Here is a 57,060-nt window from a genome sequence, read left to right on the forward strand (position 1 = left end):
CTTCCCAGTAATCGGACAGGTCGTTGAGCGTGTCGAAGTCCAGCCCCGGATCGAGGTCGGAGTTGGCCAGCGCCGCGGAGACCGAGTTGAGGTTCGGCTGCGAGGTGGAGCCGGACATCGAGGCCATCGCCAGGTCGACGATGTCCACGCCCGCCCGCGCGGCGGCGATGACCGAGGCGGCATTGAGCCCCGAGGTGTCGTGGGTGTGGAAATGGATCGGGATGCCGATTTCCTGCTTCAGCGCGTGAACCAGATCATAGGCGGCCTGCGGCTTGCAAAGACCCGCCATGTCCTTGATGGCGAGGATGTGGGCGCCCATCTTCTCCAGCTCCTTGGCCTTCTGGATGTAGTATTTCAGGGAAAACTTGTCCCGCTTGTCGTTGAGAATGTCGCCGGTGTAGCACACCGCGGCCTCGCACAGCACGCCGCCGTGCTCGCGGGCGGCCTCCATGGCCACGCGCATGTTCGGCAGGTAGTTGAGCGAATCGAAGATCCGGAAAATGTCCATGCCGGAGTCGGCCGCGTGCTTCACGAAGCCGGCCACCACGTTGTCCGGATAGTTCGAGTACCCCACCGCGTTCGAACCGCGGAACAGCATCTGGAACAGCACGCCGGGGATTTTTTCGCGCAGGCGGCGGAGGCGGGCCCACGGGTCCTCCTTGAGAAAACGCATCGCCGTGTCGAAGGTCGCGCCGCCCCACATCTCCAGCGAGAACAGGTTCGGCACGCCGGCCTCGTAAGCTTCGGCGATCCGCAGCATGTCCTGGGTGCGCATGCGTGTCGCCATCAGCGACTGGTGGGCATCGCGCATCGAGGTGTCGGTGATCAGCAGCCGCTTCTGGTCGAGCACCCACTGGCAGAATTTCTCCGGTCCGAGCTCGGACAGCAGGGCCTTGGTCCGCGGGAGGGAGAGATCGGCTTTTTTTACATGGGGCACCCGCGGGCGCAGGATCGGGATGGTGGGTTTCCAGCCCTTGGCGGTGGGGTTGCCGTTGACCGTGACCTCCGACAGGTAGGAAAGCAGCTTGGTCGCCCGGTCGCGGCGGGGCTTGAACTGGAACAGCTCGGGTTTGGTGTCGATCAGCTTGGTGTGCGCCTCGCCGGCACGGAAGGTGGAGTCGGCGATGACGTTTTCCAGGAACGGGATGTTCGTTTTCACCCCGCGGATCCGGAACTCGCGCAGCGCCCGGTCCATGCGCTGGCAGGCGATCGGGAAGCTGCGGCCCATGGTGGTCAGCTTGACCAGCATCGAGTCATAGAAAGGCGTGATCACCGAGCCGGCGTCGCCCGAGCCGGCGTCGAGCCGGACGCCAAAACCAGCCGCCGAGCGGTAGTTCAGGATGCGTCCGTAGTCGGGCGCGAACTGGCGGGCCGGGTCCTCGGTGGTGATTCGGCACTGGATGGCGTAGCCGATGCAGGGAATCTCCTCCTGCGCAGGGATGGCGATCTCGTCGTCGTGCAGCGGATGTCCCTTGGCCACCAGGATCTGCGAGCGGACGAGGTCGATGCCCGTGACGCACTCCGTCACCGTGTGCTCCACCTGGATGCGCGGGTTCATCTCGATGAAGAACCAGTCCTTCTGGTCCATGTCGTAGAGGAACTCGACGGTGCCGGCGTTGTTGTAGCCGATGCCCTTGGCGAGCTTCACCGCCGCCTCGCACAGCTCCTTGCGGACCACCGGGTCGAGGTCGATCGAGGGCGCGACCTCCACCACCTTCTGGTAGCGGCGCTGCACCGAGCAATCGCGCTCGTGGAGGTGGACGACGTTGCCGTGGCGGTCGCCGAGGATCTGCACCTCGATGTGCTTGGCGCGGGAAATGTAGCGCTCGAGGAACACCGCGGGGTTGCCGAAAGCCTTGCCGGCCTCGTCCTGGGCCTCGGTGAGCAGGGGCAGGAGCTGCTTTTCCTCCATCACCACCCGCATGCCCCGGCCGCCGCCGCCGAAGGCCGCCTTGATGATCAGGGGAAAACCGATCTCCTTTGCGATGCGGACCGCCTCGTCGGGATCGGTCACGGCCTCCTCGGTCCCGGGGAGCACCGGGACGGAGTAGTTCTGGGCCAGTTCCCGCGCCGCGGTTTTGTCGCCCATGTTTTCGAGAAGCTCGGGCGAGGGACCGACGAAGGTGATGCCCTCGCGCTCGCAGGCACGGGCGAATTGCGCGTTTTCCGAGAGGAAACCATAGCCCGGGTGGATCATGGTGACGCCCTTCGACTTGGCCAGCGCCACGATGCCCTCGACATCGAGGTAGGCGCCTACGGGACCCTTTTCGGCGTCGAGCAGATAGGCTTCGTCCGCCTTGAACCGGTGGCGGGAAAAGCGGTCCTCCTCGGCGTAGATCGAAACCGTGCGGAGTCCGAGTTCGTTGGCGGCGCGGAAGATCCGGATGGCGATTTCTCCGCGGTTGGCTGCGAGCAGCTTGTCATGGGTCATGTTGGGAAGATTGCTAAGCGGTAGCTGGGGTTTCGGCCAATGGGAAAGTTGGTGGGGACCTGAGCGGTGGGGGATTCAGAAAAAATCCCGATTTTCGAAAAATGAAGATTGACGCCGGGCTAGGGTGGGATAGTTTCCCGGCGTCGCGACACAAGCAAGCGGCCCGATTGAGACGCCTTTGGTTTTTGGGTTTTTCCAGAGGGAGATCGATCGGGCCGCTTCGTTTTGTACGGGTGAGCCTGCGACGGGGGCGGCACAGGCAGGCGGCGCGCCGTGGTCCGGATGACGGCTCCGTCACGCCACAACCGCGGCGATCCGGGCCGAGTCGAAGTCGAAGGGGGTGAGTTCGACGGTCACACGGGTTCCGGCCTCGATGGCGGGGGTGGCTTTCGACAGCTCCTTGGAAAGATGCCCCAGCGAGCGTTTGCCGTTGGGCAAACGAAGTTCAAACAAGCCGGGCTTGAGGACCACGGCGACGACGGCTTCGGCTCGGACGGGGAGTTCGCGCACGAGGGGTTTCTAACCACCTGGGGAAAAGGCACAAGGCCGTTAGGCGAGACCGACTTCCGGCAGCGCTTCCGCAAAAGACAGGATCCGTGACTGGTGGAGGCGGCTTGACCTCTGCTACAGTTGGCCGGAGACTGCGCCGACTTCACAGGGAAATCAGCCAACTCCATCCGACCCATGAAACGTTTTTCGATGCTCGCCGCGGTGCTCTGCGCCGCAAGTCTCGCGCCCTCATGCGTGCCCTACATCGAGGAGGAGCCTCCGGTGCCGGCCCAGGACGTCGCCCAAAATCGTCCGGCCCAGACCGAAAAAGAAAAGGAGCAGGCCCGTCGCGAACGCCAGGAGCGCCGCGAGCGTGAACAGCGCGAGGCCGATCGTGAAGACGCCGGCAACGATCGCCAGAGCCAAGCCGACAACCAGGACCAGCGCATCCCGGATCGCACGCCGGATCCCGAGCCCGAGCCTGAGTCGAAGCCCCGCACGCCCGTGGCGAAGGGCGTCCCCGGCAAGCCCGGCTTTGTGTTCAGCCCGTTCAACAACAAAATCATCGACGTGAAGGGCATCCCCAGCGGGACGATGGTCATGGATCCGACCTATCCGGCCTCGGACAAGAAGTACTTCCGCGTTCCCTGAGCCCGGATCACCGCTGTTTGGTATCGCTTCGGGCCGGGCGTTGAGTCCGGCCTGTCGCATGTCTGGAAGGGAAGCAATTCGGATGGAACGCATCGTGGTGATCGGCGGCGGCCTGCTGGGCGGGTCGCTGGCTTTGCGGCTGGCGGAGGATCGCAACGTCCGCCTGTGGGCGCGGCGGCCGGAGTCGGTCGGTCTCGCCCACTCGCTCGGGATTCACGGGGCGACCCAGGATTTGTCCGAGGCGGTGGAAGGTGCCGAGCTGGCGGTGCTGGGAGTCCCGGTCGGGGCCATGGCCGGGTTGGCCGCGAAAATGATCGAGGCCGGCCTGCCGGCTTCGTGCCTGGTCACGGATGTCGGCAGCGTGAAGGCGGTCGTCCACCGCGAGGTGGCTCCGGTATTCGCCGCGGCCGGCATTTCCTTCATCGGCAGCCACCCGATGGCCGGGGGTGAAAAACAAGGCATGGAAGCAGCCAGGGCCGACCTCTTCGAGGGCGCGATGTGCCTGTTGACGGATGGCGAAGGCATCGGAGCGCCGCGATCGACCTCGCTGGAGGCGTTTTGGAGCGAGCTCGGGTGCCGGACCGAGTGGATTTCGCCGGAAGATCACGATCGTCTGGTGGCCCGCATCAGCCACCTGCCGCACGTAATGGCCGCAGCCACCGCCAAAGTGGCGCTCGCCAATCCCGCCGAGGCCCGCTACGGCGGCGGTGGACTCCGCGACACGACGCGGGTGGCGGGAGGCCATCCCGCCATGTGGGCGGAGATTTTGCTGGAAAACCGTGAAGCGGTGGGTGTCGCGATCGCCGAGGCGCGGGATTTCCTCGGTGAAATACTTGCCAGTCTGGACTCCGGCGACCATGAAACGGCCCTCCGATGGCTTGCCGAGGCCTGCGACCTGCACGCTTCCGGCCGGGCCGTGATCCAACATGAGTGCGGTTGATACGATGAGTCGGTTCGAGGTGACGCCGGTCGAAACCTTCGACGTCACCCTGGAGGTGCCGGGCGACAAAAGCATGTCCCACCGCGCGGCGATGATCGCCGGCCTGGCCACGGGCACCTCGACCATCACGGGTTTCCTGCCCAGCGAGGACTGCGTCAACACGCTCCAAGCCATGAAAGCCTGCGGCGTTCGCTGCGAGGTGCTGGAGGAATTGCCCGGCTTTGGTCCGGTCGCGATGAGAATCGAGGGCCGCTCGATGCACCTGACGGCTCCCTCCGGTTCGATCGACTGCGGCAACTCAGGCACCGGCATGCGACTGCTGGCCGGCCTGTTCGCGGGTCAGGATTTTATCACCGAGCTGTTCGGCGACGAGTCGCTTTCCTCGCGTCCGATGGGCCGGATCATCCAGCCGCTCGCCGCCATGGGCTGCCGGATCGAGGCCCTCGGCGAAAAGGAAGGCTCCGCTCCGTTGCGCATTTCCCCGGCGGAAATCCAGCCGATCCGGTATGAACTCCCGATGGCCAGCGCACAGGTAAAAAGCGCCGTGCTGCTCGCCGGCATGACGGCCGCGGGCACCACCGAGGTGATCCAGCCGGCGGTCACCCGCGACCACACCGAGCGCATGCTGGAAGCCTTCGGCGTCAAGGTGGTCACCGAGGGGCTCCACGTTTCCCTGGCGGGCGGCCAGGTGCCGCAGGCCCGGGATTTCCACGTGCCGGGAGACATCTCCAGCGCGGCGTTCTGGATCGTCGCCGCCGCCGCCCGCCCTGGAGCCCGGCTCGTCGTCAAGCGGGTGGGGCTGAACCCGACCCGCACCGCCATCCTCGACGCCATCGAGCGCATGGGCGCCACCGTCATCCGGCGGCCGGTTGAAGACGTCCAAGGCGAACCTTTCGGCGACCTGGAGATCCATGGCGCGCCCTTGAAGGGCACCGACCTTCTTCCGGAGGAAATCCCGAACCTCATCGACGAGATCCCGGTCCTCGCGGTGGCTGCGGCGCTGGCCGAAGGCACCACGCGGATCCGCAATGCCCGGGAACTGCGCGTCAAGGAAACCGACCGGGTCGCCACCACGGTCGAGAATCTGCGGGCCATGGGAGGGCAGGTGGAGGAGTTCGAGGACGGGATGGAAATCACCGGCGGCGCACCCCTTCGCGGAGCGGAAATGAAAAGCTACGGCGACCACCGGATCGCCATGGCCTTCGCCGTGGCGGGGCTGTTTGCCGACGGACCCAGCACCATCCTCGGCACGGAATGTGTTCGCACTTCCTATCCCGGCTTCGACCATCACCTCGCGGCGGTCTGCCGTGGCGCGGTGGCCGAGTCCGATTACCAACTTCCCACCCGAGCCCCGAACGCATGAATTCCGGCCACGTCGCCATCGCCATCGACGGCCCCGCCGCTTCGGGGAAAAGCACCATCGCCCGCGAACTTTCGAAGCGCCTCGGCCTGGTGATGGTGAACTCCGGGACCATGTATCGCGCGGTGACCTGGAAAGTCGTGAAGGATGGAATCGACGCCGAAAATCCCGCCGCCGTGGCGGAGGCGCTGGAAAAAATGAACCTCCAGTGCGGCGTTGATGGACTGGACTCGACCCTCACCGTGGACGGCATCGATCCCGGCGAGGAACTCCGCAGCCAGGAGGTCAATGCCCACGTTTCCCACGTGGCGGCCGTGCCCGAGGTCCGGCGACACCTGGTGGATCTCCAGCGCAGCTATCTGCAGCACTCGGATGTCATCATGGAAGGCCGCGACATCGGCAGCGCGGTGTTTCCTGACACGCCCTACAAGATCTACGTCGATGCCGATCCGTCCGTCCGTCAGGGACGGCGTGAAGCGATCGGGGAGATCGATTCCGTGACCGATCGCGACCGCAAGGACAGCCAACGCGAGACCGATCCGCTCAAGGTGGCCGATGGCGCCCGGGTTCTCGATAACTCGGGCCATACCGTGGAGACGGCGGTGGAAGCGGCTTTGGAAATCCTCATCCAGCAGGGCCTGGACCTACCCTCCTTGAACGCATGATGCGCTGGATCTACTGGTCGGGCTGGATGCTGTTTCGCAGCGCCTTTCGCAGCCTTTTCAAGCTGCGGGTGAAACACAAGGAAAGGCTTCTCACCGAGGGTCCCGTGCTCGTCGTCTCGAACCATGAGAGCTTCCTCGATCCGCCGCTCATCGGCACGCTCTACGACGACGAGATGGTCTTCCTCGCCCGGAAAACCCTGTTCCGCGGGGTGACCAAGTGGCTCTACCCACAGTGGAACGCCGTTCCCGTGGATCAGGAAAAGCCGGACATGAGCAGCCTGAAGGCGATCATCCGCGAGCTGAAGAACGGCAACCGGGTCCTCGTTTTCCCCGAAGGGGCTCGCACGCTCGACGGCGAACTGGGCGAGGCCCAGCCCGGTGTCGGCCTCATCGCCGCCAAGGCCGGCGTGCCCGTCCAGCCGATCCGCATCCGCGGCGCGCGCGAGGCTCTTCCGCGCGGCAGCGGTCGCATGCGCCTGGCTCGGATCGAGGTCACCGTCGGCCCTCCCATCGACCTCAAGGCCGAAGGTCTGGCCGGCGGCAAGGACAAGGATGCCTACAAGAAGATCGCGGACCGTCTGATGGCGGCGATCGCCGAGTTGTAACGGCCTAACCCCGCCGGCGCTCCAGAAGCACCAGCATCAGGAAGCTGAGGACCAGGTTGAGTTCCTCGCGCGGCGAAAGATCGCCGAGTTTTTCAATCTGGAAGCGACCCTCCCAGAACGCGGGCTTTTTGGTGAGACGCATGGCTGGCCCGCCATTGCTACGAGCGGCGGTATATCGAGGATGGAAAAGGTAGCCCGACAAAATGCCGACGAGGGGGATCTCGCCAAGAATGGAGTCGAAGACCTTGGACCACGGGTTTTCCTCACGGATCGAGAAGTCGGGCGTGTCGTCGCCGGGGTTGAAGGCCTCGTAGTGCGCCTTCCAGATCGAGCGCCAGCCGCGGCGGCCGACGGACCCGATCGGCTGCCCGTGGGCGTCGGTGGAAAAATAGCGGGCGGACCAGTCGATGACCTTGTTGGCCTTGATCTCCGCGAGCAGGGTGGAGCGGGTGCTGTCGGTGAAAATCTCCACGTGCTCGCGGAACTTGAACATCTTTTGCTTGGTGTAGAGCACGGTGCGGCCGGTGGCGTCGGTGACGGTGGCCTGGCTCGCCAAGGCGAGGATTTTGAAGCTGAGGGTCAGCGGGTATTGGATGCCCGCGAGCTGGCGGGCGATGTCGTCCTTGTGCAGCGGAGGCGGAACGGACGAGGAGGGCGGAGCGTAGGGATTGTCGGTCATGGGGCAAAGATGGACCGATTCCATCCCAAAGCCGTCAATCTGCAAGGATGGAAGGAACGCGCCGCCGGAGGGCTTGTTGGGAATCGACGCCGTCACCCTTTCTGGGAGGCGGGTTCTCCATGCCATGCCTCCCAGGATGCCCAGCGCCGCGCCAACGTGCTAATCCGCGGTCCAGCTGTGGAGGACCATGGCATAGTTGCCGCGCTCGATGGCTTCGGGGTCCGGCGCGTTCTTGTGGCTCATGCAGCCGCGGAGCTGGTCGAGATGATCGTAGTCGTGATCGCCGAGCCACTCGGTCATGCCATCGACCAGCGTGCGGAGGTGCTCGGGGCCGTATTGGAGGAGGCCGGAAACGGTTTGCACGGTGGTGGCACCGGCCATCAGGCCCTTGATCACGTCGGTGGGCGTATGGACACCGCCGCTGAGCGACATCTCCAGCTCGGTGCGGCCGTGCAGGATGGCCAGCCAGCGGAGGCGGAGGTTGAGCTCGGAGGAGTCGGAGAGGCGCAGCGTCGGTTCCGTGCGGAGTTCCTCGAGGTCGATGTCCGGCTGGTAGAAGCGATTGAAGAGGACGATGGCCTGGACGCCGATCTTTTCCAGCCGCGCGACGAAGTGGGGGATGGAGGTGAAGAAGGGCGGCAGCTTGACGGCGATCGGGATATCGATGCCCTCGCGGGCGGTGCGGACGGATTCGATGAGCCGCTCCTCGACCTCGGCCGAGCTTTCGTATTTGTCGGCGGAGATATGATAAAGATTCACCTCGAGCGCGTCGGCCCCGGCGGCGGCGATGAGCTTCGGATATTCGCTCCAGCCGTCCGGGCTGATGCCGTTGACCGAGGCGATGACGGGGATGTCGACCGCGGCCTTGAGATGGGTGATGCGGGAAAGGTAGTCATCGGGCCCGAGCCGGTATTCCTCCGGCTCGGGCAGGTAGCTGAGGGCCTCGGCATAGGAGTTCTCGGCCTCGTCGATGGCGGCGAAAGCAGCCCGCTGCTCGAGCACGATCTGCTCTTCAAAGAGCGAGTTCATGATCAGGCAGGGCGCGCCGCAGTCCTCGAGACGGCGGGCGCTCCCGAGGTCGCCGGTGAGCGGTCCCGCTCCCGGGATGATCGGATGCTTGAGCGGAAGTCCGAGATAAGTGGTTTCGAGGTTCATGGTGGAGAGGGAGATTGTAGATTGAGGATTTTAGATTGTAGATTGCAGAAGAAGACACTGGCTACTGGCTACTGGCTACTCTGCTTCTTCAGTGGTGACGGCGGCTTCTTCGGGGAAATGGATGGCGGCCATCTGTTCGAGGAGCTTCCAGCGGTGCTTCGCGCTTTCCTGGGCCTGCTCGGCGAGGCTCTTGAAGCGCTGCGGGTTCATTTTTTCGATCATGCGGAAGCGGGTCTCGTTGCGCATGAAGTCGGCGGTCTTCGCCTTCGGCTCCTTCGAGTCGAGGATGAGCGGCGGCTGGCCGTCGGAAATACGGCGGGGATCGTACCTGAAGAGTGTCCACAGGCCGGAGTCGACGAGCAGCTTCTGCTGGTCCATGCCGAGCGAGAGGTCGAAGCCGTGGGCGATGCAGTGGCTGTAGGCGATGATCAGCGAGGGGCCGTTCCAGGCCTCGGCCTCGCGCATGGCCTTCACGACCTGGCTGTCCTTGGCGCCCATGGCGACGCGGGCGACGTAGACGTTGCCGTATTGCATGGCCATCAGGCCGAGCTCCTTTGGCGCGCTGCCCTTGCCACTGGCCGCGAACTTGGCGGCGGCGCCGATCGGCGTGGCCTTGGAAGCCTGGCCGCCTGTGTTCGAGTAGACCTGGGTATCGAGGACCAGCACATTGACATCGCGGCCCTGGGCGAGGACGTGGTCGAGGCCGCCGTAGCCGATGTCGTAGGCCCAGCCGTCGCCGCCGACGATCCACACGGACTTGCGGACGAGGTAGTCGGCGAGGAGCTTGAGCGTGGACGCCTGCGAGCCGGAGGCGGTGGCGAGCTTTTGTTTCAGCACGGAAACGCGGGCTCGCTGGGCTTCGATGCCGGCTTCGTCGGACTGGTCGGCATCGAGCAGGTCGCGGACGAGGTCATCGCCGAGTTCCGGGGCGAGCTGGGCGACCAGCATCTGCGCGGCTTCGTTTTTCTGATCGACCGCGAAGCGCATGCCGAAGCCGAACTCCGCGTTGTCCTCGAACAGCGAGTTGGCCCAGGCCGGGCCGCGGCCGTCGGCGTTCTTGGCGTAGGGCGTGGTCGGCAGGTTGCCGCCGTAGATCGAGGAGCAACCGGTGGCGTTGGCGACGAGCAGGCGGTCGCCGAAGAGCTGCGTGAGCAGCTTGACGTAGGGCGTTTCGCCGCAGCCGGCGCAGGCACCGGAGTATTCGAAGAGCGGGCGCAGGAACTGCGAGGACTTCACCTCTCCGTGGTTGAGCTTCGAGCGATCCGGATCCCGCAGCGTGTTGAGGAAGAAGTCGTAGTTTTCCCGCTCCTGCGCGCGGACGTCGAGCAGCGGCGTCATGTTGAGCGCCTTGCGTTTCGGCTGCTGGCGGTCCTTGGCCGGGCAGACGACCGTGCACAGCTTGCAGCCGGTGCAGTCTTCGGGGGCGATCTGGATGGTATATCCCGAGCCGGGGAAATCGCGCATCTTGAAGTCGGCGGACTTGAAGGTTTCCGGCGCGCTTTCCAGTTCGGACTTGTCGTAGAACTTGGCGCGGATGGCGGCGTGCGGGCAGGCGAGCACGCACTTGTTGCACTGGATGCAGAGGTCCGGCTCCCAGGCGGGGATCTCGTGGGCGATGGCGCGCTTTTCCCACTTCGTGGTGTCGGTCGGCCACACGCCATCGGGCGGGAAGGCGGACACGGGCAGCAGGTCGCCCTTGCCTTCCATCATCACGGCGGTGACGCGCTTGACGAAGTCCGGCGCGTCGTCCGGCACGGTGGCGGCGCGCGGTTCGCCCTCGAGCGTGCCGGGGATGGGGACCTCGTGGAGGTGCTGCAGCGACATGTCGACCGCGGCGAAGTTCTTGCGAACGATCTCGTCGCCCTTCTTGGCGTAGGTTTTCCGGATGGCGTCCTGGATTTTCGCGATGGCTTCATCGCGGCTGAGCACGCCGGAGATGGCGAAGAAGCAGGTCTGCATCACGGTGTTGATGCGGCCGCCCATGCCGGCTTCGCGGGCGACCTCGAAGGCGTTGATCGTGTAAACCTTGAGGTCCTTCTCGACGATCGCCTGGCGGGCTTCGAGCGGAAGCTTGTCCCAGAGTTTGTCCGGCGCGTAGGGCGCGTTGAGCAGGACGGTGGCCCCGCGGGCGGCGCAATCGAAGACGTCGTATTTTTCCAGGAACCCGAACTGGTGGCAGGCGACGAAGCTGGCGGTATCGATGAGATACGGCGCGCGGATCCGCTCGGGGCCGAAGCGCAGGTGGGAAACGGTGACGCCGCCGGATTTCTTCGAGTCGAAAACGAAGTAGCCCTGCGCGAAGTTGTCGGTTTCCTCGCCGATGATCTTGATCGAGTTGCGGTTGGCACCGACGGTGCCGTCCGAGCCGAGTCCCCAGAAGACGGCGCGGACGACCGAGTCCGGCTCGATGCTGAAGGAGGGATCGTAGCTGAGCGAGAGATGGGTGACATCGTCCTCGATGCCGACCGTGAAGCGGCGCTTCGGCTGCGGCTTGGCGAGTTCGTCGAACACCGCCTTGACCATGGCGGGGGTGAACTCCTTCGAGGAAATGCCATATCTTCCGCCGATGACGCGCGGCATGGCGAAGGGCAGCGTGCCGGTGTCCAGGGCTTCGGCGAGGGCGGAGGAAACGTCGAGGTGCAGCGGTTCGGCGGGCGCTCCGGGTTCCTTGGTGCGGTCGAGGACGGCGATGGATTTCACCGTGGCCGGCAACGCCGCGAGCAGGGCGGCCTGGTCGAACGGGCGGTAGAGCCGGACGCGGATCACGCCGACCTTTTCGCCCCGGGCGGCGAGGAATTTCACGGTCTCTGAAACCGTCTCGCCGCCGGAGGCCATCACGATGATCACCTTTTCCGCGTCGGCCGCGCCGACATAGTCGAAGAGATGATAGTGACGGCCGGTAAGTTCGCCATACTTGTCCATCGCGGCTTGCACCTTGCCCGGAACGGCGTCGTGGAAGACATTGCAGGCCTCGCGCGCCTGGAAGTGGGCGTCGGGGTTCATCGCGGTGCCGCGGACGGTGGGGGCGTCGGGCGTGAGGCCGCGCTGGTAGAAGGCGAGGCGGTCGGTATCGTCGATCATTCCCCGCAGGACATCATCGCCGACGGTCTCGATTTTCTGAACCTCGTGCGAGGTGCGGAAGCCGTCGAAGAAGTGGAGGAAGGGGACGCGGGTGGAAAGCGTGGCGGCGTGGGCGATGGCCGCCATGTCCTGGGCCTCCTGCACCGAGGCGGAGGCGAGCAGGGCGAAGCCGGTCTGGCGGACGGCCATCACGTCCTGGTGGTCGCCGAAAATGGACAGTGCGTGGGTGGCCAGCGAGCGGGCGGCGACGTGCATGACGAAGGGCGTCAGTTCGCCGGCGATCTTGTACATCGCGGGGATCATCAGCAGCAGACCCTGCGAGGAGGTGAAAGTCGTCGAAAGGCAGCCGGCCTGCAGCGTGCCGTGGCAGACGGCGCTGGCACCGCCCTCGCTCTGCATCTCGATCACCCGCGGGATCGTTCCCCAGATGTTCTTCTGGCCGCGGGTCTCGAACACGTCGGCGAGTTCGGACATCGGGGAGCTGGGGGTGATCGGGTAGATGGCGATCGTTTCGCTGAGACGGCAGGCCACGGAGGAGACGGCCTCGTTGGCCTCGAGGGTTGCGTGCTTTTTCACGGCAACAGTCAACGTCAAGGGGCCAAGGAGTGGCTTCGCGCGATTGCCGATTCGCGTCGCGGGAATTGCTGGGGACGAGCCGGCGGAAGGCTCGATTCCCGCTTGTCGGGGGCGGGGAGGGGGCCTAAACGAAGCGGCGATGAAACTTTTCTGCCTGCTTGCCGCTGCCGCCGCGTTCGCCGCCGTTTCGTGCGAACGTCACGACTGGGAGGAAACGAAGGTGCTGCACGAGGAGCACGGAGCCCACGGGGAACACGCGGAGCACGGAGAGCACGCGGAGCATGGGGATGAGGGGCATGGAGCCGGGCACGAGGAGGAGGAGCACTGAGCCAGCCTTCCGCGCGAACTTTTCTTCAGGCCGTCTTCCCCGGGGAAGACGGCCTTTCTTGTTGGGGAAATCAGGCCCGGCGGTAGCTGAGAAAACACTCGCCGAGGTCGGGGCGCGGTTCGAAGTGGGTCAGCTCGAACTGGCGTGAGGCCGGGAGGAAGTCGCCGGGCGGGCCGGTGATCCCGGGGGCTTCGCGGCCACCGAAAAGCGTGTGAGCAGCCCAGGTGAGGTGGATCTCGTCGATGGCGTCCAGCTCCGCCAACTCGCGGACGAGGGTCGCGCCGCCCTCGCAGTGGAGCTTTTCCACGCCGTGGTCGCGGTGGAGGGTGGCGAGGAAATCCGGAAGGCTGGAGTGATGGGGCGTGGTGCCCCCGATGGAGGTCGGCGGATGGTAAATGCCGAGGAGGTGGATCGGTCCGCCCTCGGTGTGGAAGAGCGGGTGGGCGGGGTCGAAGCGGCCTTTTCCGGAGACGACACAGCGCAGCGGGTTCTGCGGGGCGGTCATCGTCATGCGGTCGGCCTCCAGTGTGCCGCGGCCGACGAGCAGCGCGTCGGCGGACTCGCGGAGGTGGAGGAAGCGGTCCTTGTCGGCCTGCGAGGTCCAGCCGGAGGCGATGCCGGCGACGGAGGTGATGCGGCCGTCGGCGGAAAGGGCGAAGTTGAGGCTGATGTGCGGGCGGGGCATGGGCTCGGGGGACGCGCCGGCTAGAGCCAGCGCTCCGATTTACTGCGGCGGATAGAGATCCTTGTTGGAGGCCTGGAATTCGGGCTTGAGGCGCAGGGTGATGGCGGACAGGTCGATGAGTTTGGCTTTTCCGAAGGTCCACTGGCCATCCCGGCCGTCGTGCGGAATGCCGGCGAGGAGGTGGACCGCGTCCTCGGTGATCTTGAGGCTGCCGGCCTTCGGCTCGAAGTAGAAGGTGCGCAGCGAACTGTCCCACGAGGTCTGCTCGACGAGTTTAGGATCGAGGTAAAAGACCGTGTGGCTGGGCAGGTGCTCGATGCGCAGGTCGGGGTAGCCGCTGCGCTGGTGGCGGCCGTCGTGGGTGAGCGGGATGCCGGCGGAGAGGTCGGGCTGGGCGTCGAGGGTTTCGAGCAGAGCATCCTCGAAAAAGTGCGAGGCCTCGTTGATGCGACGCAGCCCACGGACCGGGGAGTCGGGCCGGCCGAGGGTGGCGGCGGCGTGTTCCAGGGCGGCGGTGATCGCCTCGTGGACGCGGGCGTGGGCTTCGTTGTTCGGGTTGAAAGGGAGGACTTTTTTCCCGGAGGCGGCCTCCATGACGATGCCGAACTTGAAGCGCCGGTCATCAAGGTCCTCACCGATGAGTTGTTTCACCAACTCCGCGTCGAGCCGGTCCTTGGCTCTGGACTCGATCTTTTCGATTTCCAAAAGCGATTTCTCAAGTCGTGGCGTGGCCGGTCGCTTGGCGGGGCGGGTGAGGCCCCAGACGAACACGCCGAGAAATCCGGCGAGGATGATCAATCCGATGATTTTCCCGGGCTTCATGGTTCGATTCCCAATCCTTCCAATACCAGCGCCTCGGCCATGTCGTAGTCCGATTTGTGGCGGCAGTGGACCCGGCAGATGGGGTCGCCCTGATGGACGTGCTCGCCGATTTTCACCAAGCGATCGAAGCCGACGGCGAAATCCACGCCCGAGTCGGCACGCGAGCGGCCGGCACCGAGCTGGAGCGCGGCCTGTCCGATCAGGCCGGCATCGACCCGCTTCACGGTGCCGGTGTCCGGAGCGGGAATTTCGAGGATGAGGTCGGCGCGGTGGATTTCCGCCAGGCGCGGGAGGTCGTCGGGATTTCCTCCCTGCGCGGCGACGAGCTGGTCGAACTTCGCGCGGGCGGTGCCGTCGTCGAGCAGCGCTTGGAGTTCGTCGCGGGATACGGGCGCGATGGCTTCCGCGAGATCGAGCACCAGTTTCCGCAGATCGGCGGGGCCGCCGCCGTCAAGGCATTCGAGCGCTTCGATGACTTCCAGCACGTTGCCGACCGCCCGGCCGAGCGGCTCGGACATGGGGTTGAGGATGGCTTTCACCTCGACGCCCATCTCCATGCCGACGGCGATCATGGCGTCGGCGAGCTTGCGGGCGTCCTTCTCCGTTTTCATGAACGCGCCGGAGCCGAACTTCACGTCGAGCACGAGGCGGTCGAGCGACTCGGCGAGCTTCTTCGACATGATCGAGGCGGTGATCAGCGGGATCGAGGCGACCGTGCCGGTGACGTCGCGCAGGGCGTAGAGTTTCCGGTCGGCGGGGCAAAAGCGCTCGGTTTGGCCCATCATGCAGACGCCGATCTCGCCGAGCTGCTTCTGGGCTTCGTCGAGCGAGAGTCCGGTGCGGAAACCGGGCATCGATTCGAGTTTGTCGAGCGTGCCGCCGGTGATGCCCAGGCCGCGGCCGGAGACCATCGGAACCCGCGCCCCGGCGGCAGCGAGCAGCGGGGCGAGGGGCAGCGAAACCTTGTCGCCGATGCCGCCGGTCGAGTGCTTGTCGATCACCGGCGGGCCCTTCGGGTGCTGGAAAACATCGCCGCTTTCGAGCATGGCGCGGGTTAGGGCGGCGGTTTCGACCGGATCCATGCCTTGGAAAAAAACCGCCATGGCGAAGGCGGCCATCTGGTAGTCGGGGACGGAGCCGTCGACATAGCCATCGACAAGGTGGCGGATCTCGCTGGCGGACAGCGTTTCTCCGTCGCGCTTGCGGGAGATCAAGGTCGGGACATGCATGATGAGTGCAGCTTGGAAGCGGTCCGGCGAAGGCACAAGCCCGGGCGGAAAAGGAGCGCCGATTATGAAATCGGCATCGCCTCGCCAACGGAGCTGGAAGGCATCTCGGTAGGGAGGCTCGCAGCTTCTTGAAATCGAGACCTTCGAGGCTCTCTATCGACAAGTCGCCTTGTCTCGGGATGAGGTGATGCCGATTTCATCATCGGCGCTCCTGCGCCATCGACTTCTTGGTTGACCGGCTGGGGGGCTTCCATCATGACGCCGTCACTAAATGAGACTCGTTCGCAAGATTGGTCAGGAGAGATTTCGGTCGGGCCCTGGTTCAGCTATTGCAAATTTTATGCGATACGCTAACGAGGCGTCCATGCAGATATTGACCCTTGCTGCGTTGGCGCTGTTCGGCGCTTTTCCGGTCGAAGCTTCACCCGATGTTCAGATCGTCGAGCTGCGGGAAACGATCGCCCAAATCGTGGACGTGAAGTCGCAGGTTTCCGCCGAGCGATCGGGATGGGAAACGCGCAAGGCGGAGATGAACGAGCTGCTCGGACTGCACCGCCGTGAGCTGGAACTTTTGAACGAGGAGCTGGAAAAATCCGGCACCTCGACCGGCGACTACGACGCGCGGAAAACGGAGGCCGAGCAGGAAATCGCGAAGCTCAAGGCGGCCCGGCGGACGGCCGGCGAGGCGGTGGCGCGGAACCGTGAGCGCGCGCTGGCGCTGGCCGCGATGTTTCCCAAGCCGCTGGCCAAGGAGGCGGAGGTCGAGCGGCTCGCCCTCGAGGGTTGGAAGCCCGGCGACGAGCCGCGCGACGGCCTGCAGGCGATCCTGGGCCTCGTGACCAAGGCCGAGCAGTTCAACCGCCGGGTCAACCGCGCGAGCGAGGTGCGGGACGGCCGCGAGGTGGAGGTGCTCTACCTCGGGCTGGCGCGCGCCTACTATGCCGACCGTAGCGGAAACGCGGGCATCGGAGTGCCGGCGGAGGGCGGATGGAAATGGGAGGGCCGGCCGGAACTGGCGGGCGAGATCGTGAAGGCCTTCGACGAGTTGGACCGCAAGCGTCCGCCGGAGTTGGTGGAGCTGCCGGTGAAGATCCAAGATTGAGACGCGCGATGAAGCTGGGAAAAACGTTGATGTTCGCGGCGCTGCTGGCGTCGCCGGTGGGAGCCCAGGTTTCCGTGCCGCAGGCGCTGGAAACGGCGAGGAAGGATCTCTCCGCGGCGCTGGAGAAGCTGGAGTCGGTGCGCAGTGAAATCACCAAGGAAAAGCCGGCGATGTCGAAGGAGTTCGAGGAGGTCGAGCAGGAGCTGGGCGAGAAACGTCGGCTGGTGCGGATCGCGCGGACCGCGGTGGAGGATCGCGAGCAGGCCATGCGACAACTCGAGCGCGAGCGGGCGGTGCGCAGCCAGGATGCCGGCTATCTGGCCGGGCTTTTGAAGGATCACGCGCTGAAGATCGGTACGTTGGCGGGACCGGGCGAGCCGGCCTTGGCGGTCGATGAGGAAACGCTGGCCAGGGAAGCGGATGACCCGTCGCAGGCGCTCGGCGAGCGGCTGGAGGTGGTCGATGCCTCCTTGGAGCGGCTCGAAAAGTTGATGGGCGGCTCGATCGCTGAAGGCGAAGCGAGCACCGAGGATGGCGAGGTGGTGAAAGGTCAATTCGCCGCCGCCGGGCCGCTGGCATGGTTCGAGGGCGGCAATGTCTCGGGAGCGGTGGTTGGGGAACGCGGCGAGAGCCTGCCGAAGGTGCTCGGCGAGGCCGGCGTTGGCGATCTTTTCAAGGGCGGCGAGGCCGAACTGGGGCTCGATGTCACCGGGGGCAAGGCGCGGGCGCTCGACGAGGTCGGCGGCGGGCCGATCGACCTGGTGAAAAAGGGTGGCCTGTGGGTCTGGCCGATCCTGCTGCTGGCGGTGATCAGCCTGGTGCTCGGCATCCTGAAGGTCATCCGTTTCGCCGGCTACCGCGAGCCGGGCGATGCCTGGGTCACGGCGATCCTCGCCGCGTTGCGGACGGGCGACCGCGACAAGGCCGCGGAGCTGGCCGCGAAGCCCGCCCATCCGGCGGCCGGCGTGATGCGGAAGCTCGTCGAGCTTTCCGGAAATACGGCGGACGTCGTAGAAGAGACGCTCTACGAGCAGCTCATGAGCGTGCAGGACAAGGTTTCCTCGCTGCTGCCGGTGATCGCGGTGACCGCGGCCACCGCGCCGCTGCTCGGGTTGCTGGGCACGGTATCCGGCATGATCCGCACCTTCAACCTGATCACCGTGTTCGGCTCGGGCGATCCGAAGCCGCTGGCCGGCGGGATTTCCGAGGCGCTGATCACGACCTTGTTCGGCCTGATCGTGGCCATCCCCGCGCTGATCCTGCACGCGTTCCTGTCGCGCCGCAGCCAGGGGATCGTGCAGACGACCGAGCGGCTCGGGCTTTCCTTCGTCAACGCACAGCGCTCGAAATGAAGAACGCGATCCTGACCACGCTCAATGAAGGCGGGCTCACGCTGTGGGCGCTGCTGGTGCTGGCGGTGATGATCTATTCGCTGGTCTTCGTGGTCTGGTGGCATGGTCGGAAACTCCGGCAGCGCGTGAATGACGGGGCCTGGAAAAAATCGCCGGTCACCACCGGTGGATTGCCGTGGGCCAGGGAAACGCCGGGCATCCGCGAGTGGACGCGGCGATTCGCGACCTTCGAGCTGGAAGAGGTGGCCTGGGTCGAACGGCGCCTGCCTTTCCTTGGCGTGCTCATCGCCGCCGCTCCGCTGCTCGGGCTGCTCGGCACGGTGGCCGGCATGCTGGTGAGCTTTTCCGGCATGGCCGCGGGTGGCCATGCGCCGCCGATCGACACGATTTCGGCCGGCATTTCCAAGGCGCTCGTCACGACCCAGGCCGGGCTGGTGATTGCGGTGCCGGCCGCCTTCCTGCTGGCGCTGCTGAAGCGGCAGGCGGAGTCGACCCACCTGGAGCTGCAACGCCAGCTGCATGAAGAACTGAAGCAAGGAGCATGAGACGTTTCCGACACAGCACCACCAGCGACACCGTGAGCACGGTGGACATCTCGCCGCTCATCGACGTGGTGTTCCTGCTGCTGATCTTTTTCATCGTGACCACCGTGTTCGTGAAGGAAACCGGCGTCGAGGTTTCGAAGCCGCGCGCGGCGAGTTCGCAGGACCTCGAAAAGCAGGCCATCCTGATCGCCGTGACCTCCGAAGGTCGCGTCTGGCAGGGAGGCCGGGAGATCGGCATGGACGGCGTGCGGGCGGTCGTTTCCACCCTGCTCGAAGAGGACGGCCAGGTGCCGGTGATCATCCGCGCGGATGCCGCGGCGCCGACCGAGTCGACCGTGAAAGTCATCGACGCGTCGAAGCTGGCCGGCGCGGAATCCGTTTCCCTGGCGACCGAGAAATGAAGATTTCGGGCATCCTCGTGGGCATCGTGGTGGCGGCCTTGTTGCTGGCGCTGCTGGGGCTCACGCGCCTGCTCACGCCGAGCGGAAAGGTGCCGGACATCGAGCTGCGGGAGATCGAAATCACGACCCTGCCCGAGCCGCCGCCTCCGCCGCCGGAAGAGCCGCCGCCCGATGCGCCGCCACCGCCGCCGGCATTGACGGAGGTGGCCGAAGTGCCGGACCCGACCCTGGTGCCGATTCCCAAGGCCGACGTGCCGATGGACATCACGATGCCGGTCGATCCGTTTTTCACCGACGTGGCGCCCGCGCCGCTGGCGGTGGTGAAAGAAGCGCCCCGCCCGCGTCCGAGGCCGGTGGCGAAAACGCCGAGCCGCCCGACCCCGCGACCCGCCTCCAAACCGCGCCCGGCCCCGAAGCCGGCGATGAAGTCCACTTACTCGGTGGGCGAGTTGGATGGGAAGCCGCGGCTGCTGCGCCACGGCCGGGCGAGCTTTCCGTCATCGCTGGCGCGAAAAGGCGTGAGCCAGGGCACGGTGACCTTGCGCGTCGAGCTGAGCACCAGCGGCGGCGTGCGCGTGCTGGGGGTGATTTCGGCCACCCACCAGGAACTGGTTTCCGCCGCCCGGCGGGTGGCTTCCGGTTCGCGGTTCACCGCGCCGACCAAGAACGGGCAAAGAGTCAAGGCGGTGATGTCGTGGCCGATTGTGATCAAGAAATGAAAACTCCAAGTTCCAAGTTCCAAGTAACGGCCCTGCTGCTGGTCGCGCACCTTGCGCACGGAGCCGAGCCGCTGCCGCTATCCACTTCATACTGGAAGGACCCGGCCTTCCTGAAGTCTTTCAATGGCAGCTACCGGATCGAGGCGCGGATCGAGCCGGCGGTTTCCACCGACGAGCGGGGGCTGCTGGTCGAGGTGCAGAAGTCGATGGAGGACGGCGAGCGGAAGGCGGCCTTGGCGAAATTGAAGGGCAGTTCGCTGACCGCGAAGTCGGCGGCGCTGACCTTCAACTTGGCGAACCTGTATTTCGAAACCGGCGAACTCGACGACGCGGAAAAGGCGTATCGGAAGGCGATCGAGGACTACCCGTCGTTCCGTCGTGCGCATCGGAACCTGGGCGTGCTGCTGGTGCGAAAGGAGAAGACCGAGGACGCTTTGAAGCACCTGATCGAGGCGGTGCGACTCGGGGATTCCGATGGCTCGACCTACGGGATGATCGGGTATTGCCGCCTTGAGCAGGGCGAGTGGGCGAGCGCGCTCCAAGCCTACCGGATGGCGCAGGTCAGCGAGCCGGATGCGGTGGAATGGAAAGCCGGCGTGGCGCAGTGCTTGCAGCAGCTCGATGAAACGAGCGAGGCGGTCGCGCTGCTCGACGAGGTGATCCGCCGGCGGCCGGAGGAGGCGGGCTACGCGGAGCTGCAGGCCGGGATGTTGATCGAACTCGGGCGGCTCGATGACGCGGTGAAGGCGCTTGAGCTGCCTCGCCGGCTGGGTCGGTTGAGCGGCGACGGCCTGCTGCTGCTCGCGGAGCTGAACCTCCGCGAGTCGCGATCGGAAGACGCCCTGGCGCTGGTTCCCGAGGCCTTCGCCGCCGGGACGAAGCCGACCGACGGCCGGCTGATGGCGGTGCTGGGTTTTGCGACCTCGGTGCGCGAGTGGGAAGTGGCGAGAGCGCTGCTGGAGAAGGCCAGGGAGCAGATCAAGGGCGAGGCGCCGCGACCGCTGCGCCTGGCGGAGGCGAAGCTGGAGATCGATTCGGACGAGGCACCGGACAAGGGGGTGGAAATGCTTTCCAAGCTGATCGAAGAAGACCCGACCGACGGGGTGGCGCTGCTGGAGCTCGGCAAGTACGAGGTTTCCCGTGGCAAGCCGGGCGAGGGCGAGCTGCTGTTGGAACGCGCGACGGCGGTCGAGCAGGTCGCGGCCGATGCCTGGGTGGAAATCGCCAAGCTGCGAGTCGGAGAGTCGCGCTTCGGCGCGGCGCTGACGGCGGTGGATGAAGCGCTGAAGCTGCGTCCGGGCGGATCGCTGCAGGACTACCGCGACAGCCTCGCGAAACTGGCCGACGCGGCAAACTGACATGGCCGAGGTTTTCCGACATCAGGACGGGCTCGCCTCCTCGATGGGGGACGTGCTGGGCATTTTGGAAAAGTGGCGTCACTCGCCGCCGCCCGACGATCTCGACGGCGCGGTGGCCGAGCTGGAGGCAGCGTTCCGTTTCCTGAAGGGAGCGGAGGGCTCGATGTGTGCCTCGGTGCGGCTCGGACTGGCGATGGTGCTCGGGAACCTGCATCGCGATGCCGGGAACACGGAGCAAGCGCTCCAGGCCTACGATCGCGGGGCGCAGGAAAGCGTCGATCTTTCCGAAAACCCGGCCCGCAACGAGATGGCGAACCTTCACACGAACCGGGCGATCGCCTTGCTGGGAGTCATGGATGCCGCGAGGGCTCTGGAGGACTTGGAGAAGGCGATCCGTTTGCGCGAGTCGCTGCCTCTCGACGAGGAGCCGGTGTTCCGCTGGGGCTTCGCCGCGGGCTGGATCAATCGCGGCGATGCCCTGCGGATGTTGTCGCGCCATGACGAGGCGGTGGCGTCTTACCAGCGAGGCCTGCAGGAACTGGAGCCGCTGGAGCCGGGCGAGGCCGTGAAATGGCGGCGTGCGGTGGCCTGGAACAACCGGGGCCTGGCGTTGCGGGAGTTGGCTCGCGAAGAGGAGGCGATGGCTTCGTTTGCCAAATCAATCGACGAGTTGGAAGGCGGCGAGGAACCGCGGGCCGTGATCGCGCGATCGGCGGCGATGCTGCACCGGGGCGATGATCCGCAGCAGGTGCTGGCGATCGTTTCCCCGCTGGAACGCCAATCGGCGGAGGCGGCGGAAGTATCGTTGAAAGCGAGGCATGGGCTGGCCCGGCGCCTGTGCGATAAGCTCGGCGGGTCGGAAGGCGACTGGATCGCCGACGCGACCGACCTGGTGGAAGAGGGTCTCGAGCTGGAGCGGGCATGGGAGACGGCGGGTGTGGAGTCGATGCGCCCAGTGGCCTGCGATCTCTTTCGGCTGGGCCTGCGGGTCTATCGCATCTGCCAGCCGCAGTTTTTGGCGGAGTTCGTTTTGGAAAGCCTCGACCCGGAGGTGTCGGATGGCGCGCCGGTGGACGATCCGCATTTCCAAGCCGCCGCGGTGGAGGAAGTGGGCCGGGCCTTGCGGGAGTCGCTGGAGCGCGGGGTATCCGGGGAGAGGGGTGAGAAGGAACTCGCGATCGGCAAGAGCCTGAGGGCGGCGGATGAGCGGCTGGCTGCGCTGATCACCAGTCGAGCCTGACCACCCCTTCGACATGATCGAAATGCCGGTCGCGGGACACGATGGGGCGGCCGTATTGGCGGACGAGGGCGGATAGCGCGTTGGTGTCGAGAATCATTGCCACATGCCGGAATCGACCGGGCGGAAGTCGTCCGACGCCAGCGCCTGTTGAAGATCCTTCGAGGCGGCCTTGGAAACGGTCGGGAGCGAAGCGAGCCAATCGCCCACGGATTCCGGTTCCGGCGCCGGGTCGCTCAAGGTCCGCTCCAGGCTCTCCTCGACGAATCGGCTCAGCGAAACGCCGCGCAACGAGGCGCGCGCCTTGGCTTGGCGGACCAGTTCGTCGCGGAGAATGACGGTCGTTTTCAACTTGGTAATCACGGCATGGAGGCGAAAGGTGTCAAGATCGCGACCCAAGCGACGTTCTTCTTTTCAGAAAGAACCGCCGGAAGCTGAGGGCGAAGCCGGTGTAGATGAGGATGACGGCGGCGAGGGAGGCGAGGGCGGAGATCGTCTGGCCGATCCAGCCGCCGGCCTCGCCGGTGTGGATCCAGCGGACCCAGGTGCGAAGCCGCCGGCCGGTCGATTGGCTGGCGAAGTCCTTGGTTTCTACGATGCCTCCCGTAGTGAGATCGACGGTGACCTCGCGGCGGAGATCGGGCCGGCCGCGGTGGGAGTCGGAAACGAAGAGGGTGAGCTGTTTTTTCCGCGGGAAGGAGAACTGGATCTGCCGCCAGTCCGGATCGTTCGAGGCTGCGGCTGCGATGGCCCGGTCGAGGCCGGCGGGGAGAGCAACGGGTGCCTCCCCAGGGCCGCCGCGACCGCGATGGCCTTTTCGCTCCGGAGGCTTTTCGCCGGCGGCCTTGAAAAGCAGCTCGTTGGCCCACGGGTAGGCGATCACGAGGCCGGTCGAGACGGTGACGATGAGCGGCAGCGCGAACCAGAGGCCGAGCGCGTTGTGCCAGTTCCAGTCGCGGGCGCGGCCCTTGAGGCGTGGCTGGAGGGTGGCGATGGCCTTGACGCCTTTGCGGGTCCAGCGCTTCGGGAGCCAGAGGAACAGGCCGCTGATGAGGAGGAAAAGGAAGCACAATGCCGCGGCGGACATGACCGCGCGGGAGGTCTCGCGGGCGGCGCCTTCCATCGCGAGCCAACGGTGGATGGCGGTGACGGTGCGGAAGAACTCCCGGGTGCCGGTCGCGCCTTCGCCAAGCACCTGGCCGGTGTAGGGATCGACGAACAGCGACTTCTCGCGTCCGAACTGGAAGACCACGGGGCGTTGCGGGTCGGAGCGGACGAGGTAGCCGCTCGGCCGGGCATCGGGCTGTTGGTCGCGGAGTCGTTGGTGGAGCTCGGAAACGGAGAGCCGCTGGGATTTCACCTCCACCGGATAGCGGTCAGCAGCTTCGGTGATCTGACGCTCGAAGGAGAGGACCGTCCCGGTGGCGGCCATCACGAGGATGAGCACGCCGGCGGCGAGACCGATGACGAGGTGGGACCAGAAGATGAACTTCCGGAGCAGGGGGAAGCGGTTCATTTCAGAAAAAGATGAGGGATGGGCGGATGCGTTCGCCCATCCCTCGGTTCAGCAACCTAACAGCAGTGTCCGGTCAAAGCTCCGCCCACTGGCGGAGAAGGTTGTGGTAGACGCCGGTGAGCTGGACGGCGCTCTGGTCGGCGGCTTGCTGCCCGGCGAGCTCGCCGCTGATCCGCTGGATGGCGAGGTCGAGGTCGAAGAGCAGCGAGCGTTGCTCGTCGCTGCGGATCATGCTCTGCAGCCAGAAAAACGACGACACGCGCGCGCCGCGGGTGACCGGGGTGACGTGGTGCAGGCTGGTCGAGGGGTAGAGCACCATGTGACCGGCCGGAAGCTTGACCCGCTGCACGCCGTAGGTGTCTTCCACGCACAGCTCGCCACCGTCGTATTCGTCGGGGTTGGCGAAAAAGAGGGTCGCGGAAAGGTCGGTGCGGATCCGGGTCGGCTGGCCGGGGAACTGGCGGATGGCGTTGTCGACATGGGTGCCGAACGACTGCCCGCCGGCGTAGCGGTTGAACAGCGGGGGGAAGACCGTTTTCGGCAGCGCCGCGGAAAGGAACAGGGAGTTGGAGCCGAGCGCCTTGAGGATCATGTCGCCGAGCTGTCGCGCGGCAGGGGAGTCCTGCGGGAGCTGCATGTTGTTCTTCGCCTTGGCCGCCTGGTGGCCGGAGGTGGCGTTGCCATCGGTCCACTCGGCGCTGTCGAGGAGCTGGCGGGCCCGCGTGACCTGGTCGGGCGTGAGGACATCGGGGATCTGGATGAGCATGGCTTCTCAGAAGTTGAAGGTGGTGCTGAGCACGGCCGAGCGACCGGCGCCCGGGATCGCGTGGCCACCGCCGACGCGGTCGATGTAGTCCTCGTCGAGCAGGTTGTTCACGTTGAGCTGGAGCGACACGTTTTCCGTGACCTGCCAGCCGAACATCGCATCGACGAGCCAATAGGAGGGCGCGCTGCGCGAGTTCGAGTTGTTGCTGTAGCGGCTATCGACGAAGTAGGTGCCGAGGCCGGTCTGGAAATCACCGAAGGTGAAGACATTCCAGAGGCTGAACGAGTGCTCGGGCGTGTTGCTGAGCTGGTTGCCGATCTCGGTGACGGTGCCCGAGGAGCGGACCTCGCTGTCGAGATAGACGTAGCCGCCGGTGAGGCGCCACCAGTCGGTGATCGATCCGGCGAGGCCGAGTTCCAGCCCCTGCACCCGCTCGTCGCCGGAAAGTACGGTGTTTCCCGTAACGGCGTCGGTGGTGCGGGCGTTGGTCTTGTCGGTGCGGAAGACCGCCGCGGTGGCGAGCAGGCGGTCGTCGAGCAGCGTCCACTTGGTGCCCAGCTCGAAGGTCTCGCTCTCCTCGGGATCGGTGAGGTAGGAGGAAACGCCGGCCGCGTTGTTGCGGACGCTGGACGCCGGGCTGCTGGCGGAGGGATCGAAGGAGGTGCCGTAGCCGAAGTAAACGCTGCCCTGCTCGACGGGTTTCCAGGTGACGGCGCCGCGATAGCTGAGGCCGGTGCTGGTCTTGGAAAGATGACCCACGGACGCGCTGTCGATTTCCGTGTCGAGGTGATCGTAGCGCAGGCCGGCGTCGAACTGCCAGTGATCGCCGAGCTCGACGGTGTCGGTGACGTAGGCGGCGAAGGTGGTCGCCTGGCCCGAGGTGAAGGTGCCGTCACGGACGATCAACGGGAAGTAAGGATCGAAGGGATTCGGAACATACAGGTCGGTGTCCGGCGCGGGCCCATTGAGATCGTTGCGGCCGTGGTTTTTCGATCGCTCGTCGGTGAGCTCGAAGCCCGTGACCAGCTGGTGCCGGGCCTCGCCGGTTTCGAAGTCGAAATTGAGGTCGGTCTGGTTCGCGAAAACCGTGTCGTCCTGGTCGCGGGATTTCCAATCGGTGCGGCGGATCACGGTGCCGTATTGGTTCCCGGGAGTCGCGGGATCCACATCGACGAAACGCGGGGCGGTGACGCTCAGGTCGGTGCTGGTGAAGCCGAAGCGCGTCAGGTTTCGCAGGCGCAGCGATTCGCTGAAGTTGTGCTCGAGCTCGGTGGTGAAAAGGTGCGTCTCGTTCTTCAGGTAGTCGCGGGAAACGAGGCCGTAGAAGTTGTCGTAATTCACCGGCGCGGGCTGATCGACCGCCCACGGGATGGCGACATTCGGCGAGGCGACCCAGGGGATGCCGTAGTCCGGCACGCCGTCCGACCCGAGGTAGAAGTAGCTGGCGGTGAAACGAGTGTCCGAGCCGAGGCCGAAGGTGATCGAAGGCGCGATGCCCCACCTCTCCTCGGTGACCTCGTTGCGGCCCGGCGTATCCGCGTTGTGATACATCAGGTTCAGGCGGAAAGCCGCGCCCTGGCACCAGGGGAGCGGCTCGTTCAGGTCGAGCGTGCCGCGGTAGTAATGATCGGTGCCCGCGCCGAGCATGAGCTGGTGGAAACGCTCGTCGCGCGGGGTTTTGCTGACGAGGTTGACCGAGCCGCCGGTCGAGCCGCGGCCGGAATTCGTGGAAGCCGGGCCTTTCGCCACCTCGACCTGCTCGAGGTTGAAGGGATCGCGGGTGTAGCCGCCGAAATCGCGGACGCCATCGACGAACAGGTCGCTCTGGGCGTTGAAGCCGCGGATCGAAAGATTGTCGCCGGGAGGCGTGCCACCTTCACCAGCCTGAATGCTGATGCCCGGCGTGTTGCGGAGCACGTCGCGCAGGGAAGTGGCGTTCTGCTCCTGGATCACTTCCTTGGGGATTACCGAAACGGTCTGCGGGATGTCCTCGACCGGCTGCTGGAACTTCGGCGAGGCGAGCCGCTCCGGTTTGTAAAGGGAGGGGTTCTCGGCATCGACCACCAGGGCTTCGAGTTCCTCGGGCTCGTCGGTGTTTTCCTGAGCAGGCTCCGCGGCAAGCGCAGGATGGCTCAGGGCGCCTAGCGAAACGACGGTGCCGGTGAAAGCGAGGGACTCGCGGTGAAAACGAAAACGTCGGAGGGAGTCGGTGGATGGGGTGGCTGCTGCGCTCATCTGTTGCGAATGAGTCGCAATAGTATGGTGTGGGTCAATCTCGAAAATGGAGTTTTTTCGGCAGGATGATTAAATATTAGAAAATCAGATCCTTACACCGGCGTGGCGGGCATTCGTGGGGACGGCCGGGGGCTCGGCTGACGTGTTCGCGGGGACGAATTCCTTGGTTTTCGCGGTGAACCCGCGGCAACCTGCTCGGGCGGAAGACTTGCTCATGAAGAGATGTCCCTATTGCGCCGAGGAAATCCAGGATGCCGCGGTGAAGTGCCGCTACTGCTTTGAGTTCCTCGATGAATCGAAACGGCCGGTCTCATCGATGCCGCCGCCGTTTCCCCGTGGCTACGAGACGAAGGCGGCGGTGCCGTGGTATCTGAAGACCTCGTTCATCGTGCTCACGCTGCTGACCCTGCCGCCCTTCGCGCTGCCCTCGATCTGGATGCATCCGCGGATGCACTGGGCGTGGAAAATCGTGCTGACGCTCGGCGTGATCGGCTTTTGCTGGGTGGCCGTCGAAGCCTACGTTTCTTTCGCGCACCAGTTCGACGAGGTGACGCGGATGCTGAACGAGTTTCCGATGTGACATTCGGTCAGTCCAGCGGGGACGTCTGCAGCGAAAGATAGGCCCGAATGGCCTCGGCCGGGTCGTCGGCGCGCATGAGGGACTCGCCGATGAGGACGGCAAGGGCTTGAGGTCTCTTGGGTCGCTGTCTAAGGCAGTTTGCGTGACCGCCAAGGACAAGTTGATCGAAGTGGCCGTGGCTCCGCTCGAGGGGAAGGATGCCGAACTGAGTGTTCAGGTTCGTTCGTATTTGGAAACCGAACTGCAACTGGATGAGACCCGGAAAACGGGTCCGATCATCTCCAGACTACGCCGCAGGAGTGGGCATGGATGGACCAGGTGGGCGATAGTCTTGATCTGGCTGATGAGCTTGGTCGGTGCCCTCTGGGTGCTGGGCAAATCGGTGCGGCCGCTACGGGAGCTCGGCGCGATTTCCAACATCGGCACCGCCATTGGGCCAGCCCTGGAACCTCGGCCGGAGGGTAGGGAAGACCTCACGCCGTCGGAATCGCTGCTTCTCTTCGGTGGGCCGGAACAGCTCTGGCGAAGCGAGCCCGACAATCCCGCCTACTTTGTCGAGTTCGCCGCTTCGAAGTTCCAGCGGAGCCGGGCCTTGCCCGACGATTTTCTTGAAACCGCGGGGAAGATCGACCCTGACAACGGGTGGTATGAACTTCTTGCGGCTGCTGCGCTTTCGCGGGATGCCGTTGAGAAAAAGAGAGCGGGAATGCGTCGGGCCGGTACCACCTATGAGATCAAGGATCGGGCTGCTCACCGACAAGCGCTGGCGTTGGTGCATGAAGCCGCCGGAAAGCCGCGTATCGAGGATCATGCGTTGGAGCTGCTGCAGACGAGGGTTTCCCTTCTTCCTGAAGTGGTCGATTATGCAGACTACATCCGGAATCTCGCCTTCACGGCTGGTCAGGATGTGCCGTCGGCCGGCTTGATCCACATCTTCCGCCTCGGCCTTGCTGCGGAGGCGGAGCGGGTGGGGGTCGAAAACGATTTGGAAGGCTATCGGAGACTGCAAGCGGATGTGGCAAATCTCGTGAATCGCCTGGTGCAAAAGGATGGCGGGCTGATCGACATGCTGATCGTCAGGGCGGCCATCAAGTCGCTGGCGGATGAGATGGGAAAATCCGCGACCGCATTGGGTTTGCCGGAGGAGGCATTGCGATATGGCGAGCTGATGGATCGGCTCGATGCCAAAGTCATTAGAAGTCCGGAGCGGGCCGCACAGCTTGGTGAGCTTGAAGAATTGGTGACCTCCAAAGGCGGCATCATGGCCTCGCTTTCAATGCCCATGGTGGCCCGTCAGTCGCGGGAGGTCGTCGGGTTTTCGGAGGCCGATCTGCGCCCGGTGCGTCGGGCGGAATATGCCGTCGTGGGGCAAGCCATGGCGGGGGCCGGCTGGTTGATGCTGATCATGGCAGTCGCGGGCGTCGCCGTCTTTGTGGCATACGGATCTCGCCTCTCCCGCTGGATCGCCGCGCGGATGATTCGAGGACTCGGCATCGCGGACTGGGGCTGGATCGTGGCGATCGGAAGTCTGTTGCCTCTGGGTTGGTATCTCGCCATTGGCCAGGCGAGCCCGCTGGCGGCCCATCATTGGAGCTTCGGGAGGACCCATTTCGTCCAGTTCGCAGGCCAAATGACCGGGGTGTGTCTCATGATCTTGGTGGCTCCGGTCGTAGTCGCGCGCTGGCGGGTGACGAGAAGCCTGGGTTTTCTGATTCGGAGCGGCAAGCTCCGCTGGTTCGGATGGATGATGGTGGGCTTGGCCGCACTTTTGATTCCGGCATCCTCTCTGGCGCTCACCCCGACGCGACCGAGGCTGCTGCTCATCATCGTCCTGGCGGGGCTGCCGCAACTTTGGCTGTTGTGGGTGGTGATCGCCGGTCTGTTCGGACGTGCCGGAAGATCGGTTTCCAGACGATTGGTGGCCAGGGCGACCCTTCCTGCCTACACCCTTTCCGGGGTGTTGCTGGTCGCTGCGATGTTCGCTTTTCGGCAGCAGGAAAGGTCGTGGATGGCCCGCGCTCAATTCGCCGCGCCGTCGACCGATGCGCCCGGCTTGGAGCCCTACGAATTCCGCGTGGCGCGACAGCTGAGGCGGGAGCTGCAAGAGGTCGCCGGACGTCTTCCAGGCGGTGAATTCGTTCACTCGGCTCCGGATGCCGCGAGCGAAAGATAGGCCCGAATGGCCTCGGCGGGGTCGTTGGCGCGCATCAGCGACTCGCCGATGAGGACGGCATTGGCGCCGGCGTCGAGGACCCGTTGGGCGTCGGCGATCGTCTTCAGGCCGGACTCGGAGACGAGCAGGGTTTCCGAGGAAACCTCGTCGGCCAGGGACTCGGTGGTGCCGAGGTCGGTGGTGAAGGTCTTGAGGTTGCGGTTGTTGACGCCGATCAAATCCGCGCCGAGGTCGAGCGCGCGTTCCATTTCCGGCAGGTCGTGGACTTCGACCAAGACGTCGAGCTGGAAGTCCTTGGCTTCGTGGTAGAGGCGCTTGAGCAGCTCGTCATCGAGCGCGGCGACGATCAGCAGGATGGCATCGGCGCCGGAGACGACGGCTTCGTGGATCTGCAGCGGGTGAATGGTGAAGTCCTTGCGCAGCAGCGGGGCTTCGGAGAACTCGGAGATCTTGGTCAGGTAGCTGAGCGAGCCTTGAAAGTATTTCTCGTCGGTGAGGATCGAGAGACAGGACGCGCCGCCATCGAGATACATGCGGGCCTGGCGGATGGGGTCGAAGTTCGGGTCGATGACGCCAGCGGAAGGCGAGGCCTTCTTGATCTCGGCGATGACGCCGAGTTGGTCCGGGCCGCGATCGAGGGCGGCGCGGAACCCGCGGAAATCATTGCGCTGGAGGGCGGCGGCACGGAGGTGGCCGGCGCGGGGCAGGAGGGCTTCGACTTCCTGGCGCTTGGTAGCGATGATTTCGGCGAGCTTGTCGGACACGGGCGCAGGTTCCGCGTTTCAGGTTCCAGGTTTCAAGGGAGAAGATGGCTTGGCGGCGGGTTTGGGGATTTGGCAGTGTGTCGAATAGGGGATGAGATCGAAGCTGAAAACGAGAACGGGGCTGGCGGCGGCATGTCTTTTGGTGCCGGTGATGGCCTTCTGGTGCGGCTATCACGGGGAGCGGCGGGTGATGGATGGCGCCGGAAAGCCGCGGAATCCGGTGAAGTCCGTGGTGAGACGGCTGACCATGCCTGAACACGAGCGGGCGGGACTGGAAGAGCTGGAAAAGCTGCGGCAGGCGATCGGCCGGAAACGCCTGAGTGCGCTCGAAACGGCGGCGCTGTGGAAGATGGTCCGGGGTTTTTCCGCGGCCGAGGCGGAAGCGGCGCTGGAGGAGGTGTTGGCAGCCAACTCGGAGCGGGAAGTCGACGCGTTGTTGGTGCGGATGCTCAGCTATCGATGGGGGGAACTGGCACCTGACTTGGCGCTGGCGAAGGTGAAGACGTTGGATGGCAGGATCCAGTATCTGCTGAAGTCTGCTGTGTTGGATGCCTGGGGGAGCGTCGATCCCGATGCCATGAGGCACTGGGTCCGCGATCAGGGCGATGAACAGATGACCCGCACAGCGGCGATCCTTTCGGCGAGGGAGTGGTGTCGGATCGATCCGGAAAACGCGCTGGCCAAGGCGAGGGAGGAATTCCCGGAGGCGGTCAGCTGGGTGGTGAGCGAGCTTGCCCACAAGGCTGGTAGAAACGAGAGAGCCAGAGCGGCGCTGATCTCCGCGCTGGCTGAAGACAAGGCGCTGTGGAAGGACAGCCGCTCATGGCTGGGAAGTCTTTCTCAGAGCCCGGGTTTGGATGGGGCGATGGTCAAGAGCCTTGTCTCAGACTTGGAAGCGGCGGGTGCGGATGAAGGACAGATCGCCCATTTCCGGAGTTCTTGGGAGTGGTGGGGAAAATACGTCGAGGGTCAGAGTGGTGAGGTTTCTTTCGATCCTGAACCGCTCAACCGATCGGCGGAAACGGCGTCGGGCGAGGAAATGGCGGCACGCTACCGGGCTCAGGCGATGGAATGGCCGGATGCGGCCATCGAATGGGCAAAGTCTCATGGGAACGGAGATTTGATCTCCGGCCTGGCAAAGAGTCGGACCGACCAGTTTCTGAGGTCCGGCTGGATGCCTGATCCCCGTCATGCGTTTCCCGAGCAAACCGCGCTGCTGAAGCACATCGCTGCCTGGAAGCGCGATGATCCCCGGGCGGTGGGGGAGTGGCTGAACACGCTTCCTTCCGATATGGCTACCTTTCTCCAAACTCCGACTCCGGATCAATGATGCGCACAAAATTCATGACGGTGGGGGCGATCCTCGCAGGGGCACTGGCCTGCTTGGCATGGCTGGGGAGCGAGGCAGGGAAACGCGTCGCTCGTGCCGGCTGGCTGCATGGACGGGCGGACAAAGCGGAAACCCTTGGCAGTGACTTCGCAGTGCCGGCCCGACCCGGGAAAGCGAGCAGCCCGGATGAAGAGTTCGCGGTGTCGAAGACGGCGGACGAGCTGGAGGAACTGCTGGGAGACAGCCACGCTGGCGGTTGCGACTGGCATCGTGAACTTCGCGCTCAAGGCATTCTCGAAAGTTTGGGCCCGGACGAATTGGCGGCGCTCTTTCAGGAGCTGGAGGGACGCATTGCGGAACCATGGAGCCGTCTGCTGAACGTGGTCCTGCTTGAGTGGGCGAGACGCGATCCCGCGGCCGCATTCGCGGCGACCGCGGACCAGTATAGCCGGGCGGCAAGCGTGTTCGCCCAGTGGGCGATGGAGGATCCGACTCAGGCGTTGGCGTGGTTGGATTCGGAAGATTGTCCACCCGAGGTGGAAAAATGCCGCGATCGGATGCGGGCTCAGGCTTTGTCTGAGATCCTGGAGCGAGACTTCGAGCTAGCGACGAGCGAACTCCTCAAACTTCCGAGTGATGATCACCGGGGAGGCGAGTCGTGGCTCAAGACGCGGGAGAGCGTGTTGTCCCGGTGGGCCTATTCGGCCTTGGTCGATCCGGCCCTTCGGGATCGCTTGGTCGATTTCGTGAAGACAACCGGCGTTCCGGAGGATCATGCGAGGCTGAATGAGGAAATGCTGAGGCGTTGGTCGCAGGACGATGCGATGGGGATGTTGACCTATCTTTACGAGCTGAGGGATTATCTGGAGGTTGCGGATTTCCCTGCGGAAAAACGGCCCGCGCTGGAGGCGGAGGCGGTGGGTGCGGCGATCTACCGGGAATATGACGGGCCGGCGCTGGAGTGGTGGATGGGGCGGCATGCGGAATCGACCGAGGTGCCAGCGGCCCTGAATCACGCGCTTTCCTCTTGGTATCAGAAGTATCCCGACAAGGTGCGCGGCTGGTTCGAGGGACAGGCGGATTCACCCCAGCGGGATGCGATGTTGGCCGGGCTGATTCCATCGATCGCCATCCGCGATGCAGCGGAGGCGGAGCGGATGCTGGAGGGCATCCGTGACCCCGACCTCCACGACCGGGCGGCGGAACGGCTCGACTACATGACCTCGGAAGCCCGGAGCCCCGCCCGGTAGGAAATCACGACCCGAACCGGTGCATCCTCCCCATCCCGTTCATCCGGCGATGACCTCCCGGCAGCCCGAATCCGCCCCAAAAAACTTTGAAGAAATCTCTTGCCCGGCCGCTTCTGGCATGTAGAAACCGCGCACGCGTTCGCCGCAACGCAACGCGGGTGTAGCTCAGGGGTAGAGCGCAACCTTGCCAAGGTTGATGTCGTCAGTTCGAATCTGATCACCCGCTCCATGAAGGGCCGTTAGCTTGTCGCTGACGGCCCTTCGCCCTTTTCGGCGGGAAGGATCTTGGAATTCGATGAGCATTGTGACTAACAGTCCTGTGATGTGGGTTTGGGAAAAACTCTCCGGCGCGCAGTGGATGGATGCCTGGGAAGAACGCTTCCACGGCAACCCGAACCTGGTCGTCCACGTCCTGAAGGGCGGTAAATCCCTGCGGGTCGAGGTTTTCTGCGAAACCGGGAAGGATGCGGAGGCGATCCGCGAGCGCTTCGGCGGGCGGGTGCGGGAGTTGAAAAACGCCGACTGGCAGAAGCCCTACCAGATCCCGCCGCCGCTGAAGATCCGCGAGCGCTTCGTGGTGACCCAGGAGGATGATGCCGGCAAGCTGAAGGCGATGCGCGACACCTTCGCTGGCCGCGAAGTGATCTCGATCCCGCCGGAGATGGCCTTCGGGACGGGCGACCATGCGACCACCTCGACCTGCCTGCGTTTCCTCGTGGACATCGCGGGGAAACGGGAGCCCGGCTGGAGTTGCGCGGATCTCGGCTGCGGAACGGGCGTGTTGGCCATTGCGGCCAAGAAGCTGGGAGCGGGGGAGATCTTCGCCTGCGATTACGATCCCTTCGCGGTCGAGGTCACCGAACGCAACGCGGTCCGCAACGAGTCGCCGGGCATCCGCACCGAGGAGGTGAACATCCTCGGCTGGACGCCACCCCGGACCTACGATGTGGTGCTGGCGAACATCTTCTCGAAGGTGCTGATCCAGGCCTTTCCGGTCATCGCAAAGACCTTGGCGCCGGGCGGCAGCCTGGTGCTTTCGGGCATTCTGGCGACCCAGGCGTGGGAGGTCTTCGAGGCCGCCGCCGGGCACGGGCTTGGGTTTCCGAAGGTGGTGAAAAAAGGCAAGTGGGTGACCGCCCAAGGAGGCTGGATGCACGATTTGAAGGAGTAGCGGCCATTTCACTTGCGCCGGAACCGGTGGACGGTCAGAAAAGCCGCCCCGTTCCGCCGGGAGGGGGGTGACAGAAGCGTGCGATGTCGCCCCGCCGGGCGGCCGATGAACCATCCATCCGCGTGCTTTTTATGGACTCCATCTCATCCCGTATCCATCAGGTGAACCCCTCGCTCACCCTCGCGGTGACGAACCAGGCCAAGGCCATGGCCGCCCGTGGCGAAGAGGTCTACGGCCTCGCCGGCGGCGAGCCGGAAATCGACACCCCCGAGCACATCAAGGCCGCGGCCATGGTGGCGCTGCAAGAGGGCCGCACCAAGTATACCCCTTCCGGCGGCATTCCGGAACTCCGCCAAGCGCTCGTCGATAAGCTGGCGGCCGACAACGGACTCGACTACGACGCCAAGCAGATCTGCGTGACCGCGGGTGCCAAGATGGCCTGTTTCAACGCGATCCTGGCGATCGTCGAGGAAGGCGACGAGGTCATCATTCCCTCGCCCTACTGGGTTTCCTATCCGGAAATGGTGCGCCTGGCCGGTGGCAAGCCGGTGATCGTGGAAACCAAGGAGTCGGACGGCTGGAAGCTCACCGCCGAGCAGTTCGAGGCCGCCATGACTCCGGCGACGAAGATGGTGATCCTCAACTCGCCGTCGAACCCGACCGGCGCGGTTTACACCGAGGAAGAGCTGCGCGCGATCGGTGAGGTCGCACTCTACGAGGACATCGTGATCCTGTCCGACGAGATCTACGAAAAGCTCACCTACGGCGATGCGAAGCACGTCTCGATCGCCTCGCTCAGCGACGAACTCTACAACCTGACCGTCACCGTGAACGGCTTCTCGAAGGCCTACTCGATGACCGGCTGGCGCCTTGGCTACACCGCCGCGCCGAAGCCGATCGCCGAGGCCATCGACAAGATTCAGAACCACACGGTCTCGAATGCGACCAGCTTCGCGCAGTACGCCGGCGTGGCCGCGCTGCAGGGCGACCAAGGTTTCCTCTCGGACCTGCGTGCGGAGTATGACGTCCGCCGCCAGTTCGTGTTCGAGCGCCTCAAGGGCATCCACAACATCCGCGTGGTCGAGCCTCAGGGGGCGTTCTACTTCTTCGTCTACACCGGCCAGCTCGGGATCAAGTCGCAGAACCTCTGCGACAAGCTGATCTCGCGCTACAAGGTGGCGGCCGTGCCGGGAATCGCGTTCGGCTACGACGACGGCATCCGCCTGAGCTACTGCACCACCTTGGACGTGCTCAACGAGGGCCTGACCCGCTTCGAGCAGTTCTGCCGCGAGCACTGATCCGCGGCCTGCGTTTTTCTGAGAAAGGCCCGGCCTCCGAGAGGATGCCGGGTTTTTCGTGGAGTCGTGGCCCGCTCGAGCCAGCGCTCCGATGTTCAGTGCCGCTTGAGCTTGCCGGAGGCGGTGAGGGGGAGCTGATCGACGAAAGAGCAGCGCAGCGGGACCTTGTAGGCGCTGAGGTGGGCGCGGCAGTGCCTCTGGAGTTCGCCGGCCTTGGGCGGGTTCGCGGGATCGGCGGGGATGATCTCAGCGACCGGGATCTGACCCATGTGCGGGTGGTCTTTTCCGGAAACGAGGCTGCGGGCCACGGCGGGGTGCTCGTTGAGGCAGGCTTCGACTTCCTCGGGGAAAAGCTTCATGCCGGCAACGTTGATGACCGACTTGCGGCGGCCGACGAGGGTCAGGTGGCCGTCGGCATCGCGCACGACGAGGTCGCCGCTGGCGAAATAGCCGTCCTTGAGCGGGGAGGGGTTCCAAGGGACGAGGTAGGCGTCGAGGAGGCCGGGACCACGGACATGGAACTCGCCGGGGGTGCCGTCGGGAACCTCGTGGCCGGAGTCGTCGAGCAGGCGGACCTCATAGTCCGGCAGCGGCTTGCCGAGGGAGGCGGGCTTTTCAGCAGCGGCGTCGAGGTTCAGGACGGAAAGCCCGACCTCGATGATGCCGAGGCCTTGGATGATGGGCTGGTCGAAGCGGGCTTCGAAGGCGCGGGCGGTGGCCTCGGGCAGGGCGGCGGCGGTGGCCACCGGAAGGCGAAGGCTGGGCCAGCGGAAGAGTCCGGGATCGGCGGCAAGCAACGCGAAGTGGAAGGGCGAGCCGTAAATCACGGTGGCATCGTGCCTTTCCGCGGTGGCGAGGATGGCCTCGCGGGTGGGCGAGGACTCGAGGATGGTGACGGCGCCGACGTGGAGGTAGAGGACGATGCTGACGGCGAAGTGGTGGGCCATGGGCAGCATCCAGAGGATGCGGTCGTCGCGGGTGAGCTGCAGTCCGCGGTTGGCGGCGGTGATGCGGGCGAGGAGGGTTTCGTGGGAGAGGACGACGCCCTTGGAGCTGCCGGTGGTGCCGGAGGAGAAGCGGATGAAGGCGGGGTTGAGGGTTTGGAAGGCGGCTTCAGGGAAGAGGGGAGCGTGGCGGGCCGCCGTTTCCACCGCCTGCGGCGGGCCGCCGCAGCCACGGACGATGAAGTCGAGGGCGGTGGTGCGGGTGATTTGGTCGCGCTCGTCGGCGGTGAGTTCTTCGGCGAGGGGGACGAGGCAGGCGCCACCGAGGAGGATGCCGATGGAGAGGATGATGTAATCGACGCCGTTCGGGCAGTGCAGGCCGACACGGGGGGCGCGACCGAGCTTTTCCGCGGCGGCGCGGATTTCCGCAGCCATGGGGGCGGCGGAGCTACGAAGCTCGCCGTAGGTGACGCGTCGCTCGCCGGCGATGATGGCGACGGCGTCGGCGGGGTGGCGGTCGAGGATGTCGGCGATGAGGTTCATGGGAAGGGCCGGGTGATCAGGGATCGGTGATCAGTGGCTTGAGGTCGGTGAGGAGCGTTTTTTCGACGAGGTCGATCTCGTCGGGAGTGAGGGTGTTTTCCCGCCAGGAGAGGGTGGCGGTGAGTTGGCCGTCGAACTCCGAGAAAAAGATGCCGAGGCCGGGCGGGGCGGAGACGGTGGGAATGTGGCAAGCGCGGGTGATGCGCTGGCCGAGCAGGGTGCGCGCCCGGGCGGGGAAGCTGCCGGTGTGGGAGTGGAACAAGGAGCAAATCTCGCCCTTGAGGAAGAGGCCGGCGGGCTTGAGATAGAGGCGGGACGGGCAGCGGTGCATGAGCGCCATCAGGGCCTCCATGGCGGCGGGGAGCTTGCGGCGGAGGAAGGAGGCGTATTTCTTGTAGAGCGCCTTGGTGGCACCGGGGAGGTCGGTGAGTTCCTCGTGGGTGAGGAGCAGGGACCAGGGGGTCATGTGGTTCTGGAATAGCGGGCGTTTGTGGGGATTGCCGACGCGCTGGACAGGGAGGGAGAGGAGGATGGCGGTTTCTTCGGCGGGATGTCGGGAGGCGATGAGGGCCTTGGTGGCGCGGGCGGCGGCGGCGGCGAAGTACGGGAGGAGGAGTAGCTCGCCGGCGGTGGCGGCCATCTTTTCCCTGATGGCGGAGGTCTGGCCGCGGGTGAAATGGAGGACTCTGAAGGCGGGCGGGCCGGGCCGGGTGCGCGGGTGGGCGGAACGGATCCGCCAGGCGGGGAAGGTGCGCATCTCCTCGACCATCGGCTTGGCAGCGGGCCAGGCCCGGGAGGGCGGCGGTGGGTTGGCCGTCTCGCCCCAGGATCGGTGGGTGGTTGGGTCGGGGAGGTTGAGTTCGTCGAGGAGGAGGTCGATGCCGACGGCGTCGAAAAGGAGGTGCGGCCAGAGGAGGATGAGGGCGGCGGTGCCGTCGGGAAGGGTGGCGAGGTGGAGTTCGAGGTTGGGGCCGGGCCGGAGGATGTCGATGTCGCTCTCGCGGAGCAGACGGGCGACGAGCGGGGCGAGGTCCGGGATGTCGCGGGAGTGATGCGACACGGGCACGGCAGCGGTTTCCCCGAGCTGCCATGAAGCGAGGAAGGTGGGGAAATGACGGCGGACGTGGGCGTGCAGCAGCGGGTGGCGGTGGCCGAGGGTCTCGGCGGCGCGCTCGAGGAGGCCGGGTGCGGGCGGGGCATCGAGCTCGATAACCGAGGCGGCGAGGTGGCGGCCCTGGCCGGTGCGCCGCATGAGGGACTCGAGGGCGAGCAGGAAGGCGTCGCTGATGGTGGTGGGGACCAAGGGGGAGGTTGCAGGTTATTGTTAGAGGTTACCGGGCAGACTTGGAGAGAAGCAGTGCCTCGATTCTTTCGACGGTCTGGAAGTGGTCGCGGGAAAGGTCGGTGGGCTCCAGCGCGATGCCGAAGCTTTCCTCGATGGCGAGGACGAGCTGCATGATGCCCATGGAGTCGAGGCCGGCCTCGAAAAGGTCGGTGTGGGCGTCGCCGACGGCGTCGGGTTCGAGGATCTGGTCGCGGAGGATTTCGAGGAGCTGGGCTTGCATGGTCAGGCGGGAGAGAGGGCGTCGAGGGCGGTCTGCAGCCCGGCTTCGTAGCATGCCGGGGCGCGGCGGTTGGAAAAGATGGAGGGGAAGGGGGTGGTGGAGACGAGTTCGACGACTTGCTTTCCTCGCTCGGCGGCGAGGCGGAGGCGGTGCTCGTGGAGGGCCTTGCAGGCGGTGTGGTGGGTGCAGCCGACGGCTTTGGCGACGGTCTCCCAATTCACGACCGGGCTGGAGTTTTCCACGTGCTGAATGCGGTGGATGAGGATGGTGTCGATGTCGTCGCGGTTGATGAGGTGCTCGAAGGGATACTCGGCGGCGATGCCGCCGTCGAGGTAGCGATGGCCATCGACATCCTGGATGGTGAAGAGGCCCGGCACGGCGCAGGAGGCCATGACGAGCTCGGGGAGCGGACCGGTGGTGCGGATGACGATTTCGTTGGTCTCGACGTCGGTGACGGCGATGTCGAGCTGGCGGTCATCGAGGCGGACGTCGCCAAGCAGCCTGCGCAGGTGGCGGACCTTGCCCTTGCCGTGGAAGATGCCGTTGGCCCAGAGGACGGTGCCGACACCCGGCATGCGCCAGATGAACCCGGGATCGAAATAGGACCAGCGCATTTTCGGGTCGAGCGCGGCGTGTTTCAGGTCGTCGCCCCGCAGGCCGCAGGCGTGGAGCGCGCCGGCGAGGGCACCGGCCGAGGCGCCGGCGAGGCGGGCGGGCTCGAAGCCGCGTTGGCCGAGGCCGTTAAGGAAACCGGCGTGGGCGTAGACGCCGAGCAGGGACGATCCGAGCACGACAGCGGTGCGGGTGGGGACGGGTCTGAAAGGTGGCTCGGGCATCGCGGCGGGCGGAGTTTGTGAGTTTTCGGTTTTCAGTTTCAAGGATGCGGGTGATTTTCCCGCCGCGATGACCGAAACGGTGGTGAATTTCAAAACCGGCAACGAAAAGCTGATCCGGGTGCTCGATGGAGCCTCGGCGCACCTGCGCGGGCTGCTGGAAAAGCAGGGCCGGCCGGAGGGCGCGCTGCGGATTGCGGTGATCGGCGGAGGGTGCAGCGGGCTGCAGTATAAGATGGACCTCGTCGATGGCCCCCGCGACCGCGACATCATGGTGCCGAGCAACGGCGTGCAGGTGGTGATCGACCCGAAAAGCGCGCTTTTCGTGAGCGGCAGCGAGCTCGATTACTCCGACGACCTTCAGCAGGGCGGCTTCAAGGTGAGCAACCCGAACGCGGTGGTGACCTGCTCCTGCGGCGAGAGCTTTGCGGCCTGATGGACGCCTTCGCCGAGCTGGGGCTGGAGCGGCGGCTGGTGATTTCCGATGAGGAGATCCGGGCGGCCTTCCGCGAGGCGGGAAAATCGCGGCATCCGGACGCCGGCGGCGATGCAGGGGACTTCGAGCGCCTTCAGCAGGCGGTGACCCTGCTGACGGACCCTTCCGAGCGCCTGAAGCAATGGCTGGAACTGGAGGGGATCGAGGGCAGCCTGCGGGGCGCGGTCGGCAGCGGGGTGATGGATCTGTTTTCCGAGATCGGCCGCAAATTGCAGCAGGCGGACGCAGTGATACGGGAAAAGGAGGCGGCCCAATCGTTGCTGGCGAAAGCCCTCCTCGAAGCCAAAGCGCAAGATTGCCGCGAACGGCTGGAAGTCTGCCAGCAGCGGCTGGAGGTCGAGCGGCGGCAGCGTGAAGAATCCTTTCCCGCGGTCGAGTCGGGCCGGGCGGACGGCTGGCAGTTGGCGCGCGAGCTGGCCTTCATCGGCAAATGGCTCGGGCAGGTCCGCGCGCGCTATGCGGCGCTGTGGTAAATGCCGGGCCATTGACATGACACGGTGTCGGCCTAGAACACGGACATGAAGCGAGCGTGGTTCGGAGTACTGGTCGCCGCCCTGATGGCAACGCCGGCAGCGGCGCGGGAAATGCATACCTTCACCGATTCGGCGGGCCGCAAGCTGGTGGCCCAGGTGGTCGGGTTTTCCGATGCGGAGGTGAAGCTCCGCCGAAACGACGGCAAAGTCTTCGAGTTGAAGGACGCGACCTTTTCCGAGGATGACCAAGCCTATCTCAAAAAGTTGAGGAATGCGGCGTCGGCGGAGGTTTCAATGCTGAACAAGGCGGCCGGACATGAGTTGTTTTCCGACCAGCCGCTGCTCCAACGGTCATCGCGCGAGGTGGCGAAAACGCTCGGCCTGAGGGCGGAATCCCAAACTTCCGGGCTGTGGTCGTGGCGCCTCTACGCGGCCTTCCAGGGCGGACCCGATGGCGGCAAGCCGGGCAGCTATCGGCTGTTCGGCGCGATGCCGTTTTCGCTGGCTCTTTACTCGGATCCCTGGGGTTCGGTCAGCCACATCTCGGCGGTTTATGCCAACAAGGGAGACTACGGCTCGGCGGCCGGTTTCGCCGAGGATCATTTCAAACAAGGCGAGTCCGACGAGGCAACCAGCCTGGGCGAGGCGATGGAGCGGGACTTCAATGCGATCACCGCCCGCTTGTCCGAGGCGCTCGGTCCGCCCGAAACCCAGCGCTTCGGTGAGGGCAAGGAGCGACGCACGGTTTCCCGCTGGGATGCCCAGGGAGTCTCGATCCTGCTGGCGATGGAGGAAGACGAATTCGTGAACTTGTCCATCGTCCCGGTCGAGTTCGCCGAGAGCGGTGGAAAAACCGAACGCATCAATGACTCGGCGATCAAGAAGCGGGTCGCCGCCGCCGTGCAGCGCCGGGATAACGGAGATGTCGTCATTTCCGGCATCCCGATGGTCGATCAAGGCCCGAAGGGTTATTGCGTGCCGGCGACCTTTGAGCGGGCGATGCGTTTCATGGGGCTCGATGCCGACATGTATCTGCTGGCGATGGTCGGTCAATCCAGCGCCGGTGGGGGAACCTCGCCCAAGCTGCTGATCGATGAAGTGAAGTCCCAGGTCTACCGCAAGGGGCGCCGGACCCGCGACGACGAGGCGAGGAAGCTCTCGATTTCCCGACTCAAGAGATATCTCGATGATGGCATCCCGGTGATGTGGACATTGTATTCGCTGCCGACTTATAACCAGATCGCCAACGACAACACCGAGGCCCGCAAGAAGGTCGAGGACTGGTCGGCGTGGGCGAGCAAGGTCGCCACCCAGACCGAGGCGTATGAGGATCGTGAACCAACGCCGGGTGCCTACCACATCTGCATGATCATCGGCTACAACGAGACCACTGGCGAACTCGCGGTGAGCGATTCGTGGGGCCCGCGTTATGAGTTGCGCTGGGTGCCGGAAGGGGTGGCGCAGTGGGTCCACGGAGGTGGCCTGTTCATGATCCTGCCCTGACATGAGTCCGCTGCTGGAGCTGGCCGCCTTCGCCGGCATCATGGCGGTCGGCCAGTTCAGTCCGGGACCCGATCTGATCCTCGTGACGCGGACCGCGCTGTCCGAGGGCGCGCGGCGGGGGATGGGAACGGCGCTCGGCATCGCCACCGGTCTGATGGTGCATGCCGGCATCGCGGTCGCGGGGGTGGCGGTGGTGCTGCGATCCCATCCGCTGCTGGCGCGAGGCATCGCGTGGCTGGGGGCGGCATATCTTGCATGGATCGCCTGGAAGTTGGTGAAGCACGCCGGCGAATTGCCGGAGCTTTCCACGACGCGATCGCGCCACGCCGCCTACGTCCGCGGCCTGCTCTGCAACCTGCTCAACCCGAAAGTCGCGTTGATTTTCGCGGCGATGATCACGCCCTTCCTGGCGGTTCGCTCCGAGGCGTGGTGGCCGTGGCTGCTGTGGGGGGAAACGATTCTCCAAGGGCTGGTGCTTTGGTGCCTGTGGTCGCTCGCGCTGCAGTGGTCTCCGGCGAAAAGCCTCTACCGTCGCTCGGCGAAGTGGATCGACCGGGTCTTCGCGGTCCTGTTGGGGGCGCTCGCCGTTTCGCTGGCAATCGGTGGGTTCGGCGGCTCCGAGCTTGCCAAGGCGTCCGCGGTGGTCGAAGGGAGTAGCCCCATGACCAAGGATCACTGGGACGTCTCGCAGCGCAGGGCCTATGCCTGCCCGAAGCTCGGGGAAGGGGGATGGGAGGCGGTGCCATGGAGCGAGGACTTCGTCGATATCACGGGCCTGCCCGAGCTTCGGCCGGGATTCCGCACACGGCTCAAGATGGCGTGGGACGATCGTTATCTGCACGTCCGCGCCGAAATGGAAGAGCCGCATGTCTGGGGGACGATCACCCGGAAAAACGAGGTCATCTTCCACGACAACGACTTCGAGATCTTCATCGATCCCGATGGCGACGGCCTGAACTACTATGAGTTCGAGATGAACGCGCTCGGCACGATCTGGGAGCTGTCGCTACCCAAGCCCTACTGGCAGGGCGGCGAGCCGATCCTCGGCTGCAACATCGAGGGCCTCCTCGCCGAAGCGGTGATCGATGGCACGCTCAATGATCCGAGCGACGAAGACCGCGGCTGGGAGGCGCGCGTTTCCATCCCGTGGGAGGGTCTCGCTCCCTACCGTGGGGGAAAAGCCGGACCTCCCGAGCCGGGCGAGACCTGGAGGGTCAATTTTTCCCGGGTCCAGTGGCGGCACGAGATCGTGGATGGAAACTACGTTCGCATTCCGCCGCATGGCACCGATCTGGGCGCAAGTCTGAGCCCGGAAGAGCAGCAGCATCCGGAGGATAACTGGGTGTGGAGCCCGCAGGGCGTGGTGAACATGCATCGGCCCGAGCGCTGGGGCGAGGTGACCTTCGAATGATTGCCGCCATGCAGCTTGCCATCATCGATTGGTGCATCATCGGCGTGTATCTGATCTTTGCGCTGGGCGTCGGACTCATGTGCCGCAAGCGGGCCAGCGCCAACTCCGAGGAATACTATCTCGCCGGTCGCAAGCTGCCGTGGTGGGCGCTCGGGACCTCGATGGTGGCAACGACTTTCGCGGCCGACACGCCGCTCGCGATCACCGAGATGTCGCGGACCAAGGGCATCTGGGAGAACTGGTTCTGGTGGAACTGGCTGCTCTACGGCCTGCTCGCGATCTTCCTGTTCTCCCGGCTCTGGCGGCGGGCGGAGGTCTTGACGGAAAACGAGCTGCTCGAACTCCGCTACGGCGGGAAGCCCGCGGCCTTCCTGCGTTTCTTCAAGGCCGGCTACTTCGCGCTGCTCTATAACTTCATCGTCCTCGGCTGGGTCATCAACGGCATGTCTTCGGTGCTGACCGTCATGCTCGGAAATGGGGAGCCGCTGGCTTTCGAAGTGGCCGGCTGGGCGGTGAGCCTGGATTTCCGCGAGGCCATGGTGTGGCTGCTGGTCGGCATCTCGACCTTGTATGCCCTGCTGTCCGGGTTCTGGGGCGTGGTGGTGACCGATGTGATCCAGTTCGTCATCGCGATGGCCGGCGCCGTCGTGCTGGCCTGGGTCGCGGTGGATCACGTCGGCGGCGTGGACGAGCTGATGCACGGGCTCGACCGGACCTTTGCGGAAAAGGCGCAGGTCCTGGAGGCCGAGATCGCCGACGCCCGAAGCGGGGATGTGGCACCGGAACAGTTGGCCGCCTTGGAAAGCAAGCTCGACCTGCTGCCGAAGTCGGCGGGCGAGGCCATCAGCGTGGTGCCGGTGATGCCGAAGGACGTGCCGCTGATGTCGTTCGAGTTCCTCAATTCCTCCTTCTTCCAGTTCCTCGTGCTGGTGCTGGTGATGTGGTGGTCGAATCACGCGACCGATGGCGGCGGCTACCTGATCCAGCGGACGATGGCGGCCAGAAACGAGCGCCACGCCCTCGCGGCGAACCTCTGGTACAACTTCGCCAACTATGCCCTTCGTACTTGGCCCTGGGTGCTGGTCGCCCTGGTGTCGATCGTGCTTTTTCCGGACCTCTCCGGGAATCCGCTCGGGGAAAAGGCAGGCTACTCGATGGTGATGAACCAGCTTCTCGGGCCGGGCTTGAAGGGCCTCCTCATCGTCAGCTTCCTCGCGGCCTTCATGTCCACGGTGGACACGCATCTCAACTGGGGCTCGTCGTATCTCGTCCACGATATCTACCGGCGTTTCATGCGACCCGGGAAGTCCGAGCGCCACTATGTGGTCGCGGGCCAGGTCGCCACCGTCGGCCTCATTGTGGCGGGCGCGATCATTGCCAAGAACATGGGCAGCATCGAGAAGGCGTGGAAGTTCGTGATGGCGATGGGCAGCGGCATCGGACTGGTGCTGATCCTCCGCTGGTTCTGGTGGCGGATCAACGCGTGGTCGGAGATCTCGGCGCTGGCGGTGTCGTTCCTGGCGACCTGCGGCTTCGAGGTGCTGGCTGCGGTGCAAACGATCGGCGCCGGGGAGCCCTATGTGCTGTTCGGGCGGGATCCCATCGTGGCCGGTCATCCGTTTCCCTTCCACCTGCAGTTGCTGGTGGTGGTGGGCATCTCGCTGCTGACCTGGCTGGGAGTGACCTTCGCCACGCGGCCGGAGAGCCCGGAAAAGCTCACGGCGTTTTACACGAAGGTCCGTCCCGGTGGCTGGTGGGGTGCGATCGGTGCGGCGATTCCTGATGAGGGTCGCGCGGTGACCCAACATTTTCTGCTGAACTTCATCGCCGGCATGGCCTTCATCTGGGGCGGGATGTTCGCCATCGGCTACGCCGTTCTCCACCAATGGTCGTGGGCCATTCCGTCGGCCATCGCGATGGTCGCCGGCTTTGCCTGGATCTGGATCTCGGTGCTGAAACGGGAAGACTGAGTCACCCCTTGTTTGCCAGCTCGGTGGAGAGGAAAGGGGCGGTGGCGGACTTCTTCGACCTGGCGATTTTTTCAGGCGGGCCCTCGGCGACGATCCTGCCGCCGGCGTCGCCGCCTTCGGGGCCGAGGTCGAGAATCCAGTCGGCCTCGGCGGCGACGGCCATGTGGTGCTCGATGACGACCACCGTGTGGCCTTCATCGACCAGCCGGTGGAGGACGTCGATGAGCCGCTTCACATCCTCAAGGTGGAGGCCCACGGTGGGCTCCTCGATCAGATAGAGATTGCTGGTTTTCAGCTCGCGGGTCGTGAGTTGGGCCTTGGCCGAGCGACCGCGGATGAGTTGGGAAACGAGCTTGATCCGCTGGGCCTCGCCGCCGCTGAGGGTGGGCGAGGGTTGGCCGAGCTGGAGGTAGCCGAGGCCGGTGTCGGCGAGGAGTTGCAGGGGCGTGGCGATGCGCGGCTGGCTTTCGAAGAAGCCGGCGGCCTGCTCGATGGTCATCTTCAGCACCTCGCCGATGTTCTTTTCGCGGAAGCGGACGTCGAGCGTGGCGGGGTTGTAGCGGAGTTCGTCGCAGGCCTCGCAGGGGACCCAGGTGGTGGGGAGGAAATCCATTTCGAGCTTCACGCGTCCATTGCCCTCGCAAACCGGGCAGCGGCCTTCGCCGGTGTTGAAGGAAAAACGCGAAGCATCGTAGCCACGCATGCGGGAGTCGGGGAGCTGGGCGAAGAGCTTCCTTATGTCGTCGAAGACTTTGACATAAGTCGCCGGGCAGGAGCGCGAGGTCTTGCCGATGGGCGACTGGTCGACCTCGTAGGTGGACTTGATTTTCTGGAAACCGCTGGCGCGGAGGAAGGGTGCGGCCTTGTTTGAGCGTTTGGCATCGGCCGCGACGCCGATGCACTGGTGCATGAGCGTGGATTTCCCGGATCCGGAAATGCCGGTCAGCACGATGAGGCGACCCAGCGGGATGGCGACGTCGAGCCCCTTCAGGTTGTTGGCCGAGCAGCCGGTGAGCTTGAGCAGCGGATGGGTCTTGCCGATCTTCCGCCGCTCGCCGCGCATCGGGTGGATGATCGGGTGGGTGAGGGCTTGGTAGGTGGGTGAGTTTGCTAGGTTCCAGTTTTCAGTGTTCAGGGAAGACGCCGCGCGTTTGGCTGTCTTCTTCGGTTTCTTCCTGAAATCTGAAAACTGAACACTCGCAACTCCCGGGGGCGGACCCTGATAGACGATCTCGCCTCCGAGCCTTCCCGCCCCCGGTCCGAGATCGATGAGGTGGTCGGCGCGGGCGATGGTGTCCTCGTCGTGCTCGACGATGATGAGCGAGTTGCCGCGGTCGCGCAGGCCGGTGAGGGTGTCGAGGAGCTTGGCGTTGTCGCGCGGATGGAGGCCGATGGTGGGCTCGTCGAGGACGTAGAGGACGCCCTGAAGGTTCGAGCCGAGCTGGGCGGCGAGGCGGATGCGCTGGCTTTCGCCGCCGCTGAGGGTCTTTGCGGAGCGGTCGAGTTGGAGGTAGCCGAGGCCGACGTGATCGAGGAAGGCGAGGCGCTGGGTGATCTCGGGGAGGATGTCGCGGGCGATGAGTTGCTCGCGTTTGCCGGTGAACGAGGTTTTCGAGAAGTGCGTGGCGGCGTCGGCGACGGGAAGGCGGGAGAGGTCGGCGATGCTGACGGACTCGCGGCGGGGCGCCGCTTCCACGGCCTGCCCCGGGCCGGGGCAGCCACTTATACTCAGGCGCACGGCGCGGGACTCGGGGTTGAGGCGGGAGCCGTGGCAGTCAGGGCACTCGACGAGTTCGTCGTCATCCATGCGCTCGATCTTGCGGTCGGCATCGAGCTCGGCGGCGAGGACGGAGTCGTGGCGGGAGACGTCGAGGTGGAGCTTCCGTTTTGGCGTCACGCCGTGGCCGCGGCAGGTAGGGCACCAGCCGTGGGGGGAGTTGAAGGAAAAGAGGCGCGGGTCGAGTTCGTCGAAGGATCGCCGGCAGCTCGGACAGCTGGCTTCGGTGGAGAGGAGTTCGAGTTTTCGCCCGGGGGTGATGAGGCGGAGGGTGCCCTTGCCGATGTCGAGGGCGCGGGGAATGGCCGATTGAAGATCGACGATGGACGATCGGGTGAGGTCGGAGATTTCGGCCACGACGACGTCGAGGTCGTGCTCGCGGAAACGTTCGAGGCGGGTGAAGCCTTCGGCGTCGCGGAGCTGGCCATCGACGAGGAGCTTGGTGAAGCCCTGCTTGAGGGCCCAGTCGGCGACTTCGGTGTGGTAGCCTTTTCGGCCGCGGATGACGGGGGCGAGGATGGAAACGGCGCCCTGCTTGAGGTGGCCGCGGATGGCTTTTTCGATGGCGGCGATCGATTGCTTTTCGACCGGAACGTCGCAGTCGGGGCAGTAGCGGGTGCCGAGCTTGGCGTAAAGGAGGCGGATGAAGTTCCAGAGTTCGGTGACGGTGGCGACGGTGGATTTCATGCCGCCCTGCGAGACACGTTGCTCGATGGCGACGGTCGGCGGCAGGCCGCTGAGCAGGTCGAGGTCGGGCTTTTCCAACTGCTCGGCAAATTGCCGCGCATAGGCGGACATGGAGTCGAGGAAACGCCGCTGGCCTTCGGCGAAGAGGATGTCGAAGGCGAGGGTCGATTTGCCGGAACCCGAGAGGCCGGAGACGACGACGAGCTGGTCGCGCGGGATGTCGATGGAGATATTCTTGAGGTTGTGTTCGCGGGCGCCCTTGAGAGAGATGGTGGATGGGGAGAGTGCTGTGGATAGGGCGGGCTCTTGTTGATTCACAGGCGGGACGCCTGTGCTCCTTTTTCTGAGGAAGCGGGCGGTCTCGGTTTTGAGTTTGGCGACCTTTTTGGGCGGGCCTTGGGCGACGAGTTGGCCGCCGTCTTTTCCTGCGCCGGGGCCGAGTTCGATGAGCCAGTCGGCGGAGCGGATGACGTCGAGGTTGTGCTCGATGACGAGCAGGCTGTGGCCGTGATCGACGAGCCGCTGGAAGACGCCGAGGAGGCGTTCGATGTCGGTGAAATGCAGGCCGGTGGTGGGCTCGTCGAGGATGAGGAGCTTTGAGCGGGTGTGGCGGGCGTCCGCTTTTTTTCCGGTCTCGGCGATGATCTGGCAGAGCTTGAGGCGCTGCGACTCGCCGCCGGAGAGGGTGTTGAGCGGCTGGCCGAGCTTGACGTAGCCGAGGCCAACCTCGGCGAGCGGGCGCAGGGCGCCGCGGATCGAGCTGTGGCGCTTGCGGGTGGATGAGGTGGAGGACGGATCGTCGGCGTAGAAGGCGAGCGCCTGGTCGATGGTCAGCTCGAGGACGTCGGCGATCGACTTGCCGCGGTAGAGGATGTCGAGGGTGGACGGCTTGTAGCGCCGGCCACCGCAGTCAGGGCAGGTGACCTGGATGTCGGAAAGGAACTGCATCTCGACCTTCTCGAAGCCGGCCCCGGAACAGCGGTCGCAGCGGCCCTCGCCGGAGTTGAAGGAAAAGAAGCCGGTATTGCAGTTCCGCGACTTGGCGTCGGGCGTCTGGGCGAAGAGCTGGCGGATCTCGTTGAAGGCGCCGAGGAGGATGGCCGGCGTGGAGCGCGGGGTACGGGCGAGCGGCGACTGGTCGACGATCAGGACGTCCTTCAAATACTGCGTGCCCCGTAGTTCCTTGATCGGCGCGGGGTCGAGCTCGGGGATGTCCTTTTTGAGGCGCTTGGCGAGGTTGGCGAAGAGGACGTCGTGGGCGAGCGTGGACTTGCCGGAGCCGGAGACGCCGGTGAGGCAGACGAAGAGACCGAGCGGGAGGTCGAGGTCGAGCTTCTTGAGGTTGTGGCGGGTGGCGCCCTTGAGGTTGAGCCGGGCGTCGCCGGGTTCGCGGACTTGCTTGGGTGGGTGGATTTGTTTTTCGCCGGAGAGCCATGGCAGCGTTCCGCAGCAGTTTGCCAGTTGGCAGTTTTCAGTGTTCAGGGACGACGCTTCGCGTTCGGCCGGCTCCCTGCCTTTCCTGAAAACTGAACTCTGAACACTATCAAACTCCCCAACCGGTCCTTGATAAAGAAGCGTGCCGCCGTTTTCGCCGGAGGCGGGGCCGAGGTCGATGATCTCGTCGGCGGCGCGCATGACGGACTCCTCGTGTTCGACGACGACGATCGTATTTCCCTTGTCGCGGAGGTCGTGCATGACCTTGACGAGGCGCTCGATGTCGCGGGCGTGGAGGCCGACGGTGGGTTCGTCGAGGACGAAGAGGGTGTTCGAGAGTGACGCGCCGAGGCAGGTGGTGAGGTTGACGCGCTCGATTTCACCGCCGGACAGGGTGCGGGCGGGGCGGTCGAGGGTGAGATAGGCAAGTCCGACTTGGTCGAGATAGGTCAGGCGGGAAACGATTTCCGTGAGAACCAATTCGAGCGCGGAGTGATTGGAGATCTGGGATTTGAGATTTGAGATGAGTGGGAGAAGCTCGGAAACGGGGAGCTGCCAGAGATCGGGCAGGGTGTGGCCGGCGATCTTGAAGCACAGGGCTTCGGGCTGAAGGCGCTTGCCGCGGCACTTCGGGCAGGCGGTGTAGGAGCGGAAGCGGCTGAGGAAGACGCGGACGTGCATCTTGTAGGCCTTCGTTTCGAGCCAGTCGAAGAATCCCTTGATGCCATACCAGCCGCCGTCGCGCCACAGGTCCTCCATTTCGTCCATGGTGGCGTCGGGGCGGTCGCCGTATTTCACCCACTCCTGGATGTCCTCGTCGAGGTCCTCGAAGGGCGTGGTGATGGAGATGTCGCGTTCGCGGCAGTTGCGGAGGAGGTCGCGCTGGCATTCCTCGCCTCGTTCGCCTTGGAAGGGCTTGATCGCGCCTTTCTTGAGCGAGAGCGACGGGTCGGGGATGGCTTTGTCGAGGTCGATGCCGATGACGCGTCCGAAGCCGCGACATTTCGGGCAGGCGCCGAGGGGGTTGTTGAAGGAAAAGAGGGCCGGGGTGGGGGGGCGGAGGGTGAAGCCGGTGGCGGGGTTTTGCCACGCGCTCGAGAACGAGCGGGAGATGGAAGATGGGGGATGGTGGATGGTGGATTTGCCCTTGCCGAGGGTGAAGGCGTGTTCGAGGGCTTCGAGGAGGCGGGCGTAGGTGGATTTTGTGACCTTGAGACGGTCTTGGATGACTTCGACGGTCGATTGAAGATTGCCGATTGCCGATTGGGCTTCGTCGGTTCGGTGAATCTCACCGTTGAGGAAGATGCGGAGATAGCCTTGTTGGTTGAGAAAAGGGAAGAGGTCGTCGGTTTTCGTGTCCTCGGGGATGGGGACGGGGAAGGTGACGAGGACCTGCTCGCCGTCGAGGTGTTCGAGGGCCCAGGCGGCGGCGGACTCGGGGGAGTCGGGCTTGATTTCCTCGCCGGTCTTCGGGTCGAAACCGGTGGCGGCGCGGGCGAAGAGGAGTTTCAGGTAGTCGTTGAGCTCGGTGAGGGTGCCGACGGTCGAGCGGGTGGTGCGGATGTTGTTTTTCTGCTCGATGGCGATGGCGGGCGGGATGCCGTCGATGCGATCGACGTCCGGCTTGTCCATGCGATCGAAGAATTGCCGGACGTACGGCGAGAAGGTCTCGACGTAGCGGCGCTGGCCCTCGGCATAGAGGGTGTGGAAAGCGAGCGAGGATTTCCCGGATCCGGACGGGCCTGTGACGACGGTGAGCTTGCCGAGCGGGATGTCGAGGTCGAGGCCCTTGAGGTTGTGCTGGCGGGCGCCGCGGATGGCGATGCTGGCGCGCTTCGCGGAAGGGACGGCTGAAGATGAGGCGGCGGCGCGGCGGGTGCGTTTTTTGGCGGGCTGCTTTTTCGCGGCGGGTTTCTTCTTGGCGGGCACGGCGGGAGATTAGGCGGGAGCGGGAGGGTTGCCAGTGGAGTTTGATCGCTCTATTCGGACGCCATGGAAACGCTGGAACAGACGGTGGCGCGCGAGCTGGGACCGGAGGGGATCACGGCGATGGTGGCCGCGTTTTACCGCAAGGTGCCGGACGATGACCTGCTGGGGCCGATGTATCCGGCCGAGGAGATGGCGGCGGCGGAGGAGCGGCTGAGGGATTTCCTGAAATTCCGGCTGCTGGGGGATCCGGTGTATCAGTTCAAGCGCGGGCACCCGCGGCTGAGGATGCGGCACGCGCCTTTTGCGATCGGGGAAAAAGAGAGGGATCGCTGGCTGGAGCTGATGGAGGGAGCGATGGAAGAGTCGGGCGTGAGCGCGGCGGGGCAGCGGGTGCTGCTGCCGTTCTTTGCGGATGTGGCGGAGTTTTTGAGGAACCGGTGAGGGGAAAGAGCTGCGCTACGGAGGGATGGAGTGCGCGCTTCAGGGCGTGGCTCGGGGAAGGCTCGGGCTCCGCGGCCCCCTGAAGGGGGAACTACGTGCGGACGGTGGCGGGCTGGGAGGGGCTCGGGCACCGCGGCCCCCTGAAAGGGGGAACTACGTGCGGACGGTGGCGGGGCTGGGAGGGGCTCGGGCTCCGCGGCCCCCTGAAAGGGGGAACTACGTGCGGATGGTGGCGGGCTGGGAGAGGCTCGGGCTCCGCGGCCCCCTGAAGGGGGAACAACGTGCGGACGGTGGCGGGCTGGGAGGGGCTCGGGCTCCGCGGCCCCCTGAAGGGGGAACTACGTGCGGACGGTGGCGGGGCTATTCCCTGGGTTCAGGCATCGGCATGATTTCCGCCAGCTCGAAGTCGATGAGGCAGAAGCGGCCGGCCTTGTTGTCGTAGGTGACGTTGCGGCGCTCGGCGTCGAGATGGCGGACGCCGTAGGTGTGTTCGAGGTCGGCGAAGAGGGCGAGCGCCCTTTCCTTGCTGATCGTGGGGGCGGGCTGGCCGACCGAGGTGGTGACGAAATACAGCTCTTCCGGGTGCTCCTCGAGCAGCTTCGGGACGTAGGGGCAACCGCGTTCCTCGAGGACTTTCAACACTTCGACCTCGGTGGCGTAGCGCTTGTCGGCGTCGGTGCCGCGGAAGCGCTTGTGCACGCGGCCGGTCCAGTCGAGCCGCACTTCGGAGCGGATGCCGTCTTTGAGTTCTCTCATCGTGTCAGAGCCCGAGGAGTGCGCGGGCGACGGTAAAGTAGATGACCATTCCGGATACGTCCACGATCGCCGCGATCGCCGGGGCGGAAACGACGGCGGGATCGAGTTTCACCGCCCTGGCGCCGAAGGGCAGCAGCGAGCCGAGGAAGGTGGCGGAGGTGACCTGCGCGGTCAGCGCGACGGCCACGGAAAACGCCAGCCGCGGGTAGCCGATGCCGGCCGGCAGACCGGGCTTGAAGGCTGGCAGGACAAAGGCGGTGAAGAGCGCCATGCAGAGGCCGAGCAGCAGGCCGAGCATGAAGCCGGTGCGCAGTTCCTTCCACGCGACGCGCAGCCCGGTGCCCTTGACCAGCTCGTTGAGCGACATCGCCCGGATGACCATCGTCGTGGCCTGGCCGCCGGAGTTTCCGCCCGCGGCGACCACCATCGGCAGGAACAGCGACAGCACGAAGACCTGGCTCAGCACGCTGCCGAAGCGCATCATGACGTAGCCGGAAAGGATCGACACGAAGGCCAGGCCGACCAGCCAGCCCGCGCGGCGGCGGAAGTGATTGAGCGGGTCGGCGGAAAGGTAGGTCGACTCCTCCTGGTCCGCTGCGATGCCGCCGAAGCGCTCGAAGTCCTCGGTGCTCTCCTCTTGCAGGATCTCCATCGCGTCGTCGTGCGTGATGATCCCCAGCATGTGGTCGAACTCATCGACCACCGGCAGCACGATCAGGTCATACTTCAGCAGCAGGTGGGCGGCCTCCTCCTGGTCGGCGGTGGCCAGCACGCGCTGCTCGGGGCCGACCTCCTCCATGATGTCGCGGATCGGCGTGTCCCAGGTGTTGAAGGCCAGGTCGCGCAGGCGGACGCGGCCGATCAGGTGGCCTCTGGCGTCGACGACGAAGATGCGGGAAAGCGTCTCGGTGTTCTCCTGGTCGCGGCGCAGATATTCGATCGCCTGCTTGACCGTCATGCTGGCGAAAAGCCGGCCGAAGCGGGTCGTCATCCGGCCGCCGGCGGTGTCGTACTCGTAGCGCAGCAGGCTGCGGGTCAGCTCCTCGTCCTCGGGTCCGAGCAGGCCGAGGAAACGCAGCCGGGCCTCGTCGCCGACCGCTTGCAGGATGTCCACGCGGTCGTCGTCCGACAGCTCGCGGAAGAGGATTTTCAGCTCCGCGGGACGGAAATGGTCCAAGGCCTCCTCGATCATGCCCTCGGGCAGCTCGACCACCATGTCGGCGGCCAGCTCGGGGCCGATCGAGTTCAAGAAAACCGGGTGCTGCTCCTCCTCCAGCTCCTGGTAAGCTTGGGCCAGGTCGGCGTAGTGGGTCTCCGCGGCGAGCGAGAGGATCGCGCTCTGGTCATCGGCCTCCACCGCGCGCAGGAGCGCTTCGGCGGGGCTGGCGACGGCGTCCTCGGGCATGCGGAAGTCTTGCCCCCGGTTAGGGAACCCGCAAGCCCCGGCCGGATTATTCCCGTGGCGGGTTCGTCGCCTTGAGCCGCGGCACCGCTTTCGGGATGCCGGTGGCAAACTGCTTCACGGCGGCGGCGACCGGTTTCACCGCCCACACGGTGAGCTCGATGCGGTCGGCCTCGTCGCGGATCCACTCGAAAACCAGGTCGCTGCTGATGCCCTCGCACTCGATCGGGAACATCGCCTTCTGCCGGCTCTGCGGCTTGTGGAGATCCACGCGGTCGAGCAGCGTGCGGACCTGCTCGTCGCCGAGGCCGCGGTCGATCGACTCGCGGACGCGCTCGATGAGGAAAGGCAGGTATTCCGTCTGCGTGCGGACGACGACCTGCCGGCGATGGATGAAGCCATAGCGCAGTTCGTTGAGCATTTCCTCGCTGGTGAGGTCGTCCGGATGCTCCATTTGGTGGAGCTTTCGCTCCGCGAGGCGCTTGAGCAGCAGATACATCCCGATCCCCAACGGCCACGCGCAGAGCACGGCGATGAAGAGGAAATGGGAGAGGTATTTCGGCGCTTCGGTCACGGGTGATCGAAGCTAGCGCATGAACGCCGGATGGAAAGCCCGCAGCTCGCCGGGACTCGATCCGCGTTTCTTGACATCCCGAGCCGGTTTTCTAGCAGCCGAGCCCGTCCCATCCGGACGCGGCGGCCCGGGCGGAGCGCCGATGATGAAATCGGCATCGCCAGTTCTGCGGGCTGGCTACTTCGGGGTAGGGAGCAGGGAAGCCGCTTTTTCGTCGTCTAACGAGATGGAATCCATCTCTGCCGGCGAGGCGATGCCGATTTCATCATCGGCGCTCCTGCTCCGCCTGCCGGCGTGGACCCGCATCGCCAGTTCTCCAAGCCCCGCCTACCGGAATTGGACGGGGAGCGACTTCTTGAGGTGCTCGAGCATGCCTTGATGGGCTTGGTCGATTTCCTTCATCTTGAGCGTCTTGTTGCCAGCCCGGTAGTGGAGGCGGTAGGCGATGGCCTTGCGGCCGGTGGCGAGCTTTTCGCCGGAGGGATCGATGAAGAGGTCGAAGCACTCGGAGGAAACCAGCAGCGGCTCCTTGCGCTTGGCGATGGCCTTCTCGATCTCGGCGTTGCTGAGGTCCGCGGGGGCGTCCATCGAGACGTCGCGCGAGGAGCCGGGGAACTGCGGGAGGTCGACGATGTCGAGCGGGACGGCGGAAAGCTTGCGCAGCTTGGCGAGGTCGAGCTCGGCGACGAAGACCGGCGCGGGCGAGTCGAGTTCGCGCTGGCGGGCGGGGCTGACCATGGCGAACGAGCCGATGTTTTGGCCGGCGGCCTGGATGTCGGCACCCAGGGCAAAGCCGGGTCGCTCGCGCGGGTTGAGCTGGATGCCCACGCCGGGGATCAGGGCCTGGACGATGGCCTTGAGGTCGAAAAGATCGCTGGCAATGGCCTTTTGCGACCACCCTTCGGGCGCCCGGTTTCCGGAGAGGAGCAGGGCGAGGCTGTCGGCTTCGAGGTCCTTGGCTTTGCCGCCGCCGGCGTTGCGGAAGAAGCGGCCCATTTCGAACAGGCGGAGGCTTTCGGCGCCTTGGCGGAGGTTGCGCGCGGCGGAGGCGATCAGGCCGGGGACGAGGCTGGGTCGGAGCACGGCGTGGTCCTCGCTGAGAGGCAGGGAAACGCGGATCGTGTCGCCCTCCTGGAGTGGCTTGAGCGGGAGGGCGTCGGCGAGTTGGGCGTCGGCGATGAGCTTGATGGTCTGGCACTCGTGGAAGCCGAGGCCGGCGAGCCGCTGGCGCAGGCGCATGTCGGCATCGTCGTCGTGATCGACCGGGCTGGACGGGACGAAGGTGCCGCGGAGTCGCGACGGGATGGCGTCGAGGCCCTTCACGCGGACGATTTCCTCGACGAGGTCGATGTGGCGCTGGAGGTCGGCGCGAAACGCGGGGACCTGCCACTCGCCGGAGTCGGTCTTGGAAAGGCCGAGGCGTTCGAGGATGGAGGCGGCTTCGTCGTGGGAAATGGACGAGCCGGTGAGCTGGTCGAGCTTGGCGAGGTCGAGCGCGACCGGGCGGGTGAGCTGCGGGGCCTCGCCGGCGGCGATGGTTTCTCCGACGACGGTGCCGCCGGCGATCTCGGTGATGAGCCGGATGGCCAGCGCGGCGGCGGGAAGGACGCCCTGCGGGTTGGCACCGCGCTCGAAGCGGTAGGACGAGTCGGAGGAAAGCGCGAGCCGGCGCGAGGTGCGGCGGATGCGGGAAGGCGTGAAGTACGCCGATTCCAGTAGGATGTCGGTCGTTTCGGCGGTGACGCCGCTGTCGAGGCCGCCCATCACGCCGCCGAGGGCGAGCGCGGAGCCGGCGGCATCGGAGATGAGGCAGTCGTCGGCGGTGAGGACGTAGGTCTGCTCGTCGAGTGCCTTGAAGCTCTCGCCCTCGACCGCCTGGCGGATGACGATGCCGCCGCCGACCTTGGCGGAATCGAAGGCGTGGAGCGGGTGACCGAGCTCGTGGAGGACGAAGTTGGTGATGTCGACGACGTTGTTGATCGGGCGCAGGCCGATGGCTTCGAGGCGCTGCTTCAGCCACGCGGGGCTGTCAGTGACCGTGACGCCGCGGATGTGGGTGAGGGTGTAGAAGGGGCAGGACTCGGGGGCTTCGATGCGGACGGCGTCGCCGGGCTCGGTCTCGAGCTGCGGGAGGTCGAGCGATTTCAGCGGGACTTCGAGCAGGGTGGCCATCTCGCGGGCCATGCCGTAATGGCTGAGGAGGTCGGGACGGTTCGGGGTGACTTCCACCTCGAGCAGCACGTCGCTTTCGAACAGGTCCTTCACCGGCTTGCCGATTTCGGCATCGGCGGGGAGGATCATGAGGCCGTCTTCGGCGTCGGTCAGGCCGATCTCCGAAGCGGCGGCGAGCATCCCTTTCGACTCGACGCCGCGCATCTTGGTTTCGCCAATCACGAAGCCGCCGAGGTCGGCGCCGGGCAGGCAACAGGGAACCTTGTCGCCGACCTGGTAGTTCTTCGCGCCGCAGACGATCTGGCGGAGCTGGCCCTCGCCGGCATCGACTTGCGTGACCTTGAGCTTGTCGGCGTTCGGGTGCTGGACGGCCTCCATGATCCGGGCGACGACGATCTTGTCGGACGGCACGCCCTTCACCTCGATGCCTTCGACTTCCACACCGGCGAAGGTGAGGAGCTTGTCGAGTTCGTCAGGCGACTTGCCCTTGAGATCGACGTGCGTGGCGAGCCAGTTCAATGAAACGTTCATGATGGGAGATCGTAGATCGTGGATGGTAGATCGTAGATGGTAGATCGTAGATGACCTGGGTTCAGGCCTGATCGGTGTTGTGTTGCTTCTCGACGCTGCGAATGAAGGCGTGAAGAGCCTTGGAGA

The 57,060-nt window shown here is 65.3% G+C and carries 48 protein-coding genes and 1 tRNA gene (2 of these 49 cut by a window edge); 26 read left to right on the forward strand and 23 right to left on the reverse strand.

The window, feature by feature from the left end; all coding sequences use genetic code 11:
* Both ABXH26_RS00465 and ABXH26_RS00470 read right to left on the reverse strand, forming a co-directional pair.
* Positions 1-2,431: the 5' portion of a pyruvate carboxylase gene (locus tag ABXH26_RS00465; RefSeq protein ID WP_353565050.1), read on the reverse strand. It extends 1,019 nt beyond the left edge of the window; only the first 2,431 of its 3,450 coding nucleotides appear in the window; its start codon is at positions 2,429-2,431; its stop codon lies off the left edge, out of view.
* Between the two features lie 294 nt (positions 2,432-2,725).
* The gene (locus ABXH26_RS00470) at positions 2,726-2,941 is read right to left on the reverse strand and encodes a S1 domain-containing protein (protein ID WP_353565051.1); all 216 of its coding nucleotides are present in this window, start codon (positions 2,939-2,941) and stop codon (positions 2,726-2,728) included.
* A gap of 174 nt (positions 2,942-3,115) precedes the next feature.
* Between ABXH26_RS00470 and ABXH26_RS00475 the strand changes: the two genes are divergently transcribed.
* The 5 genes from ABXH26_RS00475 (at position 3,116) to ABXH26_RS00495 (ending at position 7,141) form a co-directional block, all read left to right on the forward strand.
* On the forward strand, positions 3,116-3,571 hold the full coding sequence (locus tag ABXH26_RS00475; RefSeq protein WP_353565052.1) for a hypothetical protein: 456 nt from the start codon (positions 3,116-3,118) through the stop codon (positions 3,569-3,571).
* 82 nt (positions 3,572-3,653) lie between these two features.
* On the forward strand, positions 3,654-4,511 hold the full coding sequence (locus tag ABXH26_RS00480; protein ID WP_353565053.1) for a prephenate dehydrogenase: 858 nt from the start codon (positions 3,654-3,656) through the stop codon (positions 4,509-4,511).
* Positions 4,498-5,874 carry a 3-phosphoshikimate 1-carboxyvinyltransferase gene (gene aroA / locus ABXH26_RS00485; RefSeq protein ID WP_353565054.1) on the forward strand — a complete coding sequence of 459 codons (1,377 nt, stop codon included), beginning with the start codon at positions 4,498-4,500 and terminating at the stop codon, positions 5,872-5,874. Before ABXH26_RS00480 ends, aroA begins: the two co-directional genes overlap by 14 nt.
* The gene (gene cmk / locus ABXH26_RS00490; protein WP_353565055.1) at positions 5,871-6,536 is read left to right on the forward strand and encodes a (d)CMP kinase; all 666 of its coding nucleotides are present in this window, start codon (positions 5,871-5,873) and stop codon (positions 6,534-6,536) included. The genes aroA and cmk overlap by 4 nt, the downstream gene beginning before the upstream one ends.
* Entirely contained in the window at positions 6,533-7,141 is a 609-nt protein-coding gene (locus ABXH26_RS00495; protein WP_353565056.1) for a lysophospholipid acyltransferase family protein, read from the forward strand. The genes cmk and ABXH26_RS00495 overlap by 4 nt, the downstream gene beginning before the upstream one ends.
* A 4-nt stretch (positions 7,142-7,145) precedes the next feature.
* Here ABXH26_RS00495 and ABXH26_RS00500 read toward each other — a convergent pair whose 3' ends face one another.
* The 3 genes from ABXH26_RS00500 to nifJ form a co-directional block, all read right to left on the reverse strand.
* Positions 7,146-7,820, reverse strand: coding sequence for an LURP-one-related family protein (locus ABXH26_RS00500; RefSeq protein ID WP_353565057.1), 675 nt, complete (start codon positions 7,818-7,820; stop codon positions 7,146-7,148).
* A 159-nt stretch (positions 7,821-7,979) separates the two neighbouring features.
* Positions 7,980-8,975, reverse strand: coding sequence for a dihydroorotate dehydrogenase-like protein (locus ABXH26_RS00505; protein ID WP_353565058.1), 996 nt, complete (start codon positions 8,973-8,975; stop codon positions 7,980-7,982).
* 75 nt (positions 8,976-9,050) lie between these two features.
* Complete coding sequence (gene nifJ / locus ABXH26_RS00510) at positions 9,051-12,632, reverse strand: pyruvate:ferredoxin (flavodoxin) oxidoreductase (RefSeq protein ID WP_353565059.1); 3,582 nt, start codon at positions 12,630-12,632, stop codon at positions 9,051-9,053.
* 139 nt (positions 12,633-12,771) lie between these two features.
* Here nifJ and ABXH26_RS00515 point away from each other — a divergent pair, with 139 nt between their 5' ends.
* Positions 12,772-12,960: a hypothetical protein gene (locus ABXH26_RS00515; RefSeq protein WP_353565060.1), complete on the forward strand. Its 189-nt coding sequence runs from the start codon at positions 12,772-12,774 to the stop codon at positions 12,958-12,960.
* 70 nt (positions 12,961-13,030) lie between these two features.
* On the opposite strand, the gene ABXH26_RS00520 is transcribed toward ABXH26_RS00515, so the two are convergent.
* From ABXH26_RS00520 to ABXH26_RS00530, 3 genes are read right to left on the reverse strand one after another with little or no spacing between them, the layout of a single operon-like run.
* Positions 13,031-13,645, reverse strand: coding sequence for a RibD family protein (locus ABXH26_RS00520; RefSeq protein ID WP_353565061.1), 615 nt, complete (start codon positions 13,643-13,645; stop codon positions 13,031-13,033).
* Positions 13,646-13,684: 39 nt separating this feature from the next.
* Positions 13,685-14,467, reverse strand: coding sequence for a hypothetical protein (locus ABXH26_RS00525; RefSeq protein ID WP_353565062.1), 783 nt, complete (start codon positions 14,465-14,467; stop codon positions 13,685-13,687).
* Complete coding sequence (locus tag ABXH26_RS00530) at positions 14,464-15,696, reverse strand: thymidine phosphorylase (RefSeq protein ID WP_353565063.1); 1,233 nt, start codon at positions 15,694-15,696, stop codon at positions 14,464-14,466. The genes ABXH26_RS00525 and ABXH26_RS00530 overlap by 4 nt, the downstream gene beginning before the upstream one ends.
* A 340-nt stretch (positions 15,697-16,036) precedes the next feature.
* Between ABXH26_RS00530 and ABXH26_RS00535 the strand changes: the two genes are divergently transcribed.
* The 7 genes from ABXH26_RS00535 to ABXH26_RS00565 are packed head-to-tail and all read left to right on the forward strand — an operon-like array spanning position 16,037 to position 22,413.
* Positions 16,037-16,798 (forward strand): DUF3450 family protein, encoded by a 762-nt coding sequence (locus ABXH26_RS00535; protein WP_353565064.1) that lies wholly within the window; start codon positions 16,037-16,039, stop codon positions 16,796-16,798.
* Positions 16,795-18,150 (forward strand): MotA/TolQ/ExbB proton channel family protein, encoded by a 1,356-nt coding sequence (locus ABXH26_RS00540; protein ID WP_353565065.1) that lies wholly within the window; start codon positions 16,795-16,797, stop codon positions 18,148-18,150. Before ABXH26_RS00535 ends, ABXH26_RS00540 begins: the two co-directional genes overlap by 4 nt.
* On the forward strand, positions 18,147-18,695 hold the full coding sequence (locus tag ABXH26_RS00545) for a MotA/TolQ/ExbB proton channel family protein (protein WP_353565066.1): 549 nt from the start codon (positions 18,147-18,149) through the stop codon (positions 18,693-18,695). The genes ABXH26_RS00540 and ABXH26_RS00545 overlap by 4 nt, the downstream gene beginning before the upstream one ends.
* Entirely contained in the window at positions 18,692-19,096 is a 405-nt protein-coding gene (locus ABXH26_RS00550; protein WP_353565067.1) for an ExbD/TolR family protein, read from the forward strand. The genes ABXH26_RS00545 and ABXH26_RS00550 overlap by 4 nt, the downstream gene beginning before the upstream one ends.
* A complete protein-coding gene (locus tag ABXH26_RS00555) occupies positions 19,093-19,815 on the forward strand; it encodes an energy transducer TonB (protein WP_353565068.1) in 723 nt (240 codons plus the stop codon). The genes ABXH26_RS00550 and ABXH26_RS00555 overlap by 4 nt, the downstream gene beginning before the upstream one ends.
* Positions 19,812-21,173 carry a tetratricopeptide repeat protein gene (locus tag ABXH26_RS00560; RefSeq protein ID WP_353565069.1) on the forward strand — a complete coding sequence of 454 codons (1,362 nt, stop codon included), beginning with the start codon at positions 19,812-19,814 and terminating at the stop codon, positions 21,171-21,173. The genes ABXH26_RS00555 and ABXH26_RS00560 overlap by 4 nt, the downstream gene beginning before the upstream one ends.
* A 1-nt stretch (position 21,174) precedes the next feature.
* The gene (locus ABXH26_RS00565; protein ID WP_353565070.1) at positions 21,175-22,413 is read left to right on the forward strand and encodes a tetratricopeptide repeat protein; all 1,239 of its coding nucleotides are present in this window, start codon (positions 21,175-21,177) and stop codon (positions 22,411-22,413) included.
* A gap of 93 nt (positions 22,414-22,506) precedes the next feature.
* On the opposite strand, the gene ABXH26_RS00570 is transcribed toward ABXH26_RS00565, so the two are convergent.
* The 4 genes from ABXH26_RS00570 to ABXH26_RS00585 form a co-directional block, all read right to left on the reverse strand.
* Positions 22,507-22,761: a DUF6364 family protein gene (locus ABXH26_RS00570; RefSeq protein WP_353565071.1), complete on the reverse strand. Its 255-nt coding sequence runs from the start codon at positions 22,759-22,761 to the stop codon at positions 22,507-22,509.
* 31 nt (positions 22,762-22,792) lie between these two features.
* Positions 22,793-23,926, reverse strand: coding sequence for a PepSY-associated TM helix domain-containing protein (locus ABXH26_RS00575; protein ID WP_353565072.1), 1,134 nt, complete (start codon positions 23,924-23,926; stop codon positions 22,793-22,795).
* A 73-nt stretch (positions 23,927-23,999) separates the two neighbouring features.
* Complete coding sequence (locus ABXH26_RS00580) at positions 24,000-24,692, reverse strand: Fe2+-dependent dioxygenase (RefSeq protein WP_353565073.1); 693 nt, start codon at positions 24,690-24,692, stop codon at positions 24,000-24,002.
* 6 nt (positions 24,693-24,698) lie between these two features.
* Positions 24,699-26,927, reverse strand: a complete 2,229-nt coding sequence (locus ABXH26_RS00585) for a TonB-dependent receptor (protein WP_353565074.1) — start codon at positions 26,925-26,927, stop codon at positions 24,699-24,701.
* 214 nt (positions 26,928-27,141) lie between these two features.
* Between ABXH26_RS00585 and ABXH26_RS00590 the strand changes: the two genes are divergently transcribed.
* Complete coding sequence (locus ABXH26_RS00590) at positions 27,142-27,507, forward strand: zinc ribbon domain-containing protein (RefSeq protein ID WP_353565075.1); 366 nt, start codon at positions 27,142-27,144, stop codon at positions 27,505-27,507.
* Positions 27,508-27,649: 142 nt separating this feature from the next.
* Positions 27,650-29,680: a hypothetical protein gene (locus ABXH26_RS00595; protein WP_353565076.1), complete on the forward strand. Its 2,031-nt coding sequence runs from the start codon at positions 27,650-27,652 to the stop codon at positions 29,678-29,680.
* On the opposite strand, the gene trpC is transcribed toward ABXH26_RS00595, so the two are convergent.
* The gene (gene trpC / locus ABXH26_RS00600) at positions 29,647-30,444 is read right to left on the reverse strand and encodes an indole-3-glycerol phosphate synthase TrpC (protein ID WP_353565077.1); all 798 of its coding nucleotides are present in this window, start codon (positions 30,442-30,444) and stop codon (positions 29,647-29,649) included. The two genes, ABXH26_RS00595 and trpC, sit on opposite strands and share 34 nt — an antisense overlap.
* 91 nt (positions 30,445-30,535) lie before the next feature.
* Between trpC and ABXH26_RS00605 the strand changes: the two genes are divergently transcribed.
* The 5 genes from ABXH26_RS00605 to ABXH26_RS00625 all read left to right on the forward strand — a co-directional run bounded on the left by ABXH26_RS00605 (position 30,536) and on the right by ABXH26_RS00625 (position 35,493).
* Positions 30,536-31,774: a hypothetical protein gene (locus tag ABXH26_RS00605; protein ID WP_353565078.1), complete on the forward strand. Its 1,239-nt coding sequence runs from the start codon at positions 30,536-30,538 to the stop codon at positions 31,772-31,774.
* Positions 31,771-33,024 (forward strand): hypothetical protein, encoded by a 1,254-nt coding sequence (locus ABXH26_RS00610; protein ID WP_353565079.1) that lies wholly within the window; start codon positions 31,771-31,773, stop codon positions 33,022-33,024. The genes ABXH26_RS00605 and ABXH26_RS00610 overlap by 4 nt, the downstream gene beginning before the upstream one ends.
* A 154-nt stretch (positions 33,025-33,178) precedes the next feature.
* Positions 33,179-33,253: transfer RNA gene (locus tag ABXH26_RS00615), tRNA-Gly, on the forward strand.
* Positions 33,254-33,319: 66 nt separating this feature from the next.
* The gene (locus ABXH26_RS00620) at positions 33,320-34,195 is read left to right on the forward strand and encodes a 50S ribosomal protein L11 methyltransferase (RefSeq protein ID WP_353565080.1); all 876 of its coding nucleotides are present in this window, start codon (positions 33,320-33,322) and stop codon (positions 34,193-34,195) included.
* Positions 34,196-34,326: 131 nt separating this feature from the next.
* Positions 34,327-35,493 carry a pyridoxal phosphate-dependent aminotransferase gene (locus tag ABXH26_RS00625; RefSeq protein WP_353565081.1) on the forward strand — a complete coding sequence of 389 codons (1,167 nt, stop codon included), beginning with the start codon at positions 34,327-34,329 and terminating at the stop codon, positions 35,491-35,493.
* A gap of 95 nt (positions 35,494-35,588) precedes the next feature.
* On the opposite strand, the gene ABXH26_RS00630 is transcribed toward ABXH26_RS00625, so the two are convergent.
* The 4 genes from ABXH26_RS00630 to ABXH26_RS00645 are packed head-to-tail and all read right to left on the reverse strand — an operon-like array spanning position 35,589 to position 39,423.
* Complete coding sequence (locus ABXH26_RS00630; RefSeq protein WP_353565082.1) at positions 35,589-36,980, reverse strand: class I adenylate-forming enzyme family protein; 1,392 nt, start codon at positions 36,978-36,980, stop codon at positions 35,589-35,591.
* A gap of 16 nt (positions 36,981-36,996) precedes the next feature.
* Complete coding sequence (locus tag ABXH26_RS00635) at positions 36,997-38,283, reverse strand: hypothetical protein (RefSeq protein WP_353565083.1); 1,287 nt, start codon at positions 38,281-38,283, stop codon at positions 36,997-36,999.
* Positions 38,284-38,311: 28 nt separating this feature from the next.
* The gene (locus tag ABXH26_RS00640) at positions 38,312-38,545 is read right to left on the reverse strand and encodes a phosphopantetheine-binding protein (protein WP_353565084.1); all 234 of its coding nucleotides are present in this window, start codon (positions 38,543-38,545) and stop codon (positions 38,312-38,314) included.
* Between the two features lie 2 nt (positions 38,546-38,547).
* Complete coding sequence (locus ABXH26_RS00645; RefSeq protein ID WP_353565085.1) at positions 38,548-39,423, reverse strand: patatin-like phospholipase family protein; 876 nt, start codon at positions 39,421-39,423, stop codon at positions 38,548-38,550.
* 25 nt (positions 39,424-39,448) lie between these two features.
* On the opposite strand from ABXH26_RS00645, the gene ABXH26_RS00650 reads away from it, so the two are divergent.
* The 5 genes from ABXH26_RS00650 to ABXH26_RS00670 are packed head-to-tail and all read left to right on the forward strand — an operon-like array spanning position 39,449 to position 45,231.
* Positions 39,449-39,814 carry a HesB/IscA family protein gene (locus ABXH26_RS00650; RefSeq protein WP_353565086.1) on the forward strand — a complete coding sequence of 122 codons (366 nt, stop codon included), beginning with the start codon at positions 39,449-39,451 and terminating at the stop codon, positions 39,812-39,814.
* Positions 39,814-40,347, forward strand: a complete 534-nt coding sequence (locus tag ABXH26_RS00655) for a hypothetical protein (RefSeq protein ID WP_353565087.1) — start codon at positions 39,814-39,816, stop codon at positions 40,345-40,347. The genes ABXH26_RS00650 and ABXH26_RS00655 overlap by 1 nt, the downstream gene beginning before the upstream one ends.
* 45 nt (positions 40,348-40,392) lie before the next feature.
* Entirely contained in the window at positions 40,393-41,850 is a 1,458-nt protein-coding gene (locus tag ABXH26_RS00660) for a C39 family peptidase (RefSeq protein ID WP_353565088.1), read from the forward strand.
* Between the two features lies 1 nt (position 41,851).
* On the forward strand, positions 41,852-43,261 hold the full coding sequence (locus ABXH26_RS00665) for a LysE family transporter (RefSeq protein WP_353565089.1): 1,410 nt from the start codon (positions 41,852-41,854) through the stop codon (positions 43,259-43,261).
* An 8-nt stretch (positions 43,262-43,269) separates the two neighbouring features.
* Complete coding sequence (locus ABXH26_RS00670) at positions 43,270-45,231, forward strand: sodium:solute symporter family protein (RefSeq protein WP_353565090.1); 1,962 nt, start codon at positions 43,270-43,272, stop codon at positions 45,229-45,231.
* Between the two features lies 1 nt (position 45,232).
* On the opposite strand, the gene ABXH26_RS00675 is transcribed toward ABXH26_RS00670, so the two are convergent.
* Positions 45,233-51,058, reverse strand: coding sequence for an excinuclease ABC subunit UvrA (locus tag ABXH26_RS00675; protein WP_353565091.1), 5,826 nt, complete (start codon positions 51,056-51,058; stop codon positions 45,233-45,235).
* Positions 51,059-51,121: 63 nt separating this feature from the next.
* Between ABXH26_RS00675 and ABXH26_RS00680 the strand changes: the two genes are divergently transcribed.
* A complete protein-coding gene (locus ABXH26_RS00680; protein WP_353565092.1) occupies positions 51,122-51,499 on the forward strand; it encodes a globin domain-containing protein in 378 nt (125 codons plus the stop codon).
* Positions 51,500-51,859: 360 nt separating this feature from the next.
* Here the strand turns inward: ABXH26_RS00680 and ABXH26_RS00685 are convergent, their stop codons facing one another.
* The 5 genes from ABXH26_RS00685 to ABXH26_RS00705 all read right to left on the reverse strand — a co-directional run.
* Positions 51,860-52,255 (reverse strand): BUD32 family EKC/KEOPS complex subunit, encoded by a 396-nt coding sequence (locus ABXH26_RS00685; RefSeq protein WP_353565093.1) that lies wholly within the window; start codon positions 52,253-52,255, stop codon positions 51,860-51,862.
* Positions 52,256-52,259: 4 nt separating this feature from the next.
* Positions 52,260-53,660, reverse strand: a complete 1,401-nt coding sequence (gene mgtE, locus ABXH26_RS00690; protein ID WP_353565094.1) for a magnesium transporter — start codon at positions 53,658-53,660, stop codon at positions 52,260-52,262.
* Between the two features lie 46 nt (positions 53,661-53,706).
* Entirely contained in the window at positions 53,707-54,231 is a 525-nt protein-coding gene (locus ABXH26_RS00695) for a hypothetical protein (protein ID WP_353565095.1), read from the reverse strand.
* A 327-nt stretch (positions 54,232-54,558) separates the two neighbouring features.
* The gene (pheT, locus tag ABXH26_RS00700; protein ID WP_353565096.1) at positions 54,559-56,934 is read right to left on the reverse strand and encodes a phenylalanine--tRNA ligase subunit beta; all 2,376 of its coding nucleotides are present in this window, start codon (positions 56,932-56,934) and stop codon (positions 54,559-54,561) included.
* 61 nt (positions 56,935-56,995) lie between these two features.
* A protein-coding gene (locus tag ABXH26_RS00705) for a four helix bundle protein (protein ID WP_353565097.1) crosses the window boundary here: on the reverse strand, positions 56,996-57,060 show its 3' end. It continues 331 nt past the right edge of the window; only the last 65 of its 396 coding nucleotides appear in the window; the start codon falls outside the window, past its right edge; the stop codon is at positions 56,996-56,998.

It is taken from the genome of Haloferula sargassicola (genome assembly GCF_040362925.1).
In the GTDB taxonomy this organism is placed as follows: Bacteria; Verrucomicrobiota; Verrucomicrobiia; order Verrucomicrobiales; family Akkermansiaceae; genus Haloferula; species Haloferula sargassicola.

Bases quoted from the DNA above. Each gene is read 5' to 3' on its own strand.
- ABXH26_RS00475 (WP_353565052.1), top strand. From the start codon at position 3,116: ATGAAACGTTTTTCGATGCTCGCCGCGGTGCTCTGCGCCGCAAGTCTC.
- ABXH26_RS00480 (WP_353565053.1), top strand. From the start codon at position 3,654: ATGGAACGCATCGTGGTGATCGGCGGCGGCCTGCTGGGCGGGTCGCTG.
- aroA (WP_353565054.1), top strand. From the start codon at position 4,498: ATGAGTGCGGTTGATACGATGAGTCGGTTCGAGGTGACGCCGGTCGAA.
- cmk (WP_353565055.1), top strand. From the start codon at position 5,871: ATGAATTCCGGCCACGTCGCCATCGCCATCGACGGCCCCGCCGCTTCG.
- ABXH26_RS00495 (WP_353565056.1), top strand. From the start codon at position 6,533: ATGATGCGCTGGATCTACTGGTCGGGCTGGATGCTGTTTCGCAGCGCC.
- ABXH26_RS00500 (WP_353565057.1), bottom strand. From the start codon at position 7,820: ATGACCGACAATCCCTACGCTCCGCCCTCCTCGTCCGTTCCGCCTCCG.
- ABXH26_RS00505 (WP_353565058.1), bottom strand. From the start codon at position 8,975: ATGAACCTCGAAACCACTTATCTCGGACTTCCGCTCAAGCATCCGATC.
- ABXH26_RS00515 (WP_353565060.1), top strand. From the start codon at position 12,772: ATGAAACTTTTCTGCCTGCTTGCCGCTGCCGCCGCGTTCGCCGCCGTT.
- ABXH26_RS00520 (WP_353565061.1), bottom strand. From the start codon at position 13,645: ATGCCCCGCCCGCACATCAGCCTCAACTTCGCCCTTTCCGCCGACGGC.
- ABXH26_RS00525 (WP_353565062.1), bottom strand. From the start codon at position 14,467: ATGAAGCCCGGGAAAATCATCGGATTGATCATCCTCGCCGGATTTCTC.
- ABXH26_RS00530 (WP_353565063.1), bottom strand. From the start codon at position 15,696: ATGCATGTCCCGACCTTGATCTCCCGCAAGCGCGACGGAGAAACGCTG.
- ABXH26_RS00535 (WP_353565064.1), top strand. From the start codon at position 16,037: ATGCGATACGCTAACGAGGCGTCCATGCAGATATTGACCCTTGCTGCG.
- ABXH26_RS00545 (WP_353565066.1), top strand. From the start codon at position 18,147: ATGAAGAACGCGATCCTGACCACGCTCAATGAAGGCGGGCTCACGCTG.
- ABXH26_RS00550 (WP_353565067.1), top strand. From the start codon at position 18,692: ATGAGACGTTTCCGACACAGCACCACCAGCGACACCGTGAGCACGGTG.
- ABXH26_RS00555 (WP_353565068.1), top strand. From the start codon at position 19,093: ATGAAGATTTCGGGCATCCTCGTGGGCATCGTGGTGGCGGCCTTGTTG.
- ABXH26_RS00560 (WP_353565069.1), top strand. From the start codon at position 19,812: ATGAAAACTCCAAGTTCCAAGTTCCAAGTAACGGCCCTGCTGCTGGTC.
- ABXH26_RS00565 (WP_353565070.1), top strand. From the start codon at position 21,175: ATGGCCGAGGTTTTCCGACATCAGGACGGGCTCGCCTCCTCGATGGGG.
- ABXH26_RS00575 (WP_353565072.1), bottom strand. From the start codon at position 23,926: ATGAACCGCTTCCCCCTGCTCCGGAAGTTCATCTTCTGGTCCCACCTC.
- ABXH26_RS00580 (WP_353565073.1), bottom strand. From the start codon at position 24,692: ATGCTCATCCAGATCCCCGATGTCCTCACGCCCGACCAGGTCACGCGG.
- ABXH26_RS00585 (WP_353565074.1), bottom strand. From the start codon at position 26,927: ATGAGCGCAGCAGCCACCCCATCCACCGACTCCCTCCGACGTTTTCGT.
- ABXH26_RS00590 (WP_353565075.1), top strand. From the start codon at position 27,142: ATGAAGAGATGTCCCTATTGCGCCGAGGAAATCCAGGATGCCGCGGTG.
- ABXH26_RS00605 (WP_353565078.1), top strand. From the start codon at position 30,536: ATGAGATCGAAGCTGAAAACGAGAACGGGGCTGGCGGCGGCATGTCTT.
- ABXH26_RS00610 (WP_353565079.1), top strand. From the start codon at position 31,771: ATGATGCGCACAAAATTCATGACGGTGGGGGCGATCCTCGCAGGGGCA.
- ABXH26_RS00620 (WP_353565080.1), top strand. From the start codon at position 33,320: ATGAGCATTGTGACTAACAGTCCTGTGATGTGGGTTTGGGAAAAACTC.
- ABXH26_RS00625 (WP_353565081.1), top strand. From the start codon at position 34,327: ATGGACTCCATCTCATCCCGTATCCATCAGGTGAACCCCTCGCTCACC.
- ABXH26_RS00630 (WP_353565082.1), bottom strand. From the start codon at position 36,980: ATGAACCTCATCGCCGACATCCTCGACCGCCACCCCGCCGACGCCGTC.
- ABXH26_RS00640 (WP_353565084.1), bottom strand. From the start codon at position 38,545: ATGCAAGCCCAGCTCCTCGAAATCCTCCGCGACCAGATCCTCGAACCC.
- ABXH26_RS00650 (WP_353565086.1), top strand. From the start codon at position 39,449: ATGACCGAAACGGTGGTGAATTTCAAAACCGGCAACGAAAAGCTGATC.
- ABXH26_RS00655 (WP_353565087.1), top strand. From the start codon at position 39,814: ATGGACGCCTTCGCCGAGCTGGGGCTGGAGCGGCGGCTGGTGATTTCC.
- ABXH26_RS00660 (WP_353565088.1), top strand. From the start codon at position 40,393: ATGAAGCGAGCGTGGTTCGGAGTACTGGTCGCCGCCCTGATGGCAACG.
- ABXH26_RS00665 (WP_353565089.1), top strand. From the start codon at position 41,852: ATGAGTCCGCTGCTGGAGCTGGCCGCCTTCGCCGGCATCATGGCGGTC.
- ABXH26_RS00670 (WP_353565090.1), top strand. From the start codon at position 43,270: ATGCAGCTTGCCATCATCGATTGGTGCATCATCGGCGTGTATCTGATC.
- ABXH26_RS00680 (WP_353565092.1), top strand. From the start codon at position 51,122: ATGGAAACGCTGGAACAGACGGTGGCGCGCGAGCTGGGACCGGAGGGG.
- ABXH26_RS00685 (WP_353565093.1), bottom strand. From the start codon at position 52,255: ATGAGAGAACTCAAAGACGGCATCCGCTCCGAAGTGCGGCTCGACTGG.
- mgtE (WP_353565094.1), bottom strand. From the start codon at position 53,660: ATGCCCGAGGACGCCGTCGCCAGCCCCGCCGAAGCGCTCCTGCGCGCG.
- pheT (WP_353565096.1), bottom strand. From the start codon at position 56,934: ATGAACGTTTCATTGAACTGGCTCGCCACGCACGTCGATCTCAAGGGC.